Raw genomic sequence first — 56,944 nt, 5'->3', positions numbered from 1 at the left:
ATTCGCCAAGAGCCTACATAACGGCTAAGCCCGCCCAGAGCGGGCTTTTTGTTACGGGTGGTTTATGAAAGTGACGCCTTTGGTGATGCACTTGCGTGCGCATTGCCCCGGTTTTACCAACGCCGTTACGGGTGGCATTGACTGGGAAAGCATCGAGAAAAGTTCAAAGCTGTCAGGCCTTGCGGCTTACGTGGTGCTGACCGACGAGCGCGCCGATCCTTCTGAGGCGCAAAACGTGATTTTGCAGGACGTGACCGAGGAATTTGACGTGTGCGTGGTCTTTCCGCAGCGCGCTGGGGACGAGCGCGGTCTTGCGGTGGGTGATCAGGTGGACGCGGTGCGCAAGGAGCTATGCCGCGCTTTGGTGGGGTTCAAGCCCGAGCCGGAATATGACCCGGTGGAATACGTGGGCCGGGAAATGTTGCTCAACAGCCGGGACAAGGCGGTTTACCGCTTCTCGTTTGTGACCGCTTTTCAGCTTGGCCGTAACCTCGCAAGTGATCCGGCTGAAACGTGGCACGAATACGAGCTGGACGGTTTGCCGCCGCTGGAAGGCATGAATATCAATATGGATTTTATCGACCCGATATTCGACAAGAACCTATCCCCTACAGGCCCTGACGGCCGTATCGAGTATCAAGCCCGAGAGGATTTACAAAAGTGAAGCGCATTTATTTGAAACCTGCTCAGGGCCGGGATGTTCCCGACCCTGAGAAGGGCGGCGAACTGCTGCCCGAAACTGGCGCGCAAGTGCCGCATAACGCTTATTGGCAGCGCCGTATCAATGATGGTGATGCCGTTGAGTCCAAGCCCGCCAAAGTAGGTAAAGCAACATGAGTGTAGGGTTCAGCGCTATTCCAGGTGATCTACGTGTCCCGCTGTTTTATGCAGAGGTGGACAACTCAATGGCCAACAGCGGGCTGTCAACACTGCGCCGGCTGCTGGTGGGTCAGGTCAACGATGACGCGGAGGGCGATGAAATCGGCAAGTTGTCGATTGTGTCGCGCACGACTGAAGCACGCGCCATCGGTGGCGACGGGTCGATGATCGCGGCCATGCACAAGCAACTGCGCGCCATTGATCCGGCGGGCGAGGTCTGGTGTTTGCCACTCAAAGTGGCTGAGGGCGTATCTGCAACGGCCACCATCACCCTGACAGGCACAACCAGCGAAGCAGGACTGTTGAACCTTTACGTGGCGGGGCAGCGCGTACAGGCGATGGTGCCAAATCTGTCGCCGGCGTCGGCGGTTGCTGCCACCTTGGCCAACAAGATCAATGACGCCATTGAGCTACCCGTGAAGGCGGCGGCGGTAGAGGGCGTTGTGACCCTCACGTCCAAATTTAAGGGCGTGCTGGCCAACGACATTCAGGTGGTGATGAACCGCTTGGGCCGGGTCAATGGCGAAATTACCCCGGCCGGTCTGACAGTGGTGGTAACGCCAATGTCAGGCGGCGCCGGTACGCCCGACATGGCGACGGCGTTGGCGGCGTTGGGGGATGAAGAATTTGAGTTCATTTGCCAGCCTTGGACCGATGCACAAACGCTGGACGCGTGGAAAGAAACCATGGATGACAGCGCCGGGCGCTGGTCATGGGCCAAGCAGATTTATGGCCATGTCTACAGCGTTCGCCGGGGTACGTTGGGCGAGCATGTCGCTGCCGGCCGGCTTCGTAATGACCCGCACATGACCATTTTGGGCATTGAAAAAGGGGTGCCACAGCCGGTGTGGGAAGTGGCCGCGCAACTGGTGGCCCGCACGGCGGTATTCATCAGCGCTGACCCGGCCTGTCCCACTCAAACGGGGGAGCTGGGCGGCATTGACCCGGCGCCGGTCAGTGAGCGTTTCACGCTGACAGAGTTCCAGTCGTTGCTGGGGTATGGCACGGCCACGGCGAACTATTCGGGCGGTGCGCTGCGCATTCAGCGCGCTGTAACGACCTACCAGCGCAACGCGTACGACCAGCCCGACGACTCGTATCTGGACAGCGAAACGTTGCACCAGTCGGCACACGTGCTGCGTGTGTTGCGTAGCCGTATTACCAGCAAGTATGGACGCCACAAGCTGGCCAATGACGGGACCAACTTTGGCCCCGGTCAGCGCATTGTCACCCCCGTGGTGATTCGTGGGGAGTTAATTGCCGCGTATGGCGAGCTTGAGCGGGCTGGCATTGTTGAAAACATGGAAATGTTCAAGGCCAACTTGATCGTAGAGCGCGATCCGGCCAACCCCAACAGGTTGAACGTGCTGTTCCCGCCAGATCTGGTCAACCAGCTCCGCGTTTTTGCGCTGTTGTATCAGTTCCGGTTGCAGTACCCCGAAGCGGCGTAAAGCCATAAGAAACACCCAAGCCCGCCCTGTGCGGGCTTTTTCATTGGAGCACCCCTTATGGGTCAGAAAGTTGCGGGCACGTGCTACATCAAGATTGACGGTGAGCAGATCGTTATCACTGGCGGCGTGGAATGCCCGCTGTCGAAGGTCAAGCGCGAAACCATCATGCCGGGTTACTTCAAAGAGGAAGACCTGGCCGCCTTCATCAGCGTTGATGCCCTGAAAACACCGGGCTTCCCGTTCCAGAAAATCGCAGAGGGTCAGGACATGACCATTACCGCCGAATTCAAGGACGGCAGTAGCTACGTGTTGAGCGGTGCTTATGCGGTGGATGAAATCAAAGTAACCGGCGATGACGGCAAGGTGTCGCTTAAGTTTGAAGGCGTTTCAGGAGATTGGCAGTAATGGTTAAAGACACATTCAAGCTGAGCAGTTCAATCAAGGCGCACGGTGAAGTCGTCACTGAACTGGAGATTCGCCGGCCAACCCCTCAAGAAGCGCGAGCCATCAAGCTCTTGCCTTACACCTTGGGTGATAACGGCCAGCCTGTGGCCGACCTTGAAACTGCCGCGAAGTATCTGGCGGTATGCGCGAGCATTCCAGCCGGCTCGGTGAACGATCTGGACTTGTCAGATTTGAACACCCTGACATGGATGATTATTGGTTTTTTCCTACAGCCCGCTTTGCCAGCCCCGACGATCTAACCGCGCTGGTCTATGACCTTGCGTGGTTCTGGAAGACCGACCCGGAAGCAATGAAGAACCAGCCGCTAGACGTGATCCTCGAAAGCGAGGAACACGCTTGGCGTATCTCGGCGTTAGTGGGGAGCAACAATGTCTGACAGGTTTCAGCTAAAGGCGCTTATCACCGGGGTAGACCGGCTTTCGCCAGTGCTTGGGGGGATTCGTCGCAACGCCAACAACTTGCGCCGGCAGTTAACCGAGTCAGGCCTTGGCAAAATCGGCTTTATGGAAGCCTTGCAAGGCGGCGCACTGGCGCTGCCTTTCATCTTGGGTGCGAAGGAGGCTATGCGCTTTGAAAGCGCAATGGCGGACGTTAAGAAGGTCGTTAACTTCGACTCACCCGAACAGTTCAAGCAGATGAGCAAGGACGTGCTAGGGCTGTCTGAGCAGTTGCCAATGGCCGCTAATGGCATTGCGCAGATTGTTGCGGCAGGTGGGCAGTCGGGTATCGCGCGCGAGGAATTGGGCCAGTTCGCCCAAGACGCCGTAAAAATGGGGATCGCATTCGACCAGACCGCTGAACAGTCCGGTTCAATGATGGCCAAGTGGCGCACGGCGTTCAAACTCAATCAGGAAGAAGTAGTTACCCTGGCTGACAAGATCAACTATTTGGGCAATACCGGCGCGGCGAGTACCGCGCAAATTTCTAACATCGTGACGGCCATTGGCCCGCTGGGTGAAATCGCCGGTTTGAATGCCGGGCAACTGGCGGCAATGGGTTCGGCGCTGGCCGGTGTGGGTATTGCTCAGGATGTCGCGGCTACGGGCATGAAGAACTTTGCCCTGACCCTGACCGCCGGCAGCGCCGCCACCAAGTCGCAGCAGATGGCGTTCAAGGCCTTGCGTCTGGATGCCAACGAAATCGCACGGGGCATGCAGACGGACTCCGAGGGCACCATTAACAAGGTGCTCCAGTCGGTGGCCAAGGTTGATAAGGCCAAGCAGGCCGCTGTGCTGACCAACCTGTTCGGTAAAGAATCGGTAGGGGCTATTGCCCCTTTGCTGACGAACCTTGACGTGCTGCAAAAGAACTTCAAGGCCGTGGGGGATAAGACAAAATACGCGGGTTCGATGGAGGGCGAATACAAGGCCCGATCAGAGACCACTGAAAACGCCCTGCAATTATTGCAAAACCGCATGACGGCCTTGGCCATCACGGTAGGCACTGTGTTGCTGCCGCCGTTCAACGACTTCATGGCCACGGTAGGGCCAATCATCAGCAAGGTTTCAACGCTGGCAGATGCCAACCCGTGGTTGATCAAAGGGCTGTTGGGGGCGGCTGTCGGCTTTGGTGTGTTGCGGGTGGCCACGGCCGGAACAACGGCGGCGCTGGGTCTGATGAACGCTGTCGTGGGTATGAGCCCGGTAGGGTTGATCGTGCGCGGTATCGCGTTGGCGGCGGGTTTGCTCATTGGCAACTGGTCAACGGTCGCGCCGTACTTTGAGGCGATCTGGAAGCGCATCGAGAAACCGGCGATGGCGGTGTGGGGGTGGTTGAAAACGGCGTTTTCGTGGACGCCAATCGGGATGATCATCGAGAATTGGCAACCGCTGACAGCGTTTTTTGGCTCCATGTGGGAGCTGACTAAAGCGCTGTCTGTACCGTTCATGGACTTTATGGCCAGCATCTTCGACTGGACGCCGCTGGGGATGATCGTTAACAACTGGGAGCCCATCAGCGGTTTCTTCCAGTCCATGTGGAACAAGCTCAAGCCGATCCTTGAGCCCATGATGAAGCTCTTCGGGATTGGGTCGGATGGCCCCGGATTCCTTGAGTCGGCAAAAACGACGGTGGACGGCTGGACGGAACGCCAGAAGCTGGCCAACGCCGGAGAGGGTGGCGGCACTGGGGAGTTCCTGCGGGCGGATGCCGCCCAGGCGCAGCGCAATCAAAACATTCTGCAAGGTGCTACGCGCTCGGCGGATCTGTTACGACCGCCGGCTAATGATCCAGTCATACCCGGCGGTTTGATACGTGCCCCGGCATTGCAACTGGTGAGTTCGCAACCGCCGCCACTGCCCGCACCCGGAAAGCCGTTACGCGTAACGGGCGCTGAGTCCTTGCCTGCGCCGGGCAATCTGTTGCGTCAATCCGAGGTTGAACCCCTACCGAATCCGGGCCAGTTGCTGAGACGTACTCAGGCGGTACGGCCAGTCAGGCCGGGCGACCTGTTGCCCGAGGCTGAGGCCCCCACTGTGCCGCGTCCGGGCGCGTTGGTGGCGATGCCTGAGCAGCGTGAAATGCCCAAGCCGGGCAGCCTTCTACAGCAACACAAGCCGACCCCGCCTTCGGGTGAGTTGGTGGCTCAGCGTGGGTCTCTGGTGCAGCAGACGGCAGCCAATAACCGCACCAGTCTGGAAGGCGCAATGGTGGTTCGCTTCGACAATGCGCCACAGGGCATGCGGGTTGATCCCATGAAAACGAATCAGCCGGGTCTTACCGTGACCCCGCAAGTCGGTTACCGAAGTTTGGCAAGGGAAGGATAGCGGCCGATGGCAGATACAACGTGGCGCGATCAGTTACAGCCGGCCTCATTCAGGGGCGTCCCGTTCTTTGTGGACAGTGACAGCCAGTCTGTAGGTCGGCGCACGCAGGTGCATGAGTACCCGCAACGGGATAAGCCATTTGTTGAGGACCTTGGCCGTAAAACGCGGATTCCAAAACTGGCGGCTTTTGTGGTGGGGGATGATTGCTTTGTAAAACGTGATGACCTGTTAAAAGCACTCGATCAGCCTGGCCCCGGCGAATTGATACACCCATGGTTTGGCCGCATGACGGTCACGGCGACAGATTGCGACGTGTCCCATGAGCGTCGTGAGGGTGGGGTAGTTCGGTTTGATCTGACGTTTGTAGAGGATGGTGAGAAGGGTTTCCCGGCCGGGGTGCCCAACACCTCAAAGCAACTGGAAGAATCCTCTGAGACCCTGCTGGAGTCGGCTCTGTCGCGCTACAAGGCGGCAATGGCCATTGTGAACCGAGCTCGGTTATCAGTGGCCGCACTGCAAAACAGCATTGCCGGTGTGCAAATGCTGATCCAGCGCGAGTTTGCTTCTCTGATTGGTCTGGTGGGGTCGGTCGAGGCTTTGGCGGACATGCTGATCAATGCGCCGGGTAATTTCAGTGCCATGTTTCGCGCTCAATTCGCCCGCTTCGGCCAGTCCTACACAGGTTCATCGACCAAGCCCTATAACTCGGGTTACAGCAACTCAGGTTCAGGCTCAGGCAGTTCAGGCGGTGCGGTCGGGAGTGGCGGCGCAGTATCGGGGGCGGTGGTTGAAGCTGATCCGCTGTTCATGCAGACGGTTGCAAAACTGGCGGATACCGAGCCCGGCTTTACCAGCTTTGTCGAGTCAAGGCGCGACGTCACCAGCAAGCTGGAGGCAGCACGAACCCTGACGGCGGCGGCAGTGGCAGACTCGGTGGCCAGCAGTGCAGCCGGCGGCTTGGCCACCGTTGCAGTGGTCAAGGCGGCACGGGAATTGGTGCGGGATATGCTGTTGGTCCATGCGGTGCGTACTTCCGCCGCCATGCCGGTGGTGCTCCCCCCGGCGGCGTTGCCGGCTGTGCCTTCTCTGGAACAGCAAGTGGCATTGCCCATTGCTCGACCTGAAGTACCAGCGGCCGATGAAATTATTGCGCTGCGTGATGCGGCGTGCGAAGCGCTATGGGGGGCAGCACTGGCCGCCCCTCACGAGCACTTCACGCAGCTTGAGAGCGTGCGTAAGCAGTTGCAAACACACCTGACTCAAGTGGCCCGCTCGGGTGTGCGCTTGGTGCAGGTGACGCCCAAACAAAGCCTGCCTGCGTTGGTGCTGGCTTATCAGCGCTTTGGTGACGCGTCGCGGGCGCAAGAAATCGTTACGCGTAACAGGGTCAAACACCCCGGCTTTCTGCCGCCTGCGGTGTTGCAAGTCGCTCAGGAGTAAACCCCATGCAAAACACCAATGCCGTGACGCTCAGCGTCAACGGACTGGATTACCGTGGCTGGGAAAAAGTCAGCATCAGCGCAGGGATAGAACGACAAAGCCGGGACTTTTCCCTCGACGTGACATGGCGTTGGCCGGGGCAGGACACGGAAATTCCTGTGCGCCAAGGCGCTCGATGCGAGGTCAGGATAGGCGAGGATCTGGTTTTAACGGGCTGGGTATTCGCTACGCCAATCAGCTATGACGCCACCAAAGTCAGCCGCAGCATTAGCGGACGATCTTTAACCGCGGATTTGGTGGACTGCGCAGCAATCAATAAGCCGGGCCAGTGGCGCAACCAAAGCGTGCAACAGGTGGTGCAGGCGCTGGCCGACTCGTACGGCATCAGCGTGCTTAGCGAAGTGCCCGAAACCGACAAGCTGATCGACCACACCATTGAACCGGGTGAAACCGTTTTCGAGTCCATCGACCGCCTGCTGACGTTATCGCGTTTGTTGTCGACGGATGACGCGCGTGGGCGACTGGTGATCGTCAAGCCGGGCAGTGCTGGCCGCGCTGTTGATCGCCTGGAGCTGGGGAAAAATATTCTCACCGGTTCGGGGGCTTTGGATTTTTCCGGGGTGTTCTCCGACTACGAAGTAGTGGGGCAGCGGGCTGGAACGGACACGGTCCACGGAGAGGGCGCGTCAGAGGTGCAGGCCAGTGTCAGTGACCCACGGGCTGCCAGAAAGCGGGTGTTGCTGATTCATGAAAGTGGCCAGCTCAGCCCCGAGCTGGCCAGCGCACGGGCCAACTGGGAACGCGGTAATCGCATCGGCAAGGCGCTTTCGTTGCAATACAAAGTGCAGGGATGGCGGCAATCCAATGGCGAGCTATGGCGCCCGAACATGTTGGTGCGCGTGGTTGATCCGCTCATAGGCATCGACCGCGACATGCTGATTAGTGAAATCGAGTACGTGCTCGATGACAGCGGCACCACGGCTGCCATGACCGTGGCGCCGCCTGATGCCTTTGAACCGGAACCCAAAGACCCGCACAAAGCCCGCAAGCTGAAAAAGGGGGGCAAGGCGGACAACTTTGAATACTTGATCCCTGCTGACTGGAAGCCCGAATGAGCCTGATGAATAAAGTGTTTGCCCGTGGGGTTGTCAGTCTGGTGAATGCCACAAGCAAACTCCAAAGCCTGCAAATGCGCCTGCTGGCCGGGGAAATGAAAGACAACATGGAACACCTCGAACCCTATGGCTACACGTCCAATCCGCATCCGGGCGCAGAGGGGTTAGCGGCTTTCATTGGCGGTGATCGTTCACACGGCGTGGTGGTTTGCATTGCCGACCGGCGCTTTCGGCTGGCAGGTCTTAAGACCGGTGAGGTCGCGTTGTACACCGATGAAGGCGACGTCTTGCACTTCAAGCGTGATCGGGTGATCGAGATTGAAACCATGACCCTGAAAATCAAAGCCGGTACGGCTGTCGAGTTCGACACGCCGTTGATCCACACCACAGGGCGCATTGTCTCGGACGGCGATCAGGTGGCCGCCAAGGTCAGCCAAGTGAATCACGTACACGAAGGGTCGGACAAAAAACCGGTGCCTGGGGGATAGCTGATGGCCGTTATCAATAGCGAAAACGTGGCCAGCGCTTGGCGAAGGGCAGCGGTAAATAGCCTGCTTACGTGGCGTCGGGCCTCCCCTGATGACCCGTTGGACGATGAAGAACGCTACGGCTGGTGGGGAGACAGCTTTCCCACGCAGGCCAATGACCGTATCGGGTCACGGCTTTGGCAGTTGCGCCGCCGCAAGCTGACAGCGACCACGGAGCGCGATGCCGAGGCGTTCGCCCGCGAGTCGCTGCAATGGATGCTCGACGATGGCCGCGTGACGCATATCGACATCATCGTGACACGCGGCCTTGACCGGCTGGACTTGCAGGTGGTGTTGCACATGCGCGAAGGCGGGCCGGTGGAAATTTATCTTGAAAACCTTTGGTTGGTGATCAATGCCATTTAATACCCCGTCACTCCCAGAGCTGATTGCCCGAGCCCAAAGCGACTTGGGCGGCTCCAGCGCCTTGCTGCGCTCTGATGCCGAAGTGCTGGCCCGCGTCTTTGCGGGGGCTGCTTATGGGCGCTACGGCCATCAGGCATACATTGCCGCGCAAATTCTCCCTGACACCGCCGACGAGGACACATTGCGGCGCATGGCTCGGGCGCGACTCAAACGCGACCGGCTGGACGCCGTGGCGGCAACAGGATCAGCAATTTTTATCGGCGCAGCGCCCGCCCTTCTGGACGCCGGCACGTTGTTGCAGCGTGAGGATGGTGTGCGCTTTCGCGTTACCGCATCGGTCAAGCTGGTCAAGACGCAAGGTGTCGCCCAACTGGAGGCGTTAGAACCCGGCCAGTTAGGCAATACACCGGCAGGCACAGTGTTGCGACTGGTCTCACCGGCGCTGGGTGTTGGGACGGAATTCACGGTACTGGCTCCCGGTCTGGGAGGCGGCACAGAGCAAGAAAGCATAGAGACCCTGCGCGGGCGTGTGATTCGCTCGTACCGGGTGATCCCTCACGGCGGCAGTGCCAGCGACTACGTGACGTGGGCGTTAGAGGTGGCAGGCGTGACGCGTGCGTGGCTGATTCGCCACTGGCTTGGCCCCGGTACGGTCGGGCTTTTCTTTGTCCGTGATGATGATATCGACCTGATCCCCAGTGCAGAAGCCTGCGCCGTTGTTGAGGCTTACATCCAGAAAGAGCGCCCCGTAACGGCAGAGCTGTACGTGCTCCCCCCTGTGGAAAGGCCCATTCAGTACCGAATCAAGCTCACCCCTGACAGCGGGGTAGTTCGGGCGGCTGTTGAGGCAGCGCTGGTGGATTTGCATAACCGGGAATCTGACTTGGGTGGCGTGATGCTGAACACCCATATCCGGGAGGCAATCAGCGGCGCGACGGGCGAAAAAGACCACGACCTACAGAGTCCGTCAGGAAACATTACCGCCGCCCGTAACGAGCTGCTGACGTACGGGGGAGTGCAATGGCTATAAGAACGGCCCCCGACTATTACGAGCAACTACGGGCCCTGTTGCCTCCCGGCCCTGCGTGGGAGCTGGAGTTCTCCCCTGACATTGACGCGTTGTTACAGGCTGGAGCGCAAGAGCTGGCCCGTGAGGACTTGCGGGCGGCTGACCTGCTGGCCGAGAGCCTGCCGGATACCGTGCGCGAACTGGTCCCGGACTGGGAGCGCGTCATGAATTTGCCTGATGCATGCATGGGCGAGTTCCCGCGTTTTGAAGATCGTCAGTTGGCGGTTCGCCGGCGACTGGTCGAAGTCGGCGGCCAGACCCCGGCTTATTTCGTTGAGTTGGCCATCAGCCAAGGCTACCCCCATGCCAAGGTGATCGAGCATAGAGCGCCGCGTTTTGGCTCGCGTTCGCGCTTCGGGTCTGCGCGTTTTGGGACGTGGGTGGCACAGTTCATGTGGACATTAGAAACCGGGCCCCGCAGGCGTCTGGGGCGGCGCTTTGGTGCCAGCTACTGGGGCGAGACCTTCGGGGGTAACCCGAGCGGAGCCTTGGAGTGCGTGCTACGCAGAGCGGCCCCGGCCCACACAGTTGAATTTATTAATTACGGTGAGCAGTCCTAATGGATTATCCAAAGAGCGTTCCAAACGTCGGTTTGGTAGAAGGCAAGTTTGTTGATGAAAACCCCACCACGGGCCAAGTGGGTTCATTGATCCCTTCCGCATGGGGCAACTCGGTTACTGAAGAGCTGTTGAGCGTTATTAAAGCGGCCGGTCTGAAACCGGATGAAAGTCAGGTTAACCAGTTGTTGAAGGCTATTCAGACCTTCGCAGCGGCCGACATGAAGAAAACGGTACGAGTGGCCACCACGGGAGCAATTGCTCTCAGTGGCCTTCAGTCGATTGATGGCACTGCCTTGGTCGCCGGGGACCGTGTGCTAGTTAAGAACCAAGCGAACGCCGCTCAAAACGGCATTTATTCGGCTGCTGCGGGGGGGTGGGTTCGCGCTCAAGACGCTGATGAGAGCATTGAGGTCAGCCCCGGCATGATGGTGCCCGTACAGGCAGGTACGACGAATTACGGATCAATCTGGCAACTTAGCAACGTAACGCCGCCGACCGTGGGCACCACGGCGCTGACCTTTGAGCAGATTATGGGGAATACCGGTATTGCCCCAGGCACTTACAAAAGCCTCACGATTGACCGCCGGGGGCGGGCCACTGCCGGCACCAATCCGACGACTTTGGCGGGTCACGGAATTACTGACGGAATGCCGTTGGGTGAGGGCGGATGGGGGGCGGTTGCCAGAACAGACCTGCCGGACATGAAACTTATCGGCAAGTCACGATTTGCTTACCAAGTGCCGAGTGCAGGGACACTCAATGGGTTGAGCGGATCGGCGGGAATCTTGCTCAACGCCGAAGGTGAAAGCGCCGGGTGGCAGATCTTTATTCGAGACGAGTGGTTTTATTTTCGGGGGCATACCCGAGGCGTTTGGTCACCTGACCGATATGTGTGGCACAGCGGGAATTTCGATCCGACGACAAAGGCGGACAAGGCCAATACGTTAGCAGGGTATTCCATTACTGATAGCTATACGCAGGTTCAAGTCAATGCGCTGTTAGCAACTAAATCACCCGCAGCAAATCCGACATTTACCGGCGTTGTGAGCGTGCCAACCCCGGCCAGAGGAGCCAACAACACTCAGGCTGCTAATACGGCTTTTGTTGCTCAGGAAGTGGCCGCCCTAATAGGCGCTGCGCCCGGTGCGTTGGACACATTAGTCGAGTTGGCGGCAGCGCTGGGCAACGATCCAAATTTTGCCACTACAGTGACCAACGCCATTGCCGCCAAGATGGGACCGGGCGACTTTGGCTGGGGTGCGGCTGCGGTCGACTTCCCGTCGAACAACGTCAACTTGCAGTGGTTTAAATCCGGTTTATATCGAACATCAACAAACGCGCAAAATATTCCTGAAGGCACCAACCCTCAAGGGTCTCTCATTCGCCACGAGGTGTGGGGAGACGGGGTTGTACAACAGACCTTTATGGAGCATGTAACGGGCCGAACGTTTCGCCGTTCGTGCAATGCCAATATCTGGCAACCGTGGACGGAGCTACTCGGCAATATGGAAGGCGCCGTTCAGGCGTTTGCAATGGCAAATCCTCCAAAGGGTTGGTTGGTGTGCGACGGGGGAACCCTGTCGCGTAAGGCTTATGCGGCCCTTTTTTCAAAAATTGGCACGCTGTATGGGCCCGGAGATGGCAGTACCACGTTTAACCTGCCTGATTTGCGTGCTGAAACTATCCGAGGTGTTGACCTTAACCGGGGTATCGATATTGGGCGGGCTTTGGCCTCTCTCCAGCTCGATGCGCTTCAGCGTCATGGTCACGCTGTGACGATTGACGCATACGGCGTTACCGGGGGAACTGGCGAGTACTTGGGGCGTAACAGTACACCCGGTGCTACTCGGCAGACCTCGCGCATTTTGGAGCCTGTAGGGCTGGCCGGCGAAGAAGTACGCACTGCAAACGAAACCCGAGCACGCAACGTAGCGATGCTTTACTGCATTAAATATTAAGGGCGAAAATGAGCACTGAACTTGTTGTTTATCACGTGGACAGCCGCACGGGCGAGTACATCGGGAGTGGCTTTGCAAGGCCTGATCCGTTGGTAGAAATGAACTGGTTGATACCTGCGCACGCGTATCTAGAAACCCCACCAGAGCCTGAGTCTGGCTATGCCGTTGTTCGCAACGGTAGCGCTTGGGAAGTTGTTCGGGATTACCGAGGGGTCATTTACAGCACCGTAGACGGTCAGCCAGCCGAACATCTAGAGCTTGGCCTTTTACCTGAGGGCTATACCGCCATACCTTTCCCAGGATATGGGTACAAATGGGTTAATGAGCAATGGACTCCAGATGAGGATGTTCTGAATAGCCGAGCGCGAGTGCAAGGGCGAGCGTGGCGTGATGCCGAGATTGAAAGTATCAAGTGGTTGCGTGAACGGCATCGAGACGAATCCGATATAGGTTTGGCTCATGCGCTAAGTAATGAGCAGTTCAAAGAGCTATTAACGTACTTGCAGCAACTGCGCGACTGGCCCCAGACCGAAACATTTCCGGACTTGAAAAGTCGCCCTCAGAAACCACTCTGGCTTTCCTCTCAGCTTAACTGAGACGGAATTCACGAATATCTATCCCGCCTTGTGCGGGTATTTTTTTGCTTGGAGAAAGCCACCATGTCCATTACCACGCAGCAACTGCTTCAGATCTTACCCAGCGCCGGCCAATTAGCCGGCGTTTTTGTTTCTGTCTTAAACACAGCGATGAACCGATACCAGATCGTGGGCCAGAAGCGTGTCGCGGCCTTCATCGCTCAGATCGGCCACGAATCAGGCCAACTCAAATACGTCAAAGAAATCTGGGGCCCAACTGCAGCCCAAGCCAGATATGAAGGCCGCGCCGACCTCGGCAACACCCACCTGGGTGACGGCTCCAAGTTTCGCGGCCGTGGCCTGATCCAGATCACCGGCCGCGCCAACTACAAAGCGTGCGGCGAAGCCCTGGGCCTTGATCTGATCAATCAACCCGAGCTGCTGGAGAAGCCGCAACACGCGTGCACGTCGGCGGCGTGGTTCTGGGCAACCCGAGGGCTGAACACCTTGGCGGACGCGGGCCAGTTCGAAACCATCAGCCGACGTATCAACGGAGGGCTGAATGGGCTGGCAGATCGTCAGATGCTATATGCGCGGGCGCTGAAGGTGCTGGTGTGATTCATTGGCGCTGGGCTGGCCTTGCTGTTTTGGTCGGGTGTTCCGTGTTTGCTACATGGAAAGTGGACGCCTGGCAGTACGGTAAGCAACTGGCCGATCTGAATGCGGCGTATCAAATGGCGCTTGCAGATATAGCCACTGCTGCCACTGAAGCGAGCGAGAAAGCCCGGCAGGTTGAATGGAACCGCCAACGAACTATTGACCAGGTGCGCGCTGATGCAACTCACCAGAAACAGAAAGACGATGCTCTTGCTGCTGAGCAGCGCGCTGACAATGACAGCCTGCGCGATCAAACCCGTCAGCTACTTGCCGACAAGTCCATCCTCAATACCCGCCTTGCCCAGCGAGGCAAGACAATTAACGACCTTGTCGATCTGCTCGCCGAGCTGCGATCAGAAGCTGATGGATATGCGGGAGAATTGGCGGCAGCGCTTGCAGCAAGTCGTCGGGCCGGATTTTCCTGCGAGCGATCCTACGACGCCCTGACTGAAGACTCCCGCTGAACGGGCCTTTATTCGACAGTGGCTACCTGATACAAATGCTGTTTATTTATACAGTTTAAATATGAATCAGCACATATCAGACCCACTGGCTGAATGGAAAGCCGCCATCAGGATGCCAACTGACCTGATCACCGATCCTGATGAGGGTTGGAAGAAGCTTGTAGCCTTGGCAAAACTGGCCCATGTACGCCGACAGGTTGACGCGGGAGAGCTATCGGACATGCTTGAGATTTCTGATGCGGCCAGATTATGGGCTTTGGTTGAGTGGGAAGAGGCATATCTAATGGGGCTGTTTCTTGAAGAGCCTGAGCTCAATGGCGACAAGCTGCCACTTTTTGAGCCAAAACTAGGGGCAGGATAGGCATCGGAAAAATTGGTTTCTGGTCCTGCCGCGAATGATGGGCTGTACGCGGCATTTCCCTCCTTATATATAGAAGCCTCGATCTCATATCGAGGCTAAGGGGTTGGAGTTGTTCGCAGCGGTGGAATTTCTACGCACATCCTCTTTTGTGTAACAATACCAGCAGGTTAGGGTGTCTTCTCGGGCTCCCAGCGAGCGCATTTTAGTACAGTGGTCAGTACATTGGTTTTGCGGTCTGCTTTGCAGGCCGCGTACGGCAAGGGATTCAGGCTTTGATTTGATTCCCTCCGTCCGCACCAAATTAGTGGTTCGTCCACTTGCTGAAAAAGGCGCAGCACCTGAAAAGGGCTGCGCTTTTTTCGTTTTTGCGTTTTCAATTTTCAAACGCTAGCAGTCGTGCTAAAGAGTCGAGCTTGTTGAGTCCGGATGTATGGCTGGATGGAGCCCTCTATATAGACAGAAGGCTCTGGTTCAGCAATTAGGGTTAAAAGTTGTGTTTCCGGGAGTAAGCGAATGCTTGCTGCTCCTTCTTAATACGCCTGCTGTTTCCATGTACAAATGCGGTAGGGTGACTTCTTGAGTTTGACCCACTAGAATGCATGCCCTTGATTATGGGGTCGGAAACGGCCGGCTAACGTCTGTGCAACGAGGAATATCCATGCAAGTTTCTGTTGAAAATACTTCCGCTCTTGAGCGTCGCATGACCATTGGCGTGCCAGCTGAGCGAATTGAGGCTGAAGTCAACAAGCGTCTGCAACAGACTGCCCAAAAGGCCAAGATCCCGGGCTTTCGTCCAGGCAAAGTGCCAATGAGCGTGATCCGTCAGCGTTACGAAGCTGATGCACGTCAAGAAGCACTGGGCAACATCATCCAGGCTTCTTTTTATGAAGCAGTGGTTGAGCAAAAGCTGAACCCGGCGGGTCAGCCATCGGTAGAGCCTAAAGTCTTTGAAAAAGGCAAGGATCTGGAATACATCGCCACTTTCGAAGTTTTCCCGGAATTCGAAGTGACCGGTCTGGATACTATTGCTGTCGAACGCCTCAGTGCGGAAGTGGCTGATGCTGATCTGGACAAAATGCTGGAAGTCCTGCGCAAGCAGAACACTCGTTTTGAAGTCACTGAGCGTGCCGCACAAAACGAAGACCAACTGAATATCGATTTCGTTGGCAAGGTTGACGGCGAAGTATTCGCTGGCGGTTCTGCCAAAGGCACTCAGCTGGTTCTGGGTTCGGGTCGTATGATCCCGGGTTTCGAAGAAGGTCTGGTGGGCGCTAAGGCGGGCGAAGAGCGCGTTCTGACCCTGACATTCCCTGAGGATTATCAGAACCTTGATCTGGCAGGCAAAACTGCCGAGTTCACTGTGACGGTCAACACCGTTTCTGAGCCAAAGCTGCCTGAGTTGAATGAAGAGTTCTTCGCTCAGTTCGGTATCAAAGAGACAGGCCTTGAAGGTTTCCGCGCCGAAGTTCGTAAGAACATGGAGCGTGAGCTGCGTCAGGCGATTAAGTCCAAGGTTAAGAACCAGGTGATGGAAGGCCTGCTGGCTGCCAACCCGATCGAAGTGCCGAAGGCGCTGTTGTCGAGCGAAGTTGACCGTCTGCGCGTTCAGGCCGTTCAGCAGTTCGGCGGCAATATCAAGCCGGATCAACTGCCAGCCGAGCTGTTCGAAGAGCAAGCCAAGCGTCGCGTTGTACTGGGTCTAATCGTGGCCGAGGTGGTTAAGCAGTTCGATCTGAAGCCAGACGAAGATCGCGTTCGTGAAATGATTCAGGAAATGGCTTCTGCTTACCAAGAGCCGGAGCAGGTTGTGGCCTGGTACTACAAAAATGACCAGCAATTGAACGAAGTTCGTTCGGTTGTGCTGGAAGAACAAGTTGTGGATACTGTTCTGCAGAAGGCTAAGGTGACCGACAAGTCGGTCTCTTACGAAGAAGCTGTCAAGCCGGTGGAAGCTCCACAAGCCGACTGATTTCAGATTCGTTTGAAAACACAACCATAAGCCAGCCTCGAGCTGGCTTATGCGTATTCAAGACAGAACTATTTGGGAGTGACTGCAGGACATGTCCCGCAATTCTTATATGCAGCAGAACTCTGACATTCAAGCCGCTGGCGGCTTGGTCCCGATGGTTGTTGAGCAGTCCGCCCGTGGCGAGCGCGCCTATGACATTTATTCGCGCCTGTTGAAGGAGCGAATCATCTTCCTGGTGGGCCCTGTAGAAGACTACATGGCCAACCTGGTAGCGGCGCAACTGCTCTTCCTTGAAGCCGAAAACCCGGACAAGGACATCCATCTTTACATCAACTCCCCTGGTGGCTCGGTAACCGCAGGTATGTCGATCTACGACACCATGCAGTTCATCAAGCCTGACGTGTCGACCATTTGTATCGGTCAGGCATGCAGCATGGGGGCATTCCTGCTGGCTGGTGGTGCGCCGGGCAAGCGTCATTGCTTGCCAAATTCGCGAATGATGATTCACCAGCCACTGGGCGGTTTCCAGGGTCAGGCGTCGGATATCGACATTCATGCCAAGGAAATCCTCAACATCCGTCATCGTTTGAACTCGCTGTTGGCGCATCACACGGGTCAATCCCTCGAGACCATCGAGCGTGACACCGAGCGTGACAACTTCATGAGTGCCGAGCGTGCAGCCGAATATGGCTTGATCGACTCGGTGTTCAGCAAGCGTCAAATGCCCGCTTAAGCAGCTCAAATGTAGGTGGCTGGTTTTTCCGGTCACCTGTGGGCTTGAAAAAGCCTGCAGTTGCCTTCATCTTGTGTTGCAAGCCTATCGGATTTGGATCGATCGAATGACTGACACCCGCAACGGCGAGGACAACGGCAAATTGCTCTATTGCTCCTTCTGTGGCAAAAGCCAGCATGAAGTGCGCAAATTGATTGCCGGCCCCTCGGTCTTTATCTGCGACGAATGCGTTGACCTGTGCAATGACATCATCCGTGAGGAGGTGCAGGAAGCCCAGGCCGAGAGCAGCGCGCATAAATTACCATCGCCAAAAGAAATCAGCGGCATCCTTGATCAGTATGTAATCGGTCAGGAACGTGCCAAAAAGGTTTTGGCTGTAGCGGTTTATAACCACTACAAGCGTCTTAACCAGCGTGACAAAAAGAACGACGACGTCGAACTGGGCAAGAGTAATATCCTGCTTATCGGTCCTACTGGTTCGGGTAAAACCCTGCTGGCAGAGACCTTGGCTCGTTTGCTGAATGTACCTTTCACCATTGCAGATGCGACCACGCTGACTGAAGCGGGTTACGTAGGTGAAGACGTTGAAAATATCATTCAGAAGCTGTTGCAGAAGTGCGATTACGATGTAGAGAAAGCTCAGATGGGCATTGTCTACATCGACGAAATCGACAAGATCTCGCGTAAATCTGACAATCCGTCCATTACCCGGGATGTTTCCGGTGAAGGCGTGCAGCAGGCGCTTTTGAAGCTGATCGAAGGTACAGTGGCCTCCGTTCCGCCCCAAGGCGGTCGCAAGCATCCTCAGCAAGAGTTTTTGCAGGTTGATACCCGCAACATTCTCTTTATCTGTGGCGGCGCTTTCTCCGGTCTGGAAAAAGTCGTTCAGGCTCGCTCCACGCGCGGCGGTATTGGCTTCAGTGCTGAAGTTCGCAGCAAGGAAGAGGGCAAGAAGGTGGGTGAATCCCTGCGTGAGGTCGAGCCTGACGATTTGGTCAAGTTTGGTCTGATTCCGGAATTCGTAGGTCGTCTCCCTGTTCTGGCGACGCTTGATGAGCTTGACGAAGCTGCACTGATGCAGATTCTCACTGAGCCTAAAAATGCGTTGACCAAGCAGTATGGCAAGTTGTTCGAGATGGAAGGTGTTGATCTTGAATTTCGTGCCGATGCGCTTAAAGCTGTCGCCAAGCGTGCACTTGAACGCAAAACAGGTGCTCGCGGTCTGCGTTCGATTCTGGAAGGCGTACTGCTCGACACCATGTATGAAATCCCCTCGCAGTCCGAGGTGAGTAAAGTGGTGATCGATGAAAGCGTTATTGAAGGCAAGTCCAAGCCATTGTTGATTTATGAAAACAACGATGCGACTGCCAAGGCTGCACCAGACGCGTAAATGTGTAGCTCTTTGTTACATGGTGCGTGTTTAACAAAGGGGCCTTCGGGCCCCTTTGTTTTTACTGCCTATCAACGCTTGTTTTTTTTAGAGACTGCCCCCATCTTGGCTTCAAGCTTACTTCCATCTGATTACGGCCGTATGGCCGCCGTAGAGGCGAAATCATGAAGACAACCATCGAATTGCCTCTCCTGCCGTTGCGTGATGTTGTTGTGTATCCGCACATGGTGATCCCACTGTTCGTGGGACGCGAGAAGTCGATCGAGGCCCTCGAGGCTGCGATGACGGGCGACAAGCAAATCCTGCTGTTGGCTCAAAAAAATCCTGCTGACGATGATCCCAGTGCCGATGCACTTTATGGCGTAGGTACGATTGCCACTGTTTTGCAGTTGCTGAAGCTGCCAGACGGTACCGTTAAGGTTCTGGTCGAGGGAGAGCAGCGTGGCGCTGTGGAAAAATTTGGGCAAGCTGATGGCTACTTGAGCGCCGAAGTTTCCTTGATTGAAGAAGCGGCTGCGCCTGAGCGTGAGTCCGAAGTATTTGTACGCAGCCTGCTCTCGCAATTTGAGCAGTATGTGCAGTTGGGCAAAAAAGTACCGGCTGAGGTGTTGTCATCGCTTAACAGCATTGATGAGCCTAGCCGTCTGGTCGATACGATGGCTGCCCACATGGTACTCAAGATCGAACAGAAGCAGGAAATTCTCGAAATTATTGATCTGCAAACCCGGGTTGAGCATGTACTTGCTTTGCTGGACGCCGAAATTGATCTGCTGCAGGTCGAAAAGCGCATTCGCGGCCGTGTCAAAAAGCAGATGGAGCGCAGTCAGCGCGAGTACTACCTGAATGAGCAGATGAAGGCCATTCAGAAAGAGCTCGGTGATGGCGACGAAGGCCACAACGAAATTGAAGAGCTGAAAAAGCGCATCGATGCAGCCGGGCTGCCAAAAGATGCCATGGCCAAAGCCCAGGCTGAGCTTAATAAGCTTAAGCAGATGTCTCCGATGTCGGCAGAAGCCACCGTAGTTCGCTCTTACATCGACTGGCTGGTTCAGGTGCCCTGGAAAGCTCAGAGCAAAGTACGCCTGGACCTCAAGCGTGCTGAAGACATCCTTGATGCTGACCATTATGGTCTAGAGGAAGTTAAAGAGCGGATTCTTGAATATCTCGCCGTGCAAAAGCGGGTGAAGAAAATCCGCGGACCGGTGCTGTGCCTGGTGGGGCCTCCGGGTGTCGGTAAAACCTCGCTTGCCGAGTCGATTGCCCACGCAACCAATCGTAAGTTCGTGCGTATGGCTTTGGGTGGTGTGCGTGACGAGGCTGAAATTCGTGGTCATCGTCGTACCTATATCGGTTCGATGCCCGGTCGATTGATTCAAAAGATGACCAAGGTGGGGGTTCGTAATCCGCTGTTCTTGCTCGATGAAATCGACAAAATGGGCAGTGATATGCGTGGCGATCCCGCTTCGGCATTGCTCGAAGTACTCGATCCTGAGCAAAACCACAACTTCAACGACCATTACCTCGAGGTTGACTACGACCTGTCCGATGTAATGTTCCTGTGCACCTCCAACTCCATGAACATTCCGCCAGCCTTGCTGGACCGGATGGAGGTGATTCGTCTGCCGGGTTATACCGAAGACGAAAAAATCAACATCGCTGTCAAATACCTTGCACCCAAGCAAATCGAGGCCAACGGTCTTAAAAAAGGCGAATTGGCATTCGACAACGAAGCCATTCGCGACATCATCCGTTATTACACCCGTGAAGCGGGTGTGCGGGGGCTTGAGCGTCAAATTGCCAAGATCTGCCGTAAGGCGGTCAAAGAGCATGCATTGGAGAAACGCTTCTCTGTTGTGGTGACGTCTGATTTGCTGGAGCACTTTTTAGGTGTAAGAAAATTCAGTTATGGCTTGGCCGAGCAGCAAGATCAGATTGGTCAGGTTACCGGTCTTGCCTGGACTCAGGTTGGTGGCGAACTGTTGACGATTGAAGCCGCTGTGGTGCCGGGTAAAGGTCAACTGATCAAGACCGGCTCGCTTGGCGATGTAATGGTCGAGTCGATTACGGCAGCACTTACGGTCGTGCGCAGTCGCGCTAAAAGTCTCGGTATCCCGTTGGATTTTCACGAGAAACGCGACATTCACATCCATATGCCCGAAGGTGCTACGCCTAAGGACGGCCCAAGCGCGGGTGTCGGGATGTGCACCGCTTTGGTCTCCGCCCTGACGCTGATTCCAGTGCGCGCAGATGTTGCGATGACGGGTGAAATTACTCTACGTGGTCAGGTATTGGCCATTGGAGGCTTGAAGGAAAAACTATTGGCTGCTCACCGCGGTGGGATCAAGACAGTAATTATTCCCGAAGAAAATGTCCGTGATCTGAAGGAAATTCCTGACAACATCAAACAGGATCTTCAAATCAAACCGGTTAAATGGATTGACGAAGTCCTGCAAATTGCGCTGCAATACGCGCCGGAGCCCTTGCCGGATGTGGCTTCCGAGATTGTCGCCAAGGAAGACAAACGAGAGTCTGACTCTAAGGAAAGAATTAGCACGCATTAATACGGATTCGCCTGAGGGGCTTTCTTGACGCTTTTTAGAGCCCTTGTTATAAAGCGGCTCTATAAGTGTCCGTAAGTGCTTCAGCAGTCGTTTTGCTTTTACCAAAAACTTTAGAAACATACTCAGATAGATATAAGGGGACTTAGAGTGAACAAGTCGGAACTGATTGATGCTATCGCTGCATCTGCTGATATCCCGAAAGCTGCTGCTGGCCGTGCGCTGGACGCAGTAATCGAATCCGTCACTGGCGCTCTTAAGGCTGGCGACTCTGTGGTACTGGTTGGCTTTGGTACTTTTTCTGTAACCGATCGTCCTGCTCGTACTGGTCGTAACCCACAGACCGGTAAAACGCTGGAAATTCCAGCTGCTAAAAAGCCAGGTTTCAAAGCCGGTAAAGCGCTGAAAGAAGCCGTTAACTGAGTTTCTGTTACACCTTTTACCCAACCGGGTCAGGCGCACGCCAGGCTTGGCAGCGGAGCGGTAGTGCGGTCGGTGGCAACATCGATCTGTTACGCCGGGGGTCGCGGGTTCGAGCCCGGTCCGCTCCGCCAGTTACGAGAAGGCGCATCCTCGGATGCGCCTTTCTTCTATCCGGACTCTACCCACGCTCCACGGTTGTTCATTAAGCAAGACCGTTTCTGGGGGAAGCATGCTGCAAAATATCAGGGACAATTCACAAGGCTGGATTGCCAAGACCATCATCGGTGTCATCGTCGCGTTAATGGCGTTGACCGGTTTCGATGCCATTTTTCAAGCCACTTCGACCAGCAAGGATGCAGCCAAGGTTAACGGTGAAGAAATCACTCAAACCGAGCTGAGCCAGGCCGTCGACATGCAACGTCGTCAGCTGATGCAGCAACTTGGCAAGGATTTTGACGCCTCGCTTTTGGACGAGAAAATGCTGCGCGAATCGGCCCTCAAAGGGTTGATCGACCGCAAGCTGTTGTTGCAAGGTGCCAACCAGTCGAAGTTCTCCTTCTCTGAAGCCGCTCTGGATCAAGTGATTCTGCAAACGCCTGAGTTCCAGGTGGATGGCAAATTCAGCCCTGAGCGTTTCGATCAGGTAATCCGCCAGTTGGGTTACGGCCGTCTGCAATTCCGCGGCATGCTGGCCGAAGAAATGCTGATTGGTCAGTTGCGTGCCGGTTTGGCAGGCAGTGGTTTCGTGACCGATGAGCAAGTCAACGCCTTCGCCCGTCTTGAAAAGCAGACCCGCGATTTCGATTCGCTGAACATCAAGGCCGATCCGGCTGCGGTGAAATTGAGCGATGACGAGATCAAGGCCTACTACGACAAGCACGCCAAAGAGTTCATGACGCCGGATCAGGTCGTGATCGATTACATCGAATTGAAGAAATCCTCTTTCTTTGATCAGGTGGCGGTCAAAGATGACGAGCTCCAAGCGCTTTATCAGAAAGAAATCGCCAACTTGGCCGAGCAACGTCGTGGCGCGCACATTCTGATTGAAGTCACCGACAAGGTCAGCGACGAGCAAGCCAAGGCCAAAATCACTGAGATTCAACAACGTCTGGCCAAGGGCGAAAGCTTCGAGGTATTGGCCAAGGAGTTCTCTCAGGATCCGGGTTCGGCTGCCAATGGCGGTGATCTTGGTTTCGCAGGTCCGGGTGTTTACGACCCGGTATTCGAGACAGCCCTTTATGCGTTGAGCAAAGACCAGGTGTCCGAGCCAGTTCGTACGAGCTTTGGCTACCACTTGATCAAATTGTTGGATGTGGAAGCGCCCGAGGTTCCGACCTTTGCCAGCCTCAAAGACAAGCTGACGCGTGACCTGAAAACACAACAGGTTGAACAACGCTTTGTCGATGCCAGCAAGCAGCTGGAAGATTCGGCATTTGAAGCCTCTGATCTGGCTCAGCCAGCCCAGGAGCTGAAGTTGACCGTGCACACATCCGCACCGTTTGGTCGTGAAGGCGGAGAGGGTGTTGCAGCCAACCGCGCTGTGGTCCAGGCCGCATTCAGTACTGAAGTGATGGATGAGGGGGCGAACAGCTCTGCCATTGAGCTTGATCCTGAAACCGTTGTTGTGTTGCGCGTCAAGGAGCACCGCAAACCGGAGCAATTGCCTCTGGAAGCTGTCGCTTCGAGCATTCGTGCACAACTGGTGAAAGAGCACGCCAGTGCTGAGGCCAAAACCAAGGCTGAGGAAATCATTAAAGGTCTGCGTGATGGTAAGTTGCCGTTGAATCAGCCGATTGATGGTCACTCCTGGAAAGTTGAGGAAGCGGTTGCCCGAGGTCAGGAAGGTATCGATCCGGCTGTCTTGCAAGCCGTGTTCCGCATGCCTAAACCAGCATCTAAGGACAAGCCGACCTTCAGCAGCGTCACCCTGGCTGATGGCAGTGTTGTCGTGCTGCGCTTAAATGGTGTGAATGACGGTGCCCAGCCGACAGAAGAAGAGAAAGCTACGTATCGTCGCGTTCTTGCTTCGCGGGCTGGTCAGCAGGACTTCGCAGCCTTCCGTAAGCAGTTGGAAAACGAGGCCAAAGTCGAGCGCTACTAAGGCGTGAGATCAAGCATTTAGCCTCAATTGAAATGGCCGCTCATCGAGCGGCCATTTTTTTAGCCTTAAAACAGGCCTGTCTTCGCTACTGGATTCAGAGAGGGGAGTGGGATCATCCCGTCATCAGGGCGCTGCCGCATTGCGACGCATGATGCTTGGGCCGAGCAGGAAGCGTTCCTGCCTTAAACGCAAAACGCCCGATGCAGTGGCTGCACCGGGCGTTTTACAGGCAGTGACAGCGAAGACTTATTCTTCGATGTTGCCCATTGCGGTGGTGTTGAAGCCGCCGTCTACGTACATGATTTCGCCGCTGATGCCCGACGCCAGGTCGGAGCACAGGAAGGCGCCGGCATTGCCGACTTCATCAATGGTCACGTTGCGACGCAGAGGCGTTTGAGCTTCGTTGGCGGCCAGCATTTTACGGAAGTTCTTGATGCCGGAAGCAGCCAAGGTGCGGATCGGTCCAGCCGATACGCAGTTAACGCGTGTACCTTCCGGGCCCAGGCTACCAGCCAGGTAACGAACACCCGCTTCCAGGCTGGCTTTTGCCATGCCCATAACGTTGTAGTTAGGCATGGTACGTTCTGCGCCCAAGTAAGACAGGGTCAGCAGGCTGCCATTGCGGCCTTTCATCATCGGGCGGCCAGCCTTGGCCAGGGCCACGAAGCTGTAGGCGCTGATGTCGTGAGCGATGCGGAAACCCTCACGGGTGGTGGCGTCGGTGAAGTCGCCATCCAGCTGGTCGCCCGGAGCGAAGCCTACGGAGTGAACGATGCAGTCCAGACCATCCCACTTCTTGCTCAGGTCTTCGAAAACCTTGGCAATTTCTTCATCGCTGGCAACGTCGCAAGGGAAGCAAAGCTCAGGGCTTGAGCCCCAACCTGCGGCAAACTCTTCAACGCGGCCTTTCAGCTTTTCGTTCTGATAAGTGAAAGCAAGTTCAGCGCCTTCACGGTGCATGGCGGCAGCAATGCCAGAAGCGATGGACAATTTGCTAGCGACACCGACGATCAGGACGCGCTTACCGGCGAGAAAACCCATGTGTTGTTCCTCTATCAGATTAATCGACAGCCACTGGCGCCAAAAAGGCGGCTTCCAGCAGCTGCTGTGTATATGGATGTTGCGGTGAGGCAAAAATAGAAGATGCCTCACCTTGTTCGACCACTTGGCCTTGCTTGACCACCATCAATTGGTGGCTCAGCGCTTTGACTACCGCCAAATCATGGCTGATAAACAAATACGTCAGGTTGTACTTGGCTTGCAGAGCACGCAAGAGCTCGACGACTTGGCGTTGGACTGTTCTGTCCAACGCAGAGGTTGGCTCGTCCAGCAAAATCAACGCTGGCTTCAACACTAACGCGCGGGCAATGGCGATTCTCTGCCGCTGTCCACCTGAAAACTCGTGAGGGTAACGGTGCCGGGTTTCAGGATCCAGGCCTACTTCACGCAACGCCTCAATAATTGCCACTTCCTGCTCTTGAGCGGTGCCCATGCCGTGAATGCGCAAGCCTTCACCGACAATTTCGCTGACGCTCATGCGCGGGCTGAGGCTGCCGTACGGGTCCTGAAACACCACCTGCATCTGTCGCCGCAACGGCCTGACGTCTTTCTGCGACAGGCAGTCTAGCTGCTTGTCCCCAAAATGAATCGTGCCGCGACTGGCAATCAGCCGCAAAATAGCCAGACCCAATGTCGATTTGCCCGATCCGCTTTCCCCCACAATGCCCAGCGTTTGGCCACGGGGCAGGCTGAAGTTGATGCCATCGACCGCTTTTACGTAATCAACGGTTTTGCGTAACAGCCCTTTTTTGATCGGAAACCAGACTCTCAAGTCTTCGACCTTCAGCAACGGCGGGCCCGCGACGGTATCAGCGGGGCCTCCGCTGGGTTCTGCACTGAGCAGTTCCCGGGTGTAAGGATGTTGCGGCGAACGGAACAGCTGTTCGCACGATGCTTGTTCGACGATGCAACCGCGCTGCATGACACATACTCTGTGAGCAATTCGTCGAACCAGGTTCAAATCGTGACTGATCAGTAACAGCGACATGCCCAGCCGGGCCTGCAAATCTTTGAGCAAATCGAGGATTTTGAGTTGCACGGTGACGTCCAGGGCCGTCGTGGGTTCATCGGCAATCAGCAGCTCAGGTTCATTGGCCAAGGCCATAGCAATCATTACGCGCTGTCTCTGGCCGCCCGAGAGCTCGTGTGGCAGGGCTTTCAGTCGTTTCCGTGGCTCGGGAATGCCTACCAGGTCCAGCAGCTCCAGCGTCCGCTCAGTGGCTGCCTTGCCCGTTAAACCCTTATGAAGACCCAGCACTTCATTGATCTGTTTTTCAATGCTATGCAGGGGATTTAGCGACGTCATCGGTTCTTGAAAAATCATGGCAATGCGGTTGCCGCGGATGTGCCTCAGTTTTTTCTCGTCCAGCGTCAGTAAGTCCTGCCCTGCATAGGTGATGCTGCCGCTGGGGTGACGGGCGATGGGGTAGGGCAGCAGCCTTAGGATCGAGTGCGCCGTTACCGATTTGCCTGAACCGCTTTCGCCTACCAGCGCCAGGGTTTCGCCCCGTTTGATGTCAAAACTGATGCCCTGTACCACACGCTGGGGTTGCTCCCCGGCGATGAATTCGACGGAAAGATCGCGCACTTCGATCAGATTGTCCTGCGTCATGTCATTTCCTCGGGTCGAAGGCATCGCGAGCGGACTCACCAATAAACACCAGCAAGCTGAGCATGATTGCCAGCACGGCAAATGCACTGATCCCCAGCCACGGCGCTTGCAGGTTGGATTTGCCCTGCGCAACCAGCTCGCCCAGCGACGGTGCTCCCGGCGGCAGGCCGAAGCCCAGAAAGTCCAACGCGGTCAGGGTGCCGATCGCACCGGTCAAAATGAATGGCATGAACGTCATGGTCGACACCATGGCGTTGGGCAAAATGTGCCGGTACATGATCGCCATGTCTTGCATCCCCAGTGCACGGGCTGCCCGCACATACTCCAGATTGCGTCCCCGCAGGAATTCGGCCCGCACAACATCCACCAGGCTCATCCATGAAAACAGCAGCATGATGCCCAACAGCCACCAGAAGTTGGGTTGTACAAAGCTGGCGAGAATGATCAGCAGGTACAGCACCGGCAAGCCCGACCAGATTTCCAGAAAACGCTGCCCGGCCAGATCGACCCAGCCGCCATAGAAGCCCTGCAGCGCGCCGGCAATCACACCGATGATGGAGCTCAAAACCGTCAGGGTCAGAGCGAACAGCACGGAAATCCGGAAGCCATAGATCACTCGCGCCAGCACATCACGCCCCTGGTCATCGGTGCCGAGCCAGTTTTCAGCTGATGGCGGTGCGGGTGCCGGGACTTTCAAGTCGTAGTTGATGCTCTGGTAGCTATACGGAATGGGGGGCCACAGCACCCAAGCATCCTTTTTTGCCAACAGTTCACGGATGTACGGGCTTTTGTAGTTGGCCTCCAGCGGGAACTCACCGCCAAAGTCGGTCTCGGGGTAGCGTTTGAGGGCGGGAAAGTACAGCTCGCCGTCATAGCTGATCACCAGTGGTTTGTCGTTGGCGATCAGTTCGGCGCCGAGGCTGAGAACGAACAGCACCAGAAAAATCCACAACGACCACCAGCCACGTTTATTGGCCTTAAAGCGTGCGAAGCGTCGCTTGTTAAGGGGCGATAAGGTCATCTCAATGCTCCCTGCTTTCAAAGTCGATGCGCGGATCAACCAGGGTGTATGAGAGGTCGCCAATCAGCTTCACCAGCAGGCCGACCAGCGTGAAGATGAACAGGGTGCCGAAAACCACGGGATAATCGCGGTTTATCGCCGCTTCAAAACTCATCAGTCCCAGCCCGTCCAACGAGAAAATCACCTCAACCAGTAACGAGCCGGTAAAAAAGATGCCGATAAAGGCAGACGGGAAACCGGCAATCACCAGCAACATCGCGTTGCGAAACACATGGCCATACAGCACCCGGTGATTGGTCAGCCCCTTCGCTTTTGCCGTCACCACATATTGTTTGTTGATCTCGTCCAAAAAGCTGTTTTTGGTCAGCAGGGTCATCGTGGCAAAGTTGCCGATCACCAGCGCGGTGACGGGCAGTGCCAAATGCCAAAAGTAATCCAGAATCTTGCCGCCCAGGCTCAGCTCTTCGAAGTTGTTGGACGTCAGGCCACGCAATGGAAACCAGTCCAGATAGCTGCCGCCCGCGAAAACCACAATCAGCAAAATAGCAAACAGGAAGGCCGGAATCGCATACCCGATGATAATTGCGGAACTGGTCCAGACATCGAAATGGCTACCGTGACGCGTGGCCTTGGCGATCCCCAGCGGAATCGACACCAGGTACATGATCAACGTGCTCCAAAGTCCGAGCGAGATCGAGACGGGCATTTTCTCCTTGATCAGGTCAATGACCTTGGCGTCCCTGAAAAAGCTTTCGCCGAAGTCCAGATGGGCGTAATTCTTGATCATGATCCACAGGCGCTCAGGAGCCGATTTGTCGAAGCCGTACATCTTTTCGATTTCTTGTATCAGCGCGGGGTCCAGTCCTTGAGCGCCGCGGTAGTTGGAGCCGGCCACCGACACTTCAGAGCCACCACCCGCAATGCGACTGGTGGCGCCGTCAAACCCTTCGAGCTTGGCAATCATCTGTTCAACAGGACCGCCCGGGGCGGCCTGAATGATGACGAAGTTGATCAGCAGAATCCCGAACAGTGTCGGAATGATCAGCAACAGTCGCCTGAATATATACGCCAGCATCTAGGGCTCCAGGCTTTCGCTTGTGGGTTGAGTGGAAGTAACCGGCTCGACCTCAGGCTTGACCCACCAGGTGGAGGTGCCGATGTCATACAGAGGGGTCACGGCGGGGTGGCCGATATGGTTGGAATACGCGACGCGCCAGGTTTTGATATGCCAGTTGGGAATCACATAGAAACCCCACTGCAACACGCGATCCAGTGCGCGGGCATGAGTGATCAGGCTCTGCCTCGAGTCGGCATGAATCAGCCCCTCGGTAAGTTGATCAATGGCCGGGTCTTTGAGCCCCATAAAGTTGCGGCTTCCCGGTTTTTCGGCGCTTTCAGACTCCCAGTACTCGCGTTGTTCACTGCCTGGCGAGCTGGATTGCGGGAAGCTGCCGATGATCATGTCGAAATCCCTCGAACGCAGGCGATTCAAGTACTGGGAAGGATCGACACGGCGAATCTGCACGTCGATGCCCAAATCGCTGAGGTTACGTTTGAACGGCAGCAAGATGCGTTCGAATTCGGTCTGCGCCAGCAGAAATTCGATTTTTACCGGCTTGCCCTCAGTGTCCACCATTTTGTCGTCGACGATGCGCCACCCGGCATCTTGTAACAGCTGATAGGCGCGGCGCTGCTGCTCGCGAATCATGCCACTGGCGTCAGTGACCGCAGGTTTGTACACCTCGGTAAACACTTTTTCGGGTATTTTTCCGCGCAAAGGCTCCAATATCGCCAGTTCTTCTTCAGTCGGTAGCGTTTTAGCGGCCATTTCGGAGTTTTCGAAATAGCTGCTGGTGCGCACATACGAACCGTTGAATAGCTGTTTATTGGCCCATTCAAAGTCGAACAGCAGGTTCAGGGCTTCACGCACCCGCACATCCTTAAACATCGGTCTACGCAGGTTGAAGATGAAACCCTGCATGCCGGTGGGGTTGGCGTTGCGGATTTCTTCTTTGATTAAACGGCCCTGTTTGACGGCAGGCACGTTGTAGGCGCCTGCCCAGTTTTTGGCGCTGATCTCCAGCCAGTAATCGAACTGACCGGCCTTGAGGGCTTCGAACGCCACGCTGTTGTCGCGGAAGTAGTCAATGGTGATGGCATCAAAGTTGTACAAGCCCTTGTTGATGGGCAGGTCTTTGCCCCAGTAGTCCTTGTTGCGTTCATAACGAATCGAGCGCCCCGGCTTGATCTCGGTGATGGTGTAAGGGCCGCTACCTACCGGTATTTCAAGATTGCCTTTGCTGAAATCGCGGGTTTCCCACCAGTGTTTAGGCAAAATCGGCAGTTGCCCGAGAATCAGCGGCAATTCGCGATTTTTGTTGTGTTTGAAGACGAATTTGACCTGCAAAGGATTTTCTTCGACCGCTTTTTCTACGTCGCTGTAATAGCCCTTGAACAGCGGCGAACCGCTTTTCATCAGGGTATCGAAGCTGAACACCACGTCTTCGGCGCGTATCGGGTGGCCGTCATTGAATTTGGCTTCGGGACGCAGGTAGAAACGTACCCAGCTGTTATCCGGAGCTTTTTCGATTTTTTCTGCGATCAGGCCGTATGAAGTAAAGGGCTCGTCGAGACTTTGGCGGGCCAGGGTGTCGTAGGTCAGGTCGATGTCATCGGCGGGAACGCCTTTGTTGATAAAGGGGTTCAGGCTGTCGAAAGTGCCCAGGGCGGATTTGCGGAAGGTACCGCCTTTGGGCGCGTCCGGGTTCACGTAATCGACGTGCTTGAAGTTGGCCGGGTATTTGGGCGGTTCGTCGTACAGGGTGAGGGCATGTTGCGGGGCGGCCAGCGCGAGGCAGCTGACACCGGCCAATAACAGGCCGCCAAGGGGCTTAAGCAAGGAACGCAAAGGCATCATTGGGATTTCTCCGTAGGCTTTAGCCACCACGCACTCAGGCCCAATGTGTAGGGCGGCGTAGTCACGAAGGCGAACCGATTGCGGTACGCCAGGCGGTGATAATTCAGATACCAGTTGGGAATGCTGTAGTACTGCCACAACAGGACACGATCCAGTGCCCGGCCAGCGGCCAATTGCTCTTCACGGGTTTGCGCGGCCAGCAGCTTTTCGAGCAATTGGTCGACAATCGGACTGGCCACGCCTGCATAGTTTTTGCTGCCCTTGACGTTGGCCTGGCTGGAGTGAAAGTACTGCCACTGTTCAAGGCCTGGGCTCAGGGTCTGGTCAAGGGTCATGAGGATCATGTCGAAATCGAACTGATCCAGACGTTGTTTGTACTGAGCCCGGTCCACCGTACGCAGGCGCGCTGCGATGCCGATGCTCGCCAAATTCTCCACGTACGGTTGAAGGATGCGCTCAAGGTTTGGATTTACCAGTAATATTTCGAAGGTCAGTGGTTTACCTTCGCTATTGATCAAGCGTTGATTCGAGAGTGTCCAGCCATTTTCGGCCAGCAGCGCCAACGCTCGGCGCATGGTTTCGCGCGGGATACCCTGGCCTTGTGTTTGAGGCAGGCTAAATGCTTTTTGGAACAACGCCGGGGGCAGCTGCGTGCGCCAGGGTGACAGCATCAGCCACTCATGCCCCTGTGGAATGCCACTGGCCGAAAAATCACTGTTAGGGTAGAAACTCGTCGCACGTTCATAGGCGCCATTGAACAGCGTGCGGTTGGTCCATTCAAAATCGAACATCAAGCCCATGGCTTCGCGCACGCCAGTCTGACTGAATGTGCTGCGCCGGCTGTTCATAAATAGCCCCTGGGTTTGAGTCGGGATGTGGTGGGGGATCTGCGCTTTGATCACATCGCCCCGGCGCACTGCCGGGAAGTTGTAGCCGTTGGCCCAATTTTTGGCCTGATGCTCGATATAAATGTCGAATTCACCGGCCTTGAAGGCTTCGAATGCCACGTCGCTGTCGCGATAAAACTCGACTTCAACCCGGTCAACGTTGTATTTGCCACGGTTGACCGGCAGGTTGGCGCCCCACCAGTTCTTGACGTGTTCAAACACCAGTTGCCGCCCCGGCGTGACTTTTGTAATTCGGTAGGGACCGCTGCCCAGCGGCGGTTCGAAAGTCGTGGCTTTAAAGTCGCGCTTGGCCCAGTAATGCTGGGGCAATACGGGAAGCTCGCCCATACGCAGGATCAGCAGCGGATTACCTGAACGCTTGAACACAAAGCGAATCCGTCTGGGCCCCAGAATGTCCACGCGTTGCACTTCTTGCAGGTTGGTGCGGTATTGCGGGTGACCTTCTTTGAGCAACAAGTTGTACGAAAACGCCACATCGTAGGCTGTAATGGGGGCGCCATCATGAAAGCGTGCTTCGGGCCTGAGATTAAAGACGACCCAACTGCGGTCTTCGTTGTATTCAACGGATTGTGCAATCAAGCCATAACTGGCGGTCGGCTCGTCCCCGGAAGGCGCGTATTGGCCCGTGCCCGCCATCAAGGTTTCATTCAGTTCGTTGACGCCGTACTGCAGGAAATTGGGCGTCGAAACCGGACTGGTGCCTTTGAAGGTGTAAGGGTTTAGCGTATCGAACGTGCCGAAGGCCATGACGTTGAGTGTGCCGCCCTTGGGCGCGTCAGGGTTCACCCAATCGAAGTGGGTAAACGTGGCTGGGTATTTGAGGGTGCCGAACTGGGCATAACCATGGCTTTCGCTGAGGGTTGCGCCGGCGGGAGAGCTCAAGGCCAGGCAGAGAAGTAACGGGAGGAGGGGACGCATCAAGTCAGAGATCCGATCCGGGCATTGGGCTTGGGTTTCCGTACAGTAACAGCTTGTATCTGTAGGAAAAAGACTGTGCTGGAAAGCACAACGGGCAATCTGCTTCCCACATTTATGTAGGAGCCGGATTGCCCGCTGCGTTGACTGCGTGAAGCTTACCGAGGTTTGGAAACGGTCAGCATCTGCCCCGGCTTGAGGGCCTTGGCACTGTTGGGGTTCCAGCGTTTAAGGTGTTGCATCTCAACGTTGAAACGCTTGGCGACGATGTACAACGAATCGCCCTTTTTCACCTTGTATTGAGTGGGCTTTTTGCTCGCCGCAGGCTTGCGCGTGTCATGCATGACGAGCATCTGGCCGGCTTTGAGGTTTTTGCCGGTGAGCTTGTTCCAGCGCTGCAAGTCGCGGACGTTGACCTTGTTGGCTTTGGCAATGGTGGTCAGGTTGTCACCGCTTTTAACCCGGTACTTGCGGTTAAGCCGTGGGGTGTTGCTGGCGACCGTGTCGAAGACTGCCTTTTTAGGGCGCAGGCTGACCAGTTCTTCAGGCTTGAGGTTGGACAGGCTGGCTGTCAGCAGTTGAGCCTTGGAGGTTGGCACCAGCAAATGCTGCGGGCCATCAGTGGTAGCCCGCTGCTTGTAGGCGGGGTTCAACTGGAACATTTCGTCTTCGTCGATCTCGGCCAGCGCAGCCACACGGGACAAATCCATGGACTGCTTGATTTCAACCATCTCGAAGTAAGGTTCGTTGGCGATGGGGTTCAGGTTGATGCCGTAGGCTTCAGGGGCCATCACCACTTGGGACAAGGCCAGTAATTTTGGCACGTAGTCCTTGGTTTCCTGCGGCAGGGGCAGGTTCCAGTAGTCAGTCGGCAGGCCCAGTTTTTCGTTGCGCTCGATCGCACGGCTCACTGTGCCTTCGCCCGCGTTATACGCTGCGAGCGCCAGCAACCAGTCGCCATTGAACATGTCATGCAGACGGGTCAAGTAATTCATGGCTGCCAATGTCGAGGCAGTAATGTCTTTGCGGCCGTCATAGGCGCGGGTTTGACGCAGGTTAAAGTAGCGGCCGGTCGAGGGAATGAACTGCCAGAGACCGACGGCATTGGCGTGTGAATACGCCATCGGGTTGTAGGCACTTTCAATCACTGGCAGCAGGGCCAGTTCGAGCGGCATGTTGCGTTCTTCGAGGCGCTCAACGATGTAGTGGATATAAAGGCTGCCACGCTCGCCGGCGTTTTCGAGAAACGACGGGTTGCTGGCAAACCAGAGGCGCTGTTGTTCGATTCGCGGGTTAACGTCCGCGCCTTCCTGCAGCTTGAATCCCTGTCGCATCCGCTCCCACACATCTTGGGGGGCAGTCGGGCCGGGTTTTTCACTGAGCCAGATCGGCTCTTGAGGAATGCGCTTAGTCAGTTTCAGTGTGGGTCTTTCGGCCGTTTGAGCCGAATGGTCCATGCTTTGACACCCTGCAAGTACAGCGGACACGGCCAGCGCGATGGCTTGCGCAAGGCGCGTCAATGCGTCTGTTTTGATGGAGTTACGTATAGATGACGACATTGGCTGGAAGTAAGTTCCGGGCAAAAATGTCGGGCGATTCTAGAAAGCAGGTGGGACGCGGTCAACTGTTCAGAATTTTTGTGCCAACCGCGACCCTGATTAGAACTTATCTTTCCAGCGGCGCAAGCTGGCAAACACCGCGCCCGGCGAGGCATTGTCCTGCTTGCTCCATTCGTCTGCTTTTTCTTTAACGGATGTTTCGTTAACCCGAAGAAAAGGGTTGGTACGCAGTTCCAGTGCGATATCGGAGGGCAGGCTGATCTGGTTATTGCTTCGCCACTCAGTCACTTGTTCTATTCGTGCCTTGATATCGGCATTGTCCGGCTCGACGGCTTGGGCAAAGCGCAAATTGCTCAAGGTGTATTCGTGGGCGCAATACACTGCGGTGTTACCCGGCAACGCCGCGAGGCGACTCAAAGAGCCATGCATCTGTTCGGGTGTGCCCTCAAACAGCCTGCCGCAACCCGCCGCAAACAATGTATCGCCACAGAACAGCAACGGGGCTGTTGGCTGCGCGTGATAGTAGGCGATATGCCCAAGGGTATGGCCGGGTAGCAGGAAGACCTCGAACGTACAGCCCAGCACGTCGATGCGATCGTTGTCATTCAGGGCCACGTCGCGTGCGGGGATGGTTTCTTGGGCAGGACCCCAGACCTTGGCGTTGGTCTTTTTGTGCAACTGCTCAACCCCACCGACATGGTCAAAGTGATGGTGGGTGATCAGGATGTCGCTCAGGGTCCAGTCCGGGTGTTGGGCCAGCCAGGCTTCGACCGGCGCAGCATCGCCCGGATCAACGACGGCGCAGCGTTTGCTGGCAGTGTCCTGTAACAACCAGATGTAGTTGTCATTGAAGGCAGGCAGTGCATCGATCTGTAGCATGGCGCAATTCCCAAGTGCGAAACAATGGCGCATCTTAGGGCTTGTGATGGGTAGATGGCGAGTTGGAGGAGCAATGACCGATAAAGCATTGGCTCAGGCTGACCCTGAGTGGCTGGCGCTGATCCGTTCGGCGCGCGAATGGTTGTCCGGTCCCCACGGGCAGTTGTTGCTGGAGGATGAACAACGTGTACTGGAAGACGAGCTTGGCCGGTTCTTTGGCGGCTATCTGGTGCATTACGGGCCAGGCGCCGAGACACCGCCCAACGCCGCTCAAGTCCAGCGCACCGTGCGTCTGGGTGCGCCATTGCCGGGTGTAGAAATTTTTTGCGAAGAACAGGCCTGGCCTCTGTGCGAGCACGCAGCCGACGTCGTAGTGCTGCAACACGGTCTGGATTTCTGCCTGTCGCCCCATGGTTTGTTGCGCGAAGCCGCCAGCAGTGTGCGGCCCGGAGGGCACCTGTTGATCGTCGGCATTAACCCTTGGAGCACCTGGGGCCTGCGCCATGTGTTTGCCAAGGACGGGTTAAGCAAGGCGCGTTGTATTTCTCCCTCCCGTGTGGCCGATTGGCTGAACCTGCTGGGCTTTGCGCTGGAGAAACGCCGCTTCGGGTGCTATCGTCCGCCGCTCGCGTCCCCGGCCTGGCAGCGTCGTTTATCAGGCTGGGAACACAAAGCAGGTAACTGGCAATTGGCCGGTGGCGGCTTCTATATATTGGTGGCGCGCAAGATGGTGGTCGGCTTGCGGCCGGTCAATCCGTTACGACGCGAGCCTATGGGCAAGCTGATCCCTTTGCCGATGGCCAAGGTCAACCGGCGTCACAGCCAACCGTAGTTGCGCTTGAATAAACGAAAGGCCGGAGCGATCCGGCCTCAGGTGCTGCCCGTCCTTGACGGGCAGGCCACAACACCCTTTTCCGGATAGGTTGTAATGAGCAATAGCGTTGAAATGTTCACCGATGGTGCCTGCAAGGGCAATCCTGGCCCTGGCGGCTGGGGTGCCTTGCTGGTTTGTCAGGGTGTCGAGAAAGAACTCTGGGGCGGCGAACCCAATACCACCAACAACCGCATGGAACTGATGGCGGCTATTCGTGGCCTTGAAGAACTCAAGCGCCCGTGCGACGTGTTGCTGGTCACTGACTCCCAATATGTGATGAAAGGCATCACTGAGTGGATGGTCAACTGGAAAAAACGCGGCTGGAAAACCGCGTCCAAAGAGCCGGTGAAAAATGCCGACCTGTGGAAGTTGCTCGATGAACAAGTCAGTCGTCACACCGTGAAGTGGCAATGGGTGCGTGGCCACATTGGCCATCCGGGCAATGAACGTGCCGACCAGTTGGCCAACCGGGGTGTGGATGAAATGAGGGGCCTCAAGCATGCGTAGTGTAGTCCTCGATACCGAAACCACCGGTATGCCGGTTACCGATGGCCACCGGGTTATCGAAATCGGTTGCGTCGAGTTGATGGGCCGCCGCCTGACCGGGCGGCATTTTCACGTGTACTTGCAACCCGATCGCGAAAGCGATGAGGGCGCGATCGGCGTCCACGGCATTACCAACGAATTTCTGGTGGGCAAGCCGCGTTTTGCCGAAGTGGCCGATGAGTTCTTCGCGTTCATCGAGGGCGCTCAGCTCATCATTCATAACGCCGCGTTCGACATCGGCTTCCTGAACAACGAGTTTGCCTTGATCGGGCAAACCGACCGCGCCGACCTCACTCAGCATTGCACCATTCTCGATACCTTGATGATGGCGCGTGCCCGTCACCCGGGGCAGCGCAACAGCCTGGATGCCTTGTGCAAGCGCTATGGCGTCGACAACTCGGGCCGTGAGCTGCACGGCGCCTTGCTCGACTCCGAGATTCTGGCAGACGTTTACCTAACCATGACGGGCGGGCAGACCAGCCTGTCGTTGGCCGGGAACGCGTCTGACGGCAATGGCTCGGGCGAAGGCTCGGGTAATCAGGCCACTGAAATTCGTCGTTTACCCGCGGATCGTCAGCCGGGCCGGATTATTCGTGCAAGTGAAAGCGATATGGCTGAGCACGCAGCGAGACTCGAAGCGATTGCCAAGTCTGCAGGAGCCCCTTCGTTATGGGCGCAATTGCTTGAAGCCAAGCAGCAGACGCTTCAATAAACGACCCCGTTGGAGGTCTCGGCAAGGGCTGTCGGCCCTTGCCGCCATCGGCGGCACCTGGGTGAGAGGTGCCCGCACACAAGGACTTGCTCACCCATGCATCTGGTCATCAACCCGCAAAACCCTGAAGTTTCTGTACGCCTGGCGGATGAAGGTTTCGCGCCTTATGTGTGGTGCAACGATTTCAGTTTTGAAGTGCGCGCTTACGCCCAGGTGGAGCTGCACAAGAGCGTCGATGAATGGCCTTTAGAAAGGATCACACCGTACCGCAAGTGTTACGGGATCGATCCTGATGAATTCGCCAGCTATCGTGGTGCGCCCGACAGCGCCGTGTTCATGGCTTATCTCGATGGGCAGGCCGTTGGTCACGTAGTGGTCAGTACCAACTGGAACGGTTTTGCCCACGTCGATGAATTGGCGGTGATTGCAGGCGCACGTCGCCATGGCGTCGCCCGATCATTACTGGAGGTGGCGAGGTTCTGGAGCCACAAGAAAAAACTGCCGGGCATCATGCTGGAAACCCAGAACAACAACATCGGCGCATGCCGCTTGTACGAACGTTGTGGGTATCAGGTAGGCGGGGTCGATCATTTGCGCTATCGCGGGATTGACCCGCAGACAGCCGAGGTGGCGATCTTCTGGTACCTGTTATTTGAAAAACAGGAATGAGCTGACAGGCACTTCAGTCAACGCCGGGTTGAGCGTGTCTTGCGATACTCGCAGTGCGCAGCGACTTCTCAGCCAATACGCAGGATCGAGCATCACCAGACATGCGCGCCCCAACAAAAAATGCCTTAAACCGAGTGAGCGGGTTCAGGATCGCGAAGCAGGGCAATGCCTGATTGCACCAGCTGGAATTCGGTATCACTCAGTTTGGTGACGCGGTCGCCGATCGCCAACTTGTACGTGAAAACCGGCTGACCGTCTGCTCCAGGGGTGGAGTCTTGAAACTCATGCACGGAATAAACACGGCCTTCCGCGTCTCTTGCATGAAACTGCCCAACGAGCACTGCTGCCATTTGTAGAGAACCTCTGGAGATAAACACCCAATTTGCGGTTCTTGTAGACCGTTGATCAGCCGGGGAAGTTTAACGCTGTGGAAAAAATAGTCCGGCTACTTTACAGGCTTGGCGGTCGATAGGGTGAACCGGGCTGCAAGAAAGGCGTCCGATCATCTATAACTAACGTTCTAAGCGCTTTCCTACAGCACCCTCGGGGGTTTCCATGAGCAAGGTCTACAACGTTGCAGTACTGGTCGGCAGTTTGAGAAAGGACTCGCTCAATCGAAAAGTGGCACACGCCCTGGCAGAACTGGCGCCATCCCACGTAAAGCTGAACATCGTCGAAATTGGCGAGCTGGCGCTTTATAACGAGGACATTGATGTCACCCCGGCGCCTGCGTCCTACACAGCATTTCGCGATCAAGTTCGCCATGCCGATGCGGTTCTGTTTGTGACCCCCGAATACAACCGGTCAGTGCCGGGTGCGCTGAAAAACGCCATCGATGTAGGTTCGCGCCCATACGGTCAAAGTGTGTTCAGCGGTAAACCCGGCGCCGTGATCAGTGTTTCGCCCGGCGCGATCGGCGGCTTTGGCGCTAACCATCACCTACGCCAGTCGCTAGTGTTTCTGAATGTTCCGTGCATGCAGCAGCCTGAAGCCTATCTGGGTGGGGCGGGCAATGCGTTCGATGCCTCAGGGGCGCTTTCGGAAAAAACACGTCCCTTCCTGCAAGCCTTTATTGATGCGTACGCACAGTGGGTCGAGCTAACCAAGCCCGCCTGAATGTGCACGTGTGAACGTCGATGAGGTTGAGGGCAGCGGCGCCATTGGCAGCTGTCCTCAGTGGCTTTGTGGCATTTCCCCGTTTTTCAGGCGGGTATTGATGTCTGCAATCACCTGCGGCAAGTCGCTGATGGTGTCGATCAGGTAGTGCGGGCGTGCCCCCTCGAACAGGGCATGAATGCGCGTGCGTTCGCTCGCCAGTGCCTGCGCATCAAGCGCTTTGTATTGTTCCCATGACAGGCCCAGTGCGTTGCCCGAGCACACCAACGCCACTGTCCACATGCCTGCGCGGCGACCCTCAAGAATGCCCGGCACGGTGTCATCAATCTTTACACAGGCGGCCACGTCATCAATGCCCAGCGCGATGACGTTGGCCAGTGCCTGTGCAGGCCACGGGCGCCCGTTGGGCACCTCATCGGTTGCCACCACGTGGTCGGCGACGTAGCCGTTGGTGGCTGCCAATTCAACGACCTTGGCCATGACCTGCGCCGGGTAGCCCGAGCAAGAGCCAATCTTGATTCCTTGGGCGCGCAGTGCGGCAATCGTCTCAAGCGCACCGGGGATCAGCGCCGAGTGCTCGGCGATTTTCTCGATTTGCAGCGGCATGAAGCGTTCATAAATGGCGGTCACGTCATCGTCGGTCGGGGTGCGGCCAACGACTTTTTTGTACCGCTCGGCAATCTGCGGCTGATCGCACAGGGTTCGAATGTGGTCCCACTTGCCCATGCCCATGGGGCCGCGCGCCTCCTCGATTGATACTTGCACATCGAACTCGCCAAACGCTTCAACGAAAATCTGCGTCGGGGCGAAAGAACCGAAGTCGACCACGGTGCCCGCCCAGTCGAGGATGGCGGCTTGAAGCGTGGTGGGGTTGGTGTAGTTCATGTCGTTGGATCCTGTGAGAGCGGTCGTAACCGCACGGAGAAATTTACGTTCAACTTGCGTCTGTGCCGTCAGATGACCAGCACTTCCATTTCTTGCAGTACCTGCGCCACGGCATCGACCGCTGCCTGCATATCGACGGAGGTGACGTGGCCAATGCACCCCACGCGGAATGTTTCGACTTGGGTCAATTTACCTGGGTACAGAATGAAACCTTTGGCCTTGACGCGTTCGTAGAACTCCTTGAACTGGTAGCGCGGGTCTTTCGGGGCGTGGAAGGTGACGATGATCGGTGCCTGAATGGCTGCAGGCAGGAAGCTGCGAATTCCCAGCATGGCCATGCCATCCAGCAGCGTCTGGCAGTTGTTGGCGTAGCGGCCCAAACGGGCGGGTTGGCCGCCTTCTTCGTTGTATTGCAGTAAGGCTTCGTGCAGGGCAGCGACCACATGGGTGGGCGGGGTGAAGCGCCATTGCCCGGTTTTTGCCAGGTAGGCGTGTTGATCCTGCAAGTCCATCGCCAGTGAGTGGGCATTGCCCGTTGCATGGGCCAGAGACTCTTTACGGGCCAACACGAAGCCCATGCCCGGCACCCCTTCGAGGCATTTGCCAGAGGCAGCGATTAGCGCGTCGAACGGTACTTTTTGAGCGTCAACGGGCAGTGCGCCGAAGGCGCTCATGGCATCGATGATCAGACGCTTGCCCTGTTTGGCGATGACGTCGGCAATGTCTGGCAGTGGGTTGAGAACCCCGGTGCTGGTTTCACAATGGATCAACGTCACATGGGTAATCTCGGGGTCAGCCTTGAGCAGGCGTTCTACATCAGCGGCTGTGGTGGGTTGATCTTCGGCGGTCTCAAACGTGCTGAAACGGCGACCCAGCACCGCACAGATTTTCGCCAGGCGCTTGCCATAGGCGCCGTTGATGAGCACCAGCACCTTGCCGTCACGCGGTACCAATGTGCCGATGGCCGCTTCAACGGCGAAGGTGCCGCTACCCTGCAACGGGACGCAGTGGTGGCTGCTGGCGCCGTTGATGATGGCCAGCAGTTGCTCGCACACACTCGCCGTTAATTGGTTGAAACGCTCATCCCAGGAACCCCAGTCAACCATCATGGCCTTACGCGTTCGCGCGGAGGTGGTCAGGGGACCGGGGGTCAGCAGGATCGGCGCGACGGTGTTCATTCGGGGTTCCTCGCAAGCGGTGAGATAGCAACTGGATACGCCGGCTAAATTGCAGGTTGATGTATCATCATTCAAATTGTTTGTTGTTATGCCAGCCATCAGCAGGAGTTATTCATGAACCTGTTCCAACTCCGGGCCTTCGATGCGGTGGCACGTGAAGGCAGCTTCACCCGGGCAGCCGCCCGGTTGTTCATCAGCCAGCCAGCGGTCACCGGGCATATCAAAACCCTCGAAGAGCATTACCAGATCACCTTATTGCGCCGCACAGCCCGGCGTGTGGAATTGACCGAAGAGGGCATCAGACTGGCGGCTATCACCCGTGCCATGTTTGGTTTGGTGGATGAAGCGCAGGTCATGCTTGAAGCCAATCGCCAATTGCTCACCGGACGCCTCGAAGTGGCGGCAGATGGCCCGCATCTGGTGATGCCCATGCTGGCGAGCCTGCGCGAGCGTTACCCCGGTATCACCGTGAATTTACGCTTGGGCAATGCACAGGAAACCCTGGCCGCCTTGCTGTCAGAGCACGCGGACGTGGCCGTGCTGACCGAGGTCGAACCGCGCAATGGCTTGATGTTACGGCCGCTGAAGCAATCGCATATCTGTGCATTAGTGCCGTCCAGTCATCCTTGGCAGGCGCTTACGGGCGGGGTTGAGATGGCGCAGTTGGATCAGGTGATCATGGTCTTGCGCGAACCCGCGTCCACGACCCGTCGCACGTTTGACCAAGCCTGCAAGCAGGCAGGGGTAAGCCCTCGTGTGTTGCTGGAGCTGGACAGTCGCGAAGCGGTGACCGAAGCGGTGGCAGCACAGCTCGGGGTGGGCATTGTCTCGTCGGCGGAAGTCAGTCAGGACCCGCGGGTGTGCGCCGTACCGATCAACGGGCACGGCCTGACCAATCGACACATGCTTGGCTGTATGGAGCGACGCGCCCAATTGCGGCTGATAAAGGCGTTCATGTCACTGGCGCCGTCGTCCGCCGCGTAGGCGTCAGTCGCCGCGTTCGTAGCACTGCACCGGGCCGATAGCAGTTGAGCCGGGCAGGATTGGATTTTTTGGTCGATTGAGAACTTGCGGGCGTATAAACTGGCGCACTTTCGACGGCCCGCGTGCCGCGACACACACGATTGAGAGAGTGAGAAATGGGCGCACAGTGGAAGGTTAAACACAAAGCGGAAGCCGCCAATAGCCGCGGCAAGGTTTTCGGCAAACTGGCCAAAGAGCTGACCGTTGCAGCCCGTAACGGCGCCGACCCTGATATGAACTCGCACCTGCGTCTGGTGTACGAACAAGCCAAAAAAGCATCCATGCCGGCTGACACCATCAAGCGTGCAATCAACAAGGGCGCGGGGATCGGCACTGAGGCTGTGCAATACCACCGTGTGACCTACGAAGGTTTTGCACCGCACCAGGTGCCGCTGATCGTCGAGTGCCTGACTGATAACGTCAACCGTACCGTGGCTGAAATCCGTGTGGCGTTCCGCAAGGGGCAATTGGGCGCGTCGGGCTCCGTGGCCTGGGACTTTAACCATGTCGGCCTGATCGAAGCCAAGCCTGATACCCCGGATGCTGATCCTGAAATGGCGGCAATTGAAGCGGGCGCCCAGGATTTTGAAGACGGTGAAGAAGAAGGCACGACCTTGTTCATCACCGAGACCACTGACCTGGATGCCGTGCAAAAAGCGCTGCCTGAGCAGGGTTTTACCGTGTTGTCGGCCAAGTTGGGCTACACACCTAAAAACCCGGTGACGGGGCTGACTGACGAGCAAATGGTCGAAGTAGAGGAGTTTCTGGCGAAGCTGGAAGAGCAGGACGACGTGCAGGATATGTTTGTAGCGCTGGCCTGAACCCGAGCCCGCCATTTAATTGGCCCGTTTACGACGCAGTATGTCGTCGGGCCTGGCCTCGTGCCTCGTCAACGACTGCCGATGAGTGTGTTGCTGACGAGGTACGAGGTGGCGATCGGGCTGACCTCAGCCCAGAGCGCTGCAGATTTCAATGAAGTCCGGCCGGGCGAGGACGTCAGGCTGAATGCAGCGCGTTTGCAAGTCTTGCAATTCTGCACGCTGTTGATCGCTCAACCCCGAGTGGATCCTGTGCAGCAACTCCCCCAGTAGAATGCCGAACGCGCGCACCTCGATACGCTGTAAGGCGCGTGTGCGCGGGCTGTTGTCGGTGGCGTGGAAGCACGCGGCCCCGAAGTCGCCCAGCAAGCAGTCCCCCCGTTCATTGAACAGAATATTGTGCCCGTACAAATCGCCGTGGCAGATGCCTTGTGCGTGCAAGTGCGCGGCGACCGATGCAATGCCACGTGCCAGACGCAGTGCGCTTTGAGCATTGAAACCTGTGCTATCGGCGTAGACGTCACGGCTGCAGCTGTCGAGACTCGGCAGCCCGGCCAGATTGCGGAAAGAGGGCGCAATCAGCTCCATCACCAACCCGGCCTGTTGTTGCGGATGGCCCACCACACGCCCGAATACGTTAATCAGGTTTGGATGTTGGCCCGCAGCAATGCAGGCGTGCATTTCGTGAAGCGGCGAGCCATCACTGGTGATAGTGCCTTTGTACAGTTTGACTGCCACCGGGCGTACCGGCTGACCCGGTGCCCGCCAGTTGGCCTGGTAAATCACCCCGGATGCACCTTCGCCTAGTTGCTGCGCCAGTTCCAGTTCTGACCAGTCGATGTGTGCCGTGCTGTCAGGGGTGTGTTCGGCATTCAGTTCGTCCGCCAACGGATTGCCCGAATAAGCCAGCCAGGTCAGGCCGGGCATCGCCAGTAACCAGTCCGGCAGTTCGCGGAGTTGGTTGGATGCCAGACGAATCAGCTCCAGACGCTCGCAGCCAGCCAGGCTGCGCGGCAACGCCTGCAAACGGTTGCCCGCCAGCATTAATTTTTGCAGCAAGGGACGGCGGCCCAGTTCATCCGGCAGCTGGCTGATGTGGTTGTCGGTGAGGATTAACCAGCGCAGTCGCGGTGGCAACGCGCTGCCTGGCACCTCGCAGATCTGATTCGCCTTGAAGCCGATCATGCTCAGTGTCGCGCACTGGCCCAGGCATTCGGGCAGGGTCGTGAACAGATTGTCGGAACAGAACAGCACCCGCAAATGCGTCAGGCGATGCAGGTCGTGGGGCAGGCTGCGCAGGGCGTTGCCGCTCAGATTGAGGATTTCCAGCGAGTCCGCCAGTTGAAAGATTTCTTCAGGAAACTCGGTCAGCCCACAGGACAGATCCAGACGTTTCAGCCCCGTCAGTTGACCGGCGCGCAGTTTAGCGAGGGTGTCCATAAGCAGGCGATGTGCACTCGTGTCGATCAGTAGAAGTGCCGTGCATGATAGCGATTTATCGCTCGCAAGATTCAGGCAATACAGCCTTTGTCGCGGCGGCTGTCCGGCTTTTGCGTAACAGGCCGCAGCCACTGCCCCGGCCTGTGTGCATCGCGCTATTTAATCCAGCTCTCTGACCATCGCTGACAGTGTGGTCAGTACATCCATGCCCAGTTGCTTCGAACGTTTGCCATCCCAGCCCGTGATGGGGTCGGGCGCGTCGTTGTTGTCCTTGAACGGCATCTCCAGCGTCAGTGACAAACAGTTGAAGAGTTGACCAACACTGTTGCAGGCCAAGGTCATGTTGGCCTGGCCGGGTTCGTCGCGAGTGTAGCCATGGGTCGTCTGGAAGTCTTTTGTCAGCTGGCTCAGGTGCGAACGAAAACGTTCTTCGAGCCTGGCAATCCGGTCGGTATAGCCCGGGTTGCCTTCGCAGCCTGCGGTGAAGACATAGGGGATTTCTTCGTCGCCGTGAATGTCCAGAAACAGGCTGACGCCGTATGTGTTCATTTGTTCTAGCGCGAAGAACACCTCAGGGCTGAGCTGGGGGCTGGTGTTTTGCCAGGCGCGGTTCAAGTCCTGGCCGTTTGCATTGGTGCGCAGATGCCCGTGGAAGGCGCCGTCCGGGTTCATATTAGGAATCAGGTACAAATCGGCGTAATCGAGTAGCTTGCGCAGTTGCGGGTCGCTGCCTTGCTCCAGGCGCTTGAAAATGCCCTCCATGAACCACTCGGCCATGTGTTCGCCGGGATGCTGCTGCGCAATGATCCAGATTGCGCGTTTATGGGGGGGGCCGTTCCTTTTGCGCAACAATGGAATGTCACGCCCTTCGGCGCTTTTGCCCACCGCCAGCACTTCGCAACCGGCCCATTGTTTCGCCTCGCTGATCAACGTCTCGTGACGTGCGCGGCTGTAGGGTTCGAAGTAGGCAAACCAGACTGTGCTTTGTTGAGGTTCAAGGCTGAAATTGAGCGCAGTACCATCAAAGTCTGTAGGCACTCGGAACCAGTGTTCCTGGTCGTAAGAAGCGACCGCGCGGTAGCCGTCCCACGCTTTGTTGTAGGAAGACTGGCTGGCGTTGGTCAGATGAAAGTGATGGGTTTGCCCGGGCGTGAGGCCGTCGACCTTGAAATGAAACCACTGGAAGTGTGGGCTTTTAGTATCGGATTTGATCGCCAGTTTCACGTCGAACGGATCGCTGGCATCCAGCACCTGAATATTGCCGCTGTCGAAGTCACTGCTGATGTGAAGTGAAGAGGGCGCCACAGTCATCGTCCAGATCCCTGAGTTGAGAATTGTGGGCGTTACTCTAACTCGCCATGGCGTGTGGCCAATACGAAAATGCAGGTATTTGAAGAGAGAAGGGGGGGAGATAAGCGGAGGGGGGCGTCATCCGCGTCATCCCTGACGCGGCGCAATTTTAGTGTTTTTGCGAGTGATTCTCAAGTGCTAAATTGCCATTACCCTATAGTCATAGGCTTCAGGCTTTCTTCGGTCGATGTTCTTTTGCTATCATCGCCGGCATCGTAGCGACCACCGAAAAAAAACCGGTCGCACACCCGACTTCATTAGCCTGAAGCAAGCTGAGCCAGATAACTGGCCACAAAAAAAAGACCCGGCCATAAGCCGGGTCAAATAACCGTGATTAGCCTGATGAGGAGATTATTCAAAGCACCGACCTAAGGTCCCTTGAATGATCGGCTGATCTCGCGACCAGCTGCATGCAATAGTAATCATTATCATTTGCAAAGCAAGTGTTTTTTTTCTGCGTTTTTCTGAATTCTGCTCTCTTTTCCCCGCCCAAGGCTCTAGCCCGCTAATCGAGCAACAACTCAGTAGTGCGTTTGACTTCGCTCATGGCGATATTGGAGTGAGCTTCCTGCACGTGCGGTTTCTGCAAGAGATGGTCGCGCAAAAACCGCTCGTAACTGTCAATGTCGTGCGTGACCACCTTCAGCAGGTAATCCATATCTCCCGCCATGGTGTAGCACTCGATGACTTCCGGGTAATGGGTGATGGCTTCTTCGAATTCGGTCAGGTGACGGCGCCCGTGCCCCGATAACCGCACATTGACGAATACCACGACGTTGAGCCCCAGTTTCTTCGGGCTGAGCAGGGCGACTTTGCGCTCTATCAAGCCTTCTTCCTGCAAGCGATGAATCCTTCGCCAGCAGGGAGATTGGGATAGTTCGACGCGTTCGGCGACCTCGGCGGCAGACAGGTCGGCATCATGTTGCAGCAGGCGCAGAATCTTACGGTCGATGGGGCTTAATTTAATCGGCATGACTTTTTCGGATTTCTTATTTTTGTTGAATGATTCATGCAGCGTAGCACTGCATTTCCTAAAAATTAGAAAGAAAAATCCTCCTGCAACCCTTCACTCTCTTGAGACTGACTTCGCAACCCCTCAGCGGGTCGAAAACTGACCTTCTGGTCTGACGCCCTGCGCGCTAACAACAAGAGAGAAATGAAATGCCGATATTTGCTCATCCCGAGTTTGATCAACACGAACAGGTCATGTTCTGCAATGACAAGGCCAGTGGCCTCAAAGCCATTATCGCGGTGCACAATACGCGTCTGGGCCCGGCTTTGGGCGGTTGCCGGATGTGGCCCTACGGCGATGAGCAACAGGCGCTGAATGACGTGCTGCGCCTGTCGCGGGGCATGACGTACAAATCGGCACTGGCCGGCTTGCCCTTGGGTGGCGGCAAGGCCGTGATCATAGGCGATCCACGCAAGGACAAGACCGAGGCGTTGTTTGAGGCCATGGGCGACTTTGTCGAAAGCCTGGGCGGTCGCTATATCACCGCCGCAGACTCGGGCACCGGTGTAACTGAAATGGCGCAAATGGGCCAACGCACCCGCCACGTGGTGGGAGCCGGTACGCGCGAACAATTGGGCGGCGGCACGCGCAGCGGTGATCCGTCGCCTGCCACGGCGCTGGGTGTGTACATCGGCCTTTGCGAGGCGGTGCGCCAGCGTCTGGGGCGATCCGACCTCAGTGGCCTGCGCGTTGCGATTCAAGGCCTCGGGCAAGTCGGGTTCAATCTGGCCCAACAGCTCAAGGCAGCCGGTGCCGAGTTATGGGTGCACGATATTCAGGAGGCCAACGTTCGCCGCGCCGTGGAAGAGCTGGGGGCCCACGCGGTCAGTGCACAGGACATCTACGGACTTGATGTCGATGTGTTCTCGCCCTGCGCCATGGGCGCGGTGATCAACGACGAGACCCTGCAATTGCTGCGCGCCCCGGTAATTGCCGGAGCAGCCAATAACCAGCTGGCCCGTCCCGAACACGGCGACATGCTGTGGCGCCGGGGCTGCCTGCATGCACCTGATTACGCAATCAATGCTGGGGGCATTATCGACGTGTCTTACGAGTACAACGGCGGGACGCCTGAGCAGGTGCGTCAGCACGTTGAAGGCATTGGGGAAACACTACGTCAGATTTTTGAGCGAGCGAAGGCTGAAGATCGCAATACCACGCTGATTGCCGACAGCCTTGCCCACGAACGGCTCAACGCTTGATGTAACACATCACCCCAGGCTGCACCTTCGGGCGCAGCCTGTCGCAAATCAACCCGGTCGTGCGCTCAGTGAGCGGGTACTTTTTGCTTGTCGACAGTCTTGTCGATCAGGTCTTTGGCCATTTCCACAAAGTGCGCCATGCCCCTGATAAGGTCCAGTTGAGGGCCTTGTACATTCCCCGCGCCGTTTTGGGAGTAAGTCAATGCAAATCGTAGCAACTCGGACGCGTGTACCAAGGCTTCTTCCTGGCTCACATCGTCGCTGACATTGAACACTTTTTGCTCATTGCAGCGCTGAGTTACAGATGGTTTCAAATAATAGTCCAGCGCGCGCTGGGTTGCGGCGCTGTCTTTGAGGGCTTCAAGCTCTGTATCAGCTTCAATCTTGAGCGGTATTTTTGTTATTGGAGTCATGATTTGCCTGCGTTTCTGGGGTTAATCGAATCAGCAGGCTGCAGATTAGTACAGATAGTATTTCATCTATAGAAATAAATAATACAATATGTGTATTGTTGCGTGGCGGGCAATCCGTATTGTTCGGCGAATGGATAAATGGATCGCTTTAGTCAGAACGAAATTGCGCGAGCTCAAGCTCACGCAAGAAAAACTCGCCGAACGCGTTGGGGCTTCCCAGGGCGGCGTTGGTCATTGGCTTAACAAACGTCGTCAACCCGACCTCGAAACCATGAACAAAGTGCTGCATGCCCTTGGGCTTGGGCACCTTGAGGTGGCGTTGGTCGTGCGTGAACGCAAGGCCAGTAACGACGACCACAACCCTGAAGAAAACACGTACGTCATCACCTCAGCATTCCGCTATCCCGTGCGGGAGTGGGACAAGGCAGGCGAGATCAATGAGACGCCCCAGGAGGGGTACTCGGCCGCCACGGTATTTGAAATGAGTGATCACTACGCCAAAGGCGATGCCTTTTGGTTGCAGGTCACAGGGGATGCGATGACTGCCCCGATGGGCCTCAGCATTTCTCAGGGCATGATGATTCTGGTAGACCCGGATATCGAGGTCGAACCCGGCAAAATGGTGGTTGTACGCACCCCGGATTCTGAAAGCGCCATGTTCCGTCAGCTAATCGAAGACAGTGGCCAGCGTTACCTCAAGCCGCTTAACCCGACCTATCCCAAAATCCTGTTTGATGAAGACTGCCGCATTCTTGGCGTAGTGGTGCAGGCCACAACCAAGTTCTGAAGCGCAGCTTCCAGACATCCACTAAAAAGGCGGCGACCGAAACCGGTAGCCGCCTTTTTCATGCGCGCAATGTTATTCCAGTTCGATCAGGACCGCGCCTTCTCCAACCATGTCACCTTCCTGGCCGAATACGGCTTTGACAACCCCGTCGCGTGGCGCCCGCAGGCTGTGTTCCATCTTCATGGCTTCGAGCACGACCAGTTGTGCACCCGCTGCCACGTTTTGCCCGACGGCCACCATCACGCGCACAATGCTGCCATTCATGGGCGCGCTCAATCCGCCTTCCTGCGTCTGCCGGGCGCTGGTCGAGGCCAACGCCAACGTATCACAAGCGTTCACGGCCTGCAGTTCGCCGTCCCACTGCACATACACCGTCTCTGCGCGACGAATGGCCATATGCCGAGTGCGTACGCCGTGTTGCTCAATCACCAGAAGATCGTCCTGCACCTTAGGCTGTTCTGCGGTCAGGGCAACAACGTTGTGTTCACCCTTACAGTTCAAGGCCAGCAGTGTTTGCGCGGGCAATCCGTTGCGAAACCCGTTGCGCTGCGCCCACGGGGAGCCCGCATCGTCTTCGCGAAAATCGGGCGGCAGGGTTTGTACGAATGCAGAGGCTGCCGCTGACCAAAACGCGTCAGACAAGGGTTCAGCTTTTGGCAGTAATTGCGCCTCATGGCGCGGGATAAAGCCCGTGTCCAGTTCGGCCGCCGCGAACGCAGGGTGAGCGATGATTCGGCGCAAGAAACTCAGGTTGGTTTTCAGGCCGCCTATAGCGAACTCATCAAGCATCGCCAACAAGCGCAAACGTGCCTGTTCGCGGTCTTCACCCCACGCGATCAACTTGCCGAGCATCGGGTCATAAAACGGCGAGACTTCATCGCCTTCGCAGACCCCGCTGTCTACCCGCCGGCCCGGGCCCGGCGCCGATTCGCGATACAGCGCCAGACGGCCAGTCTGGGGCAGGAAATCATGACTCGGGTCCTCGGCGTACAGGCGCACTTCGATGGCATGCCCTCGCAGTGGCACCTGCGCCTGGGTGATGGGCAGCGCTTCGCCGCGTGCGACGCGGATTTGCCAGGCCACCAGATCAAGCCCGGTGATGGCTTCCGTGACCGGATGTTCCACCTGCAGCCGGGTGTTCATCTCCATAAAGAAGAACGCGCCGCGTGCATCCAGCAAAAACTCCACAGTACCGGCGCCCACGTAGCCAATGGCCTGCGCAGCCCGCACGGCCGACTCGCCCATGGCGCGCCGCTGTTCGGCACTGAGTCCTGGCGCGGGGGCTTCTTCGACCACTTTTTGGTGACGGCGCTGAATCGAGCAATCCCGTTCGTTGAGGTACAGGCAATGGCCGTGCTGATCAGCAAACACCTGAATCTCGACGTGCCTGGGCTTGAGCACGTATTTTTCGACCAGCATGCGTGCGTCGCCAAACGACGACAGCGCTTCACGCTGAGCCGAAGCCAGTGCTTCGGGCAGTTGGCTTTCATCTTCCACCACTTTCATGCCCTTTCCGCCACCCCCGGCGGTAGCTTTAAGCAACACCGGGTAGCCGATTTTCTCAGCCGCTGTGCGAAAGGTTTTCAGATCTTGCGCTTCGCCGTGATAACCCGGCACCAGAGGCACTCCGGCCACTTCCATCAAGGCTTTGGCGGCGGACTTGCTGCCCATTGCGTCAATGGCCGAGGCAGGGGGGCCAAGGAAGATCAGACCGGCTTGTTCAACCGCTCGGGCGAACCCGGCGTTTTCGGACAAAAATCCATAACCTGGATGAATCGCTTGCGCGCCGCTGGCCTTGGCCGCGGCAATGATTTTGTCGATTTGCAGGTAGCTGTCGGCCGCTTTGCTGCCCCCCAAATTCACGCACCTGTCGGCTTCGCGGCAGTGGCGGGCGTCGCGGTCGGTGTCACTGTGCACGGCAACGCTGGTCAGGCCGAGGGACTTGGCAGTGCGCATCACACGGCAGGCAATTTCGCCACGGTTGGCCACCAACACGGTTGTAATGGTCGAGGCACTCATGGGCGCGGCTCCTGTTGGGGTGAGTCGATCTGCCAACTGGGCGCGCGCTTTTGCAGAAACGCCCGCAGACCTTCCTGGCCTTCGGGGCTGACCCGAATGCGCGCAATAGCGTTTTCACAGTAGCGGCGAATGGCTGGCGTCGGTGCGCCATGGCTGACTTCGCGTAGCAGGTCTTTGCAGGCACGCATCGCGAATGGACTGTTGAGCAGCAGCGTGTCGATCCAGCGAGCGACCTGCTGATCGAGTTCGCACGCCGGGTAGCTTTCGGATAGCAACCCCAACTCACGGGCGCGTTCGCCACTGAAGCGTTCGGCGGTCAGTGCATAGCGGCGCGCGGCGCGTTCGCCAATGGCTTGCACCACAAACGGACTGATGACCGCAGGCGCGATACCAATGCGGACTTCCGACAGGCAGAACTGCGCGTCATCCGTGCCGATGGCCATGTCGCAGGCGCTTATCAGGCCCAGCGCGCCGCCGTAGGCCGCGCCTTGCACCACGGCCAGTGTTGGCATTTTCAGCTTGGCCAGGTTGTACATCAGTTCGGCCAAATGCCGGGCGTCGTCGAGGTTGGTGTTGTAATCCAGTTCGGCCGACTGCTGCATCCAGGCCAGGTCGGCCCCGGCGCTAAAATGTTTGCCGCGTCCGCGCAGTACGAGAAACCGCAGGCTGGCATCGCTTTGCACGGCGTCCAGCGCGAGGATCAGCTCGCGGATCATCTCGGCATTGAAGGCATTGTTTTTCGCTTCGCGACTCAACCACAGGGTGGCGAAACCCCGGGGGTCGGTGTGCAGTTCAAGGGTGTTGAAATCGATCATGTCCGTCAGTCCTTGGATGGCTGTACGTGTAGATGAGTGCGCATGGGGTGCAGGCAGCGGCGCGGCGGGTTCAAGGTCTCGCGCCGACAGAGGCCTGCCCCGGTAGCGGGTTACATGCGGAACACGCCAAAGCGCGTCGTGTCGATGGGCGCGCTCAAGGCTGCCGACAACCCCAGTGCCAGCAGGTCACGGGTTTGTGCCGGGTCGATCACGCCGTCATCCCACAGCCGGGCGCTGGAGTAGTAGGGGTGGCCCTGATGTTCGTACTGGTCGAGGATCGGCTGCTTGATATCGGCTTCGTCCTGAGGGCTAAAGGCATCGCCGGTACGTTGCGCCTGTTCGCGTTTGACCTGCACCAGCACGCCAGCGGCCTGTTCCGCTCCCATCACGCCGATGCGGGCGTTGGGCCACATCCACAAAAAGCGCGGGTCATAGGCCCGTCCGCACATCCCGTAGTTGCCCGCGCCAAAACTGCCACCGATGATCACTGTGAATTTCGGCACCTTGGCGCAAGCCACGGCGGTAACCAGCTTGGCGCCATGCTTGGCGATCCCGCCAGCTTCGTATTTTTGCCCGACCATAAAACCGGTGATGTTTTGCAGGAACACCAACGGGATCCCGCGCTGACAGGCCAGCTCAATAAAATGCGCGCCTTTTTGCGCCGCCTCGGCAAATAAAATGCCGTTGTTGGCCAGAATCGCCACCGGATACCCCTGCAAATGGGCAAACCCGCACACCAGCGTGGTCCCGAACAGTGCTTTGAACTCATCGAATACCGAGCCGTCCACCAGCCGGGCAATCACGTCTCTCACATCAAACGGCTGCTTGGCCTCGGCCGGGACGATGCCGTACAGCTCGTCGCTGGCATACAGCGGTGGCACCGGCGTCCGCCGGGTCACTTGACCCAGCTTTCGCCAATTGAGGTTGGCAACGCTGCGCCGGGCCAGCGCCAGTGCATGCTCGTCGCTCTCGGCGTAGTGGTCGGCCACCCCGGAGATCTTGCAGTGCACATCGGCGCCGCCCAAGTCCTCGGCACTGACCACTTCTCCGGTCGCCGCTTTGACCAGCGGCGGCCCGGCGAGAAAAATGGTGGCTTGCTGGCGCACCATGATGGCTTCGTCCGCCATCGCGGGCACGTAGGCGCCGCCCGCTGTGCACGAGCCCATGACCACGGCGATTTGCGGAATCCCCGCGGCGCTCATGTTGGCCTGATTGAAGAAGATGCGCCCAAAGTGCTCGCGGTCCGGGAACACTTCATCCTGACGCGGCAAGTTGGCGCCGCCCGAATCCACCAGGTAAATGCAGGGCAGCCGGTTTTGCTCGGCAATGGTCTGTGCCCGAAGGTGCTTTTTGACCGTCAGCGGGTAGTACGAACCGCCTTTGACCGTAGCGTCGTTGGCCACAATCATGCATTCCACACCTTCAACCCGACCGATCCCGGCGATAATGCCGGCTGCCGGGACGTCTTCGCCGTACACCTCGTACGCCGCCAGCTGACTCAGTTCAAGGAAAGGCGAGCCTGTGTCGAGCAGCCGGTCGATGCGCTCGCGCGGCAGCAGCTTGCCTCGGGCGGTGTGCCGCTCCTGAGCGCGGGCGCCGCCACCCTGTTGCACATGGGCGAGCAAACTGTGCAGGGCGTCCACTTGTTTGAGCATGGCCTCGCGATTGGCGGCAAACTCCGGGGAACGCGGATTGATGGTGCTGTGCAAGATAGACATGGACCACTCCTTAGCGGGTTTCGTTAAAGAGTTCGCGGCCAATCAGCATCCGGCGGATCTCGCTGGTGCCCGCTCCGATTTCGTACAACTTCGCGTCGCGCAGCAGACGTCCGGCCGGGAATTCATTGATGTAGCCATTACCGCCGAGGATCTGGATGGCATCGAGCGCCATTTGCGTAGCGCGCTCGGCGCTGTACAAAATCACCCCGGCGGCGTCCTTGCGGGTGGTTTCGCCACGCTCGCAGGCGGCCGCAACCGCATACAGGTAGGCACGGCTGGCATTGAGCTGGGTATACATGTCAGCCACTTTGCCCTGGATCAGCTGAAACTCGCCGATGCTTTGGCCGAACTGTTTGCGGTCATGGATGTAGGGCACTACCAAGTCCATGCACGCTTGCATGATGCCGGTCGGCCCGCCCGACAGTACGACGCGCTCGTAATCGAGGCCGCTCATCAACACCTTGACCCCGGCGTTCAGAGGGCCCAGCAGGTTTTCTTCAGGCACCTCGACGTTGTCGAAAAACAGCTCGCCGGTGTTGGAGCCGCGCATGCCCAACTTGTCAAAATGTTTGCTGCGGCTGAAGCCTTTCCAGTCGCGCTCGACGATAAAGGCACTGATGCCGTGGGCCTTCTTTTCGATGTCAGTCTTGGCGTAGATCACGTAAGTGTCGGCGTCGGGGCCGTTGGTGATCCAGGTTTTGCTGCCGTTGAGCACGTAATGGTCGCCGTGCTTGTCGGCGCGCAATTTCATCGAAACCACGTCAGAACCGGCGTTGGGTTCGCTCATGGCGAGCGCGCCGATGTGTTCACCGCTGATCAGTTTGGGCAGGTAGCGAAGTTTTTGAGCGTGGCTGCCGTTGCGGTTGATCTGGTTCACGCACAGGTTTGAATGTGCGCCGTAGGACAGCGCAACCGACGCCGAGCCACGGCTGATTTCTTCCATCGCCACCACATGGGCCAAGTAGCTGAGGCCGGTGCCGCCGTATTCTTCCGGGACCGTGATGCCGAGCAGTCCCATGTCGCCAAACTTGCGCCACATGTCCGCCGGGAACAGGTTGTCCTTGTCGATTTGCGCTGCACGGGGCGCCAGTTCAGCGGCGACGAATGACTGGACCTGTTCGCGCAGCATGTCGATGGTTTCGCCCAGGGCGAAGTTCAAAGTCGGGTAGCTCATGGGGCACCTTGTTCATTGTTCTTGTAAGAGGCGGTGACGGCGTCGCCCCGGGAGAAGCTTTACGTAAACGTAAACTTGGCACCTGAGCCTGTCAATGACCTTTACGTTAACGTCAACTTGAGCCAGAGTGATTGCTATTCTTCTGATGAAGAGGGCGCGTGCGTGCGCTTTCCCATACTCCCAACAACAATCACAAGAGGAGTTGTCATGACGTCGCAATCCGTTCCCAGTTATAGCCGCGGGGCACAGGACAAAGCCCTGCTGGCATTGACCATCGGCCAGGCGTTCGATCGCACGGCCACGTGTTACCCCGAGCGCGAGGCGCTGATTGTGCGCCATCAAGACCAGCGCCTGAGCTGGGCGCAATTGTCCCGTGCCGTCGACTTGCATGCCCGTGGCTTCATGGCGCTGGGCCTGCAAGCCGGGGATCGGCTGGGGATATGGGCGCCCAATTGCCTTGAGTGGTTTATCTGCCAATTTGCCAGCGCCCAGATCGGCGTGATTCTGGTCAACATCAACCCGGCGTATCGACTTTCAGAACTGGACTACGTGCTCAAGCAATCGGCATGTCAGTGGCTGGTGTGCGCAGGGGCGTTCAAAACCTCGGACTACCACGCAATGATTGAGGCGTTGGTACCGGAGCTGAGTGCACACTCGCCTGGCCACCTATGCAGTGCGAACCTGCCGGATTTGCGGGGGGTAATCAGCCTCGCCGCAGCCCCGGCTGCCGGCTTTTTGCCTTGGGCGCAACTGGCCACGCTGGGGGCAGGTGTCAAGCTTGAACAATTGCAGGCGCGCAAGGCTACGGTGATGCCCGAGCAGCCAGTGAATATTCAATACACCTCAGGCACCACGGGCTTTCCCAAGGGCGCGACCCTCAGCCATCGAAACATTCTCAACAACGGTTTTATGGTAGGCGAAAGCCTCGGGCTGACGGCCAATGACCGGCTGGTGATCCCGGTGCCGCTGTACCACTGCTTTGGCATGGTCATGGGCAACCTGGGGTGCATCACCCACGGCACCACGATGATTTACCCCAGCGAAGCGTTTGATCCCGGCCTGACCCTGCAGGCCATCGCGCATGAACGTGCGACCGGGCTTTACGGGGTGCCCACCATGTTTATTGCCCTGCTTGATCACCCGCAGCGTGCCGGTTTTGACCTGTCGAGCTTGCGCACAGGCATTATGGCGGGCGCCACCTGCCCGATTGAAGTGATGCGCCGCGTCATTAGCGACATGCACATGAGCGAGGTACAAATTGCTTATGGCATGACTGAAACCAGCCCTGTATCCATTCAGACCGGTCCTGCAGACGAGCTGGAATTGCGCGTGACCACTGTCGGGCGCACTCAACCGCACCTGGAGAACAAGCTAATTGACGCTCAAGGACAGATCGTTGCACGAGGTGAGATCGGTGAGCTGTGCACACGCGGCTACAGCGTGATGCTCGGCTACTGGAACAACCCGCCCGCCACGCGGGACGCTATCGACAGCGAAGGCTGGATGCACACTGGGGATCTGGCGCAAATGGACGATCAGGGGTATGTGCGCATCGTGGGGCGTAACAAAGACATGATTATTCGCGGCGGCGAAAACATTTACCCGCGTGAGCTGGAAGAATTTTTCTTCACCCACCCGGCGGTGGCGGATGTGCAGATTGTGGGCATTCCAGATGAGAAGTACGGTGAAGAAATCGTCGCATGGATCAAATTTCACCCCGGCCACAGCGCTAACGAACTGGAGTTGCAGACTTGGTGCAAGGACCGTATTGCGCACTTCAAAACCCCGCGTTACTTCAAGTTTGTCGACACGTTCCCGATGACCGTGACCGGCAAAATCCAGAAATTCAAAATGCGTGAAGTCAGCATTCAGGAGCTTGGGAAGCAGGCGCAAGACAAATCCTGAGCAACACAAAGGGGAGCCGAAGCTCCCCTTTAATGTGTTGTTGCCTGCTCTTTTTATTATTGAGGGGCGGTCTGTTGTTGTTTTTGTAACCGTGGCCCTTCACTGCTGTTTTGGCGATCCCCATCCGGGATCAAGAGCAAACGTATTTTTTTGAGCGCTGATCCACTTTTATCACCGGCGTTGAAACCTGTGATCCAACCTGAACGGGTGCTACCTGAAGGTAGTTTTATTGTTCTCTGCCCGGTTGCGAGGTGGCTTTTGGCTCCTCGGAAAAGTAAACCTTCTCCAAAAAAATCAGTTAGCTGCGTCTCTGCCGTGTTGTTTTTGTTATGCCAGAGTCGTTTCGTATTGTTTTTATTATGTTGCTGCGGTTTTTATTCTTGTTATGCCATAGAGATAGCAGAAGCCGTGCCAACTTTTAAAAATCCATATAAATCAATGACTTGGTTTTTAATGCATAAAAAAACCGACCTTGCGTGGGGTCGGTTTGTTTCCTTGTTACTCGTGTGGGTTACCGCCCGGTAACACTGCGGCACACTTTTTAGCCCTGTCGGGCGCGGGCAACGCGTGAACCGGTTACCCGGCCCACAAC

At 56.9% G+C, this 56,944-nt stretch carries 54 protein-coding genes (2 of these 54 only partly in view); 34 read left to right on the top strand and 20 right to left on the bottom strand.

Annotation, left to right across the window (positions count from 1 at the left end; genetic code table 11):
- The 24 genes from HBN61_RS05480 to HBN61_RS05360 form a co-directional block, all read left to right on the top strand.
- Positions 1-28 carry the end of a hypothetical protein gene (locus HBN61_RS05480; RefSeq protein WP_262498704.1) on the top strand. Its footprint begins 449 nt before the window's first position, so only the last 28 of its 477 coding nucleotides appear in the window; its start codon lies beyond the left edge, outside the window; it ends in the stop codon at positions 26-28.
- A 36-nt stretch (positions 29-64) separates the two neighbouring features.
- A complete protein-coding gene (locus tag HBN61_RS05475; RefSeq protein WP_170046300.1) occupies positions 65-664 on the top strand; it encodes a phage tail terminator protein in 600 nt (199 codons plus the stop codon).
- The gene (locus tag HBN61_RS05470) at positions 661-837 is read left to right on the top strand and encodes a DUF2635 domain-containing protein (protein ID WP_205884296.1); all 177 of its coding nucleotides are present in this window, start codon (positions 661-663) and stop codon (positions 835-837) included. Before HBN61_RS05475 ends, HBN61_RS05470 begins: the two co-directional genes overlap by 4 nt.
- A complete protein-coding gene (locus HBN61_RS05465) occupies positions 834-2,330 on the top strand; it encodes a phage tail sheath subtilisin-like domain-containing protein (protein WP_170046299.1) in 1,497 nt (498 codons plus the stop codon). The genes HBN61_RS05470 and HBN61_RS05465 overlap by 4 nt, the downstream gene beginning before the upstream one ends.
- Positions 2,331-2,387: 57 nt before the next feature.
- On the top strand, positions 2,388-2,735 hold the full coding sequence (locus HBN61_RS05460) for a phage tail tube protein (protein WP_170046298.1): 348 nt from the start codon (positions 2,388-2,390) through the stop codon (positions 2,733-2,735).
- On the top strand, positions 2,735-3,034 hold the full coding sequence (locus tag HBN61_RS05455) for a phage tail assembly protein (RefSeq protein ID WP_169859531.1): 300 nt from the start codon (positions 2,735-2,737) through the stop codon (positions 3,032-3,034). Before HBN61_RS05460 ends, HBN61_RS05455 begins: the two co-directional genes overlap by 1 nt.
- Before the next feature lie 129 nt (positions 3,035-3,163).
- Positions 3,164-5,560, top strand: coding sequence for a phage tail tape measure protein (locus tag HBN61_RS05450; RefSeq protein ID WP_262498703.1), 2,397 nt, complete (start codon positions 3,164-3,166; stop codon positions 5,558-5,560).
- 6 nt (positions 5,561-5,566) lie between these two features.
- Positions 5,567-7,000 carry a DNA circularization protein gene (locus HBN61_RS05440; protein ID WP_170046297.1) on the top strand — a complete coding sequence of 478 codons (1,434 nt, stop codon included), beginning with the start codon at positions 5,567-5,569 and terminating at the stop codon, positions 6,998-7,000.
- A gap of 5 nt (positions 7,001-7,005) precedes the next feature.
- On the top strand, positions 7,006-8,115 hold the full coding sequence (locus HBN61_RS05435) for a phage baseplate assembly protein (protein ID WP_047276614.1): 1,110 nt from the start codon (positions 7,006-7,008) through the stop codon (positions 8,113-8,115).
- Positions 8,112-8,603 carry a phage baseplate assembly protein V gene (locus HBN61_RS05430; RefSeq protein ID WP_170046296.1) on the top strand — a complete coding sequence of 164 codons (492 nt, stop codon included), beginning with the start codon at positions 8,112-8,114 and terminating at the stop codon, positions 8,601-8,603. Before HBN61_RS05435 ends, HBN61_RS05430 begins: the two co-directional genes overlap by 4 nt.
- A 3-nt stretch (positions 8,604-8,606) precedes the next feature.
- On the top strand, positions 8,607-9,008 hold the full coding sequence (locus HBN61_RS05425; protein ID WP_170046295.1) for a phage GP46 family protein: 402 nt from the start codon (positions 8,607-8,609) through the stop codon (positions 9,006-9,008).
- Positions 8,998-10,038: a baseplate J/gp47 family protein gene (locus tag HBN61_RS05420; RefSeq protein ID WP_170046294.1), complete on the top strand. Its 1,041-nt coding sequence runs from the start codon at positions 8,998-9,000 to the stop codon at positions 10,036-10,038. The genes HBN61_RS05425 and HBN61_RS05420 overlap by 11 nt, the downstream gene beginning before the upstream one ends.
- Entirely contained in the window at positions 10,029-10,637 is a 609-nt protein-coding gene (locus HBN61_RS05415; protein ID WP_170046293.1) for a YmfQ family protein, read from the top strand. Before HBN61_RS05420 ends, HBN61_RS05415 begins: the two co-directional genes overlap by 10 nt.
- Entirely contained in the window at positions 10,637-12,595 is a 1,959-nt protein-coding gene (locus tag HBN61_RS05410; protein WP_170046292.1) for a phage tail protein, read from the top strand. The genes HBN61_RS05415 and HBN61_RS05410 overlap by 1 nt, the downstream gene beginning before the upstream one ends.
- 8 nt (positions 12,596-12,603) lie before the next feature.
- Positions 12,604-13,191 (top strand): phage tail assembly chaperone, encoded by a 588-nt coding sequence (locus HBN61_RS05405; RefSeq protein ID WP_262498702.1) that lies wholly within the window; start codon positions 12,604-12,606, stop codon positions 13,189-13,191.
- 63 nt (positions 13,192-13,254) lie between these two features.
- Positions 13,255-13,788 carry a glycoside hydrolase family 19 protein gene (locus HBN61_RS05400; protein WP_170046291.1) on the top strand — a complete coding sequence of 178 codons (534 nt, stop codon included), beginning with the start codon at positions 13,255-13,257 and terminating at the stop codon, positions 13,786-13,788.
- On the top strand, positions 13,785-14,291 hold the full coding sequence (locus HBN61_RS05395) for a DUF2514 family protein (RefSeq protein WP_170046290.1): 507 nt from the start codon (positions 13,785-13,787) through the stop codon (positions 14,289-14,291). The genes HBN61_RS05400 and HBN61_RS05395 overlap by 4 nt, the downstream gene beginning before the upstream one ends.
- Before the next feature lie 61 nt (positions 14,292-14,352).
- Positions 14,353-14,652 (top strand): hypothetical protein, encoded by a 300-nt coding sequence (locus tag HBN61_RS05390; RefSeq protein ID WP_170046289.1) that lies wholly within the window; start codon positions 14,353-14,355, stop codon positions 14,650-14,652.
- Positions 14,653-15,310: 658 nt separating this feature from the next.
- Positions 15,311-16,621 carry a trigger factor gene (gene tig, locus HBN61_RS05385; protein WP_047276601.1) on the top strand — a complete coding sequence of 437 codons (1,311 nt, stop codon included), beginning with the start codon at positions 15,311-15,313 and terminating at the stop codon, positions 16,619-16,621.
- Positions 16,622-16,712: 91 nt separating this feature from the next.
- Positions 16,713-17,354, top strand: coding sequence for an ATP-dependent Clp endopeptidase proteolytic subunit ClpP (clpP, locus tag HBN61_RS05380; RefSeq protein ID WP_094993481.1), 642 nt, complete (start codon positions 16,713-16,715; stop codon positions 17,352-17,354).
- Between the two features lie 106 nt (positions 17,355-17,460).
- A complete protein-coding gene (clpX, locus tag HBN61_RS05375; RefSeq protein ID WP_047276597.1) occupies positions 17,461-18,744 on the top strand; it encodes an ATP-dependent Clp protease ATP-binding subunit ClpX in 1,284 nt (427 codons plus the stop codon).
- A gap of 164 nt (positions 18,745-18,908) precedes the next feature.
- On the top strand, positions 18,909-21,305 hold the full coding sequence (lon, locus tag HBN61_RS05370) for an endopeptidase La (protein ID WP_170046288.1): 2,397 nt from the start codon (positions 18,909-18,911) through the stop codon (positions 21,303-21,305).
- 147 nt (positions 21,306-21,452) lie between these two features.
- On the top strand, positions 21,453-21,725 hold the full coding sequence (locus HBN61_RS05365; protein ID WP_003183171.1) for an HU family DNA-binding protein: 273 nt from the start codon (positions 21,453-21,455) through the stop codon (positions 21,723-21,725).
- Positions 21,726-21,954: 229 nt separating this feature from the next.
- Positions 21,955-23,826 (top strand): SurA N-terminal domain-containing protein, encoded by a 1,872-nt coding sequence (locus HBN61_RS05360; RefSeq protein WP_170046287.1) that lies wholly within the window; start codon positions 21,955-21,957, stop codon positions 23,824-23,826.
- 246 nt (positions 23,827-24,072) lie between these two features.
- On the opposite strand, the gene fabI is transcribed toward HBN61_RS05360, so the two are convergent.
- The 8 genes from fabI to gloB form a co-directional block, all read right to left on the bottom strand.
- The gene (gene fabI / locus HBN61_RS05355) at positions 24,073-24,867 is read right to left on the bottom strand and encodes an enoyl-ACP reductase FabI (RefSeq protein WP_047276587.1); all 795 of its coding nucleotides are present in this window, start codon (positions 24,865-24,867) and stop codon (positions 24,073-24,075) included.
- 19 nt (positions 24,868-24,886) lie between these two features.
- On the bottom strand, positions 24,887-26,497 hold the full coding sequence (locus HBN61_RS05350; protein WP_169965186.1) for an ABC transporter ATP-binding protein: 1,611 nt from the start codon (positions 26,495-26,497) through the stop codon (positions 24,887-24,889).
- Position 26,498: 1 nt separating this feature from the next.
- Entirely contained in the window at positions 26,499-27,518 is a 1,020-nt protein-coding gene (locus tag HBN61_RS05345) for an ABC transporter permease (protein ID WP_094993476.1), read from the bottom strand.
- A 1-nt stretch (position 27,519) separates the two neighbouring features.
- The gene (locus HBN61_RS05340; protein ID WP_170046286.1) at positions 27,520-28,593 is read right to left on the bottom strand and encodes a microcin C ABC transporter permease YejB; all 1,074 of its coding nucleotides are present in this window, start codon (positions 28,591-28,593) and stop codon (positions 27,520-27,522) included.
- A complete protein-coding gene (locus HBN61_RS05335; RefSeq protein WP_170046285.1) occupies positions 28,594-30,435 on the bottom strand; it encodes an extracellular solute-binding protein in 1,842 nt (613 codons plus the stop codon).
- Positions 30,432-32,261, bottom strand: a complete 1,830-nt coding sequence (locus tag HBN61_RS05330; protein WP_094993473.1) for an extracellular solute-binding protein — start codon at positions 32,259-32,261, stop codon at positions 30,432-30,434. The genes HBN61_RS05335 and HBN61_RS05330 overlap by 4 nt, the downstream gene beginning before the upstream one ends.
- 155 nt (positions 32,262-32,416) lie before the next feature.
- Positions 32,417-33,817 (bottom strand): transglycosylase SLT domain-containing protein, encoded by a 1,401-nt coding sequence (locus tag HBN61_RS05325; RefSeq protein WP_170046284.1) that lies wholly within the window; start codon positions 33,815-33,817, stop codon positions 32,417-32,419.
- A 99-nt stretch (positions 33,818-33,916) separates the two neighbouring features.
- Positions 33,917-34,696, bottom strand: a complete 780-nt coding sequence (gloB, locus tag HBN61_RS05320) for a hydroxyacylglutathione hydrolase (protein WP_094993471.1) — start codon at positions 34,694-34,696, stop codon at positions 33,917-33,919.
- A gap of 73 nt (positions 34,697-34,769) precedes the next feature.
- On the opposite strand from gloB, the gene HBN61_RS05315 reads away from it, so the two are divergent.
- The 4 genes from HBN61_RS05315 (at position 34,770) to HBN61_RS05300 (ending at position 37,497) form a co-directional block, all read left to right on the top strand.
- Positions 34,770-35,528 carry a class I SAM-dependent methyltransferase gene (locus tag HBN61_RS05315; protein ID WP_094993470.1) on the top strand — a complete coding sequence of 253 codons (759 nt, stop codon included), beginning with the start codon at positions 34,770-34,772 and terminating at the stop codon, positions 35,526-35,528.
- Between the two features lie 96 nt (positions 35,529-35,624).
- Positions 35,625-36,077, top strand: coding sequence for a ribonuclease HI (rnhA, locus tag HBN61_RS05310; RefSeq protein WP_094993469.1), 453 nt, complete (start codon positions 35,625-35,627; stop codon positions 36,075-36,077).
- Positions 36,070-36,828 carry a DNA polymerase III subunit epsilon gene (gene dnaQ / locus HBN61_RS05305; protein WP_094993468.1) on the top strand — a complete coding sequence of 253 codons (759 nt, stop codon included), beginning with the start codon at positions 36,070-36,072 and terminating at the stop codon, positions 36,826-36,828. The genes rnhA and dnaQ overlap by 8 nt, the downstream gene beginning before the upstream one ends.
- A gap of 96 nt (positions 36,829-36,924) precedes the next feature.
- Positions 36,925-37,497, top strand: a complete 573-nt coding sequence (locus HBN61_RS05300) for a GNAT family N-acetyltransferase (protein ID WP_094993467.1) — start codon at positions 36,925-36,927, stop codon at positions 37,495-37,497.
- A 125-nt stretch (positions 37,498-37,622) separates the two neighbouring features.
- Here HBN61_RS05300 and HBN61_RS05295 read toward each other — a convergent pair whose 3' ends face one another.
- On the bottom strand, positions 37,623-37,847 hold the full coding sequence (locus tag HBN61_RS05295) for a hypothetical protein (RefSeq protein WP_094993466.1): 225 nt from the start codon (positions 37,845-37,847) through the stop codon (positions 37,623-37,625).
- A gap of 205 nt (positions 37,848-38,052) precedes the next feature.
- Between HBN61_RS05295 and HBN61_RS05290 the strand changes: the two genes are divergently transcribed.
- Positions 38,053-38,613, top strand: a complete 561-nt coding sequence (locus tag HBN61_RS05290; RefSeq protein WP_170046283.1) for an NADPH-dependent FMN reductase — start codon at positions 38,053-38,055, stop codon at positions 38,611-38,613.
- Between the two features lie 57 nt (positions 38,614-38,670).
- On the opposite strand, the gene phnX is transcribed toward HBN61_RS05290, so the two are convergent.
- Both phnX and HBN61_RS05280 read right to left on the bottom strand, forming a co-directional pair.
- Entirely contained in the window at positions 38,671-39,498 is an 828-nt protein-coding gene (gene phnX / locus HBN61_RS05285; RefSeq protein ID WP_170046282.1) for a phosphonoacetaldehyde hydrolase, read from the bottom strand.
- Between the two features lie 68 nt (positions 39,499-39,566).
- Positions 39,567-40,676, bottom strand: coding sequence for a 2-aminoethylphosphonate--pyruvate transaminase (locus HBN61_RS05280; protein WP_170046281.1), 1,110 nt, complete (start codon positions 40,674-40,676; stop codon positions 39,567-39,569).
- Between the two features lie 114 nt (positions 40,677-40,790).
- Between HBN61_RS05280 and HBN61_RS05275 the strand changes: the two genes are divergently transcribed.
- Together HBN61_RS05275 and HBN61_RS05270 are read left to right on the top strand one after the other, a co-directional pair.
- Positions 40,791-41,660, top strand: coding sequence for a LysR substrate-binding domain-containing protein (locus HBN61_RS05275; RefSeq protein WP_170046280.1), 870 nt, complete (start codon positions 40,791-40,793; stop codon positions 41,658-41,660).
- A 155-nt stretch (positions 41,661-41,815) separates the two neighbouring features.
- Positions 41,816-42,520, top strand: coding sequence for a YebC/PmpR family DNA-binding transcriptional regulator (locus HBN61_RS05270; RefSeq protein WP_094993461.1), 705 nt, complete (start codon positions 41,816-41,818; stop codon positions 42,518-42,520).
- Positions 42,521-42,646: 126 nt separating this feature from the next.
- On the opposite strand, the gene HBN61_RS05265 is transcribed toward HBN61_RS05270, so the two are convergent.
- The 3 genes from HBN61_RS05265 to HBN61_RS05255 all read right to left on the bottom strand — a co-directional run bounded on the left by HBN61_RS05265 (position 42,647) and on the right by HBN61_RS05255 (position 46,280).
- Complete coding sequence (locus HBN61_RS05265; protein ID WP_170046279.1) at positions 42,647-43,957, bottom strand: protein kinase; 1,311 nt, start codon at positions 43,955-43,957, stop codon at positions 42,647-42,649.
- Between the two features lie 159 nt (positions 43,958-44,116).
- Positions 44,117-45,268, bottom strand: coding sequence for a M14 family metallopeptidase (locus HBN61_RS05260; protein WP_170046278.1), 1,152 nt, complete (start codon positions 45,266-45,268; stop codon positions 44,117-44,119).
- 544 nt (positions 45,269-45,812) lie between these two features.
- Positions 45,813-46,280 (bottom strand): Lrp/AsnC family transcriptional regulator, encoded by a 468-nt coding sequence (locus HBN61_RS05255; RefSeq protein ID WP_047276552.1) that lies wholly within the window; start codon positions 46,278-46,280, stop codon positions 45,813-45,815.
- A 188-nt stretch (positions 46,281-46,468) separates the two neighbouring features.
- On the opposite strand from HBN61_RS05255, the gene HBN61_RS05250 reads away from it, so the two are divergent.
- Positions 46,469-47,521 (top strand): Glu/Leu/Phe/Val dehydrogenase dimerization domain-containing protein, encoded by a 1,053-nt coding sequence (locus HBN61_RS05250; protein ID WP_094993458.1) that lies wholly within the window; start codon positions 46,469-46,471, stop codon positions 47,519-47,521.
- A gap of 65 nt (positions 47,522-47,586) precedes the next feature.
- Here HBN61_RS05250 and HBN61_RS05245 read toward each other — a convergent pair whose 3' ends face one another.
- Positions 47,587-47,934: a DUF6124 family protein gene (locus HBN61_RS05245; protein ID WP_169965169.1), complete on the bottom strand. Its 348-nt coding sequence runs from the start codon at positions 47,932-47,934 to the stop codon at positions 47,587-47,589.
- Positions 47,935-48,064: 130 nt separating this feature from the next.
- Between HBN61_RS05245 and HBN61_RS05240 the strand changes: the two genes are divergently transcribed.
- A complete protein-coding gene (locus HBN61_RS05240; protein ID WP_094993457.1) occupies positions 48,065-48,721 on the top strand; it encodes a LexA family protein in 657 nt (218 codons plus the stop codon).
- A 72-nt stretch (positions 48,722-48,793) separates the two neighbouring features.
- Here the strand turns inward: HBN61_RS05240 and HBN61_RS05235 are convergent, their stop codons facing one another.
- The 4 genes from HBN61_RS05235 to HBN61_RS05220 form a co-directional block, all read right to left on the bottom strand.
- Positions 48,794-50,740, bottom strand: a complete 1,947-nt coding sequence (locus HBN61_RS05235) for an acetyl-CoA carboxylase biotin carboxylase subunit (RefSeq protein WP_170046277.1) — start codon at positions 50,738-50,740, stop codon at positions 48,794-48,796.
- Positions 50,737-51,555: a gamma-carboxygeranoyl-CoA hydratase gene (locus HBN61_RS05230; protein ID WP_094993455.1), complete on the bottom strand. Its 819-nt coding sequence runs from the start codon at positions 51,553-51,555 to the stop codon at positions 50,737-50,739. Before HBN61_RS05230 ends, HBN61_RS05235 begins: the two co-directional genes overlap by 4 nt.
- Before the next feature lie 110 nt (positions 51,556-51,665).
- Positions 51,666-53,273: a carboxyl transferase domain-containing protein gene (locus HBN61_RS05225; protein WP_094993454.1), complete on the bottom strand. Its 1,608-nt coding sequence runs from the start codon at positions 53,271-53,273 to the stop codon at positions 51,666-51,668.
- Between the two features lie 10 nt (positions 53,274-53,283).
- Positions 53,284-54,447, bottom strand: a complete 1,164-nt coding sequence (locus HBN61_RS05220; RefSeq protein WP_094993453.1) for an isovaleryl-CoA dehydrogenase — start codon at positions 54,445-54,447, stop codon at positions 53,284-53,286.
- Positions 54,448-54,654: 207 nt separating this feature from the next.
- On the opposite strand from HBN61_RS05220, the gene HBN61_RS05215 reads away from it, so the two are divergent.
- Positions 54,655-56,352: an AMP-binding protein gene (locus HBN61_RS05215; protein WP_170046276.1), complete on the top strand. Its 1,698-nt coding sequence runs from the start codon at positions 54,655-54,657 to the stop codon at positions 56,350-56,352.
- A 541-nt stretch (positions 56,353-56,893) separates the two neighbouring features.
- Here the strand turns inward: HBN61_RS05215 and HBN61_RS05210 are convergent.
- Positions 56,894-56,944: the 3' end of a hydroxymethylglutaryl-CoA lyase gene (locus HBN61_RS05210; RefSeq protein WP_170046275.1), read on the bottom strand. Its footprint extends 846 nt past the window's final position; the window shows 51 of its 897 coding nt (coding positions 847-897); its start codon lies off the right edge, out of view — the gene reads right to left on this strand; its stop codon occupies positions 56,894-56,896.

Origin of the sequence: Pseudomonas sp. WS 5071, assembly GCF_012985765.1 — a bacterium.
In the GTDB taxonomy this organism is placed as follows: Bacteria; Pseudomonadota; Gammaproteobacteria; order Pseudomonadales; family Pseudomonadaceae; genus Aquipseudomonas; species Aquipseudomonas lundensis_A.
The sequence above is the reverse complement of the archived record's forward strand: the minus strand, read 5'-3'. Positions and strand labels throughout refer to the sequence as shown.

Coding starts and splice junctions, on each gene's coding strand:
- HBN61_RS05465 (WP_170046299.1), top strand. CDS start 834: ATGAGTGTAGGGTTCAGCGCTATTCCAGGTGATCTACGTGTCCCGCTG.
- HBN61_RS05295 (WP_094993466.1), bottom strand. CDS start 37,847: ATGGCAGCAGTGCTCGTTGGGCAGTTTCATGCAAGAGACGCGGAAGGC.
- HBN61_RS05410 (WP_170046292.1), top strand. CDS start 10,637: ATGGATTATCCAAAGAGCGTTCCAAACGTCGGTTTGGTAGAAGGCAAG.
- phnX (WP_170046282.1), bottom strand. CDS start 39,498: ATGAACTACACCAACCCCACCACGCTTCAAGCCGCCATCCTCGACTGG.
- lon (WP_170046288.1), top strand. CDS start 18,909: ATGAAGACAACCATCGAATTGCCTCTCCTGCCGTTGCGTGATGTTGTT.
- HBN61_RS05275 (WP_170046280.1), top strand. CDS start 40,791: ATGAACCTGTTCCAACTCCGGGCCTTCGATGCGGTGGCACGTGAAGGC.
- HBN61_RS05330 (WP_094993473.1), bottom strand. CDS start 32,261: ATGCGTCCCCTCCTCCCGTTACTTCTCTGCCTGGCCTTGAGCTCTCCC.
- rnhA (WP_094993469.1), top strand. CDS start 35,625: ATGAGCAATAGCGTTGAAATGTTCACCGATGGTGCCTGCAAGGGCAAT.
- HBN61_RS05270 (WP_094993461.1), top strand. CDS start 41,816: ATGGGCGCACAGTGGAAGGTTAAACACAAAGCGGAAGCCGCCAATAGC.
- gloB (WP_094993471.1), bottom strand. CDS start 34,696: ATGCTACAGATCGATGCACTGCCTGCCTTCAATGACAACTACATCTGG.
- HBN61_RS05415 (WP_170046293.1), top strand. CDS start 10,029: ATGGCTATAAGAACGGCCCCCGACTATTACGAGCAACTACGGGCCCTG.
- HBN61_RS05405 (WP_262498702.1), top strand. CDS start 12,604: ATGAGCACTGAACTTGTTGTTTATCACGTGGACAGCCGCACGGGCGAG.
- clpX (WP_047276597.1), top strand. CDS start 17,461: ATGACTGACACCCGCAACGGCGAGGACAACGGCAAATTGCTCTATTGC.
- HBN61_RS05215 (WP_170046276.1), top strand. CDS start 54,655: ATGACGTCGCAATCCGTTCCCAGTTATAGCCGCGGGGCACAGGACAAA.
- HBN61_RS05230 (WP_094993455.1), bottom strand. CDS start 51,555: ATGATCGATTTCAACACCCTTGAACTGCACACCGACCCCCGGGGTTTC.
- HBN61_RS05225 (WP_094993454.1), bottom strand. CDS start 53,273: ATGTCTATCTTGCACAGCACCATCAATCCGCGTTCCCCGGAGTTTGCC.
- HBN61_RS05345 (WP_094993476.1), bottom strand. CDS start 27,518: ATGACCTTATCGCCCCTTAACAAGCGACGCTTCGCACGCTTTAAGGCC.
- HBN61_RS05220 (WP_094993453.1), bottom strand. CDS start 54,447: ATGAGCTACCCGACTTTGAACTTCGCCCTGGGCGAAACCATCGACATG.
- HBN61_RS05280 (WP_170046281.1), bottom strand. CDS start 40,676: ATGAACACCGTCGCGCCGATCCTGCTGACCCCCGGTCCCCTGACCACC.
- fabI (WP_047276587.1), bottom strand. CDS start 24,867: ATGGGTTTTCTCGCCGGTAAGCGCGTCCTGATCGTCGGTGTCGCTAGC.
- HBN61_RS05250 (WP_094993458.1), top strand. CDS start 46,469: ATGCCGATATTTGCTCATCCCGAGTTTGATCAACACGAACAGGTCATG.
- HBN61_RS05235 (WP_170046277.1), bottom strand. CDS start 50,740: ATGAGTGCCTCGACCATTACAACCGTGTTGGTGGCCAACCGTGGCGAA.
- HBN61_RS05265 (WP_170046279.1), bottom strand. CDS start 43,957: ATGGACACCCTCGCTAAACTGCGCGCCGGTCAACTGACGGGGCTGAAA.
- HBN61_RS05255 (WP_047276552.1), bottom strand. CDS start 46,280: ATGCCGATTAAATTAAGCCCCATCGACCGTAAGATTCTGCGCCTGCTG.
- HBN61_RS05450 (WP_262498703.1), top strand. CDS start 3,164: ATGTCTGACAGGTTTCAGCTAAAGGCGCTTATCACCGGGGTAGACCGG.
- HBN61_RS05350 (WP_169965186.1), bottom strand. CDS start 26,497: ATGACGCAGGACAATCTGATCGAAGTGCGCGATCTTTCCGTCGAATTC.
- HBN61_RS05325 (WP_170046284.1), bottom strand. CDS start 33,817: ATGTCGTCATCTATACGTAACTCCATCAAAACAGACGCATTGACGCGC.
- HBN61_RS05390 (WP_170046289.1), top strand. CDS start 14,353: ATGAATCAGCACATATCAGACCCACTGGCTGAATGGAAAGCCGCCATC.
- HBN61_RS05440 (WP_170046297.1), top strand. CDS start 5,567: ATGGCAGATACAACGTGGCGCGATCAGTTACAGCCGGCCTCATTCAGG.
- HBN61_RS05435 (WP_047276614.1), top strand. CDS start 7,006: ATGCAAAACACCAATGCCGTGACGCTCAGCGTCAACGGACTGGATTAC.
- HBN61_RS05420 (WP_170046294.1), top strand. CDS start 8,998: ATGCCATTTAATACCCCGTCACTCCCAGAGCTGATTGCCCGAGCCCAA.
- HBN61_RS05300 (WP_094993467.1), top strand. CDS start 36,925: ATGCATCTGGTCATCAACCCGCAAAACCCTGAAGTTTCTGTACGCCTG.
- HBN61_RS05340 (WP_170046286.1), bottom strand. CDS start 28,593: ATGCTGGCGTATATATTCAGGCGACTGTTGCTGATCATTCCGACACTG.
- HBN61_RS05425 (WP_170046295.1), top strand. CDS start 8,607: ATGGCCGTTATCAATAGCGAAAACGTGGCCAGCGCTTGGCGAAGGGCA.
- HBN61_RS05460 (WP_170046298.1), top strand. CDS start 2,388: ATGGGTCAGAAAGTTGCGGGCACGTGCTACATCAAGATTGACGGTGAG.
- dnaQ (WP_094993468.1), top strand. CDS start 36,070: ATGCGTAGTGTAGTCCTCGATACCGAAACCACCGGTATGCCGGTTACC.
- HBN61_RS05475 (WP_170046300.1), top strand. CDS start 65: ATGAAAGTGACGCCTTTGGTGATGCACTTGCGTGCGCATTGCCCCGGT.
- HBN61_RS05335 (WP_170046285.1), bottom strand. CDS start 30,435: ATGATGCCTTTGCGTTCCTTGCTTAAGCCCCTTGGCGGCCTGTTATTG.
- HBN61_RS05260 (WP_170046278.1), bottom strand. CDS start 45,268: ATGACTGTGGCGCCCTCTTCACTTCACATCAGCAGTGACTTCGACAGC.
- HBN61_RS05430 (WP_170046296.1), top strand. CDS start 8,112: ATGAGCCTGATGAATAAAGTGTTTGCCCGTGGGGTTGTCAGTCTGGTG.
- HBN61_RS05290 (WP_170046283.1), top strand. CDS start 38,053: ATGAGCAAGGTCTACAACGTTGCAGTACTGGTCGGCAGTTTGAGAAAG.
- tig (WP_047276601.1), top strand. CDS start 15,311: ATGCAAGTTTCTGTTGAAAATACTTCCGCTCTTGAGCGTCGCATGACC.
- HBN61_RS05315 (WP_094993470.1), top strand. CDS start 34,770: ATGACCGATAAAGCATTGGCTCAGGCTGACCCTGAGTGGCTGGCGCTG.
- HBN61_RS05245 (WP_169965169.1), bottom strand. CDS start 47,934: ATGACTCCAATAACAAAAATACCGCTCAAGATTGAAGCTGATACAGAG.
- clpP (WP_094993481.1), top strand. CDS start 16,713: ATGTCCCGCAATTCTTATATGCAGCAGAACTCTGACATTCAAGCCGCT.
- HBN61_RS05240 (WP_094993457.1), top strand. CDS start 48,065: ATGGATAAATGGATCGCTTTAGTCAGAACGAAATTGCGCGAGCTCAAG.
- HBN61_RS05360 (WP_170046287.1), top strand. CDS start 21,955: ATGCTGCAAAATATCAGGGACAATTCACAAGGCTGGATTGCCAAGACC.
- HBN61_RS05455 (WP_169859531.1), top strand. CDS start 2,735: ATGGTTAAAGACACATTCAAGCTGAGCAGTTCAATCAAGGCGCACGGT.
- HBN61_RS05400 (WP_170046291.1), top strand. CDS start 13,255: ATGTCCATTACCACGCAGCAACTGCTTCAGATCTTACCCAGCGCCGGC.